The 57,043-nt window shown below is 67.1% G+C and carries 47 protein-coding genes (1 of these 47 cut by a window edge); 24 read left to right on the top strand and 23 right to left on the bottom strand.

Going from position 1 to position 57,043, the window contains the following annotated elements; genetic code table 11:
* The 8 genes from ACOZHM_RS12755 to ACOZHM_RS12720 all read right to left on the bottom strand — a co-directional run.
* Positions 1 to 493: the 5' portion of a phosphatase PAP2 family protein gene (locus tag ACOZHM_RS12755; RefSeq protein ID WP_421569694.1), read on the bottom strand. Its footprint begins 275 nt before the window's first position; only the first 493 of its 768 coding nucleotides appear in the window; it begins with the start codon at positions 491 to 493; its stop codon lies beyond the left edge, outside the window.
* Complete coding sequence (locus ACOZHM_RS12750) at positions 486 to 2,207, bottom strand: ArnT family glycosyltransferase (protein WP_421569693.1); 1,722 nt, start codon at positions 2,205 to 2,207, stop codon at positions 486 to 488. The genes ACOZHM_RS12755 and ACOZHM_RS12750 overlap by 8 nt, the downstream gene beginning before the upstream one ends.
* A 14-nt stretch (positions 2,208 to 2,221) precedes the next feature.
* Positions 2,222 to 2,593 carry a diacylglycerol kinase gene (locus ACOZHM_RS12745; protein WP_421569692.1) on the bottom strand — a complete coding sequence of 124 codons (372 nt, stop codon included), beginning with the start codon at positions 2,591 to 2,593 and terminating at the stop codon, positions 2,222 to 2,224.
* Positions 2,594 to 2,683: 90 nt separating this feature from the next.
* The gene (locus ACOZHM_RS12740; RefSeq protein WP_421569691.1) at positions 2,684 to 4,000 is read right to left on the bottom strand and encodes a sensor histidine kinase; all 1,317 of its coding nucleotides are present in this window, start codon (positions 3,998 to 4,000) and stop codon (positions 2,684 to 2,686) included.
* Positions 4,001 to 4,117: 117 nt separating this feature from the next.
* Entirely contained in the window at positions 4,118 to 5,824 is a 1,707-nt protein-coding gene (locus ACOZHM_RS12735) for a phosphoethanolamine transferase (RefSeq protein WP_421569690.1), read from the bottom strand.
* A 116-nt stretch (positions 5,825 to 5,940) separates the two neighbouring features.
* Positions 5,941 to 6,375 (bottom strand): EamA family transporter, encoded by a 435-nt coding sequence (locus ACOZHM_RS12730; RefSeq protein WP_421569689.1) that lies wholly within the window; start codon positions 6,373 to 6,375, stop codon positions 5,941 to 5,943.
* An 18-nt stretch (positions 6,376 to 6,393) separates the two neighbouring features.
* Positions 6,394 to 7,740, bottom strand: coding sequence for an ATP-binding protein (locus ACOZHM_RS12725; protein ID WP_421569688.1), 1,347 nt, complete (start codon positions 7,738 to 7,740; stop codon positions 6,394 to 6,396).
* A 14-nt stretch (positions 7,741 to 7,754) separates the two neighbouring features.
* Positions 7,755 to 8,435, bottom strand: a complete 681-nt coding sequence (locus ACOZHM_RS12720; protein ID WP_421569687.1) for a winged helix-turn-helix domain-containing protein — start codon at positions 8,433 to 8,435, stop codon at positions 7,755 to 7,757.
* Between the two features lie 147 nt (positions 8,436 to 8,582).
* On the opposite strand from ACOZHM_RS12720, the gene ACOZHM_RS12715 reads away from it, so the two are divergent.
* Genes ACOZHM_RS12715 through ACOZHM_RS12705 form a run of 3 tightly spaced genes read left to right on the top strand, consistent with a single transcriptional unit; the run spans position 8,583 to position 14,022 of the window.
* Positions 8,583 to 9,929, top strand: coding sequence for a TolC family protein (locus ACOZHM_RS12715; RefSeq protein WP_421569686.1), 1,347 nt, complete (start codon positions 8,583 to 8,585; stop codon positions 9,927 to 9,929).
* A complete protein-coding gene (locus ACOZHM_RS12710) occupies positions 9,926 to 10,954 on the top strand; it encodes an efflux RND transporter periplasmic adaptor subunit (protein ID WP_421569685.1) in 1,029 nt (342 codons plus the stop codon). Before ACOZHM_RS12715 ends, ACOZHM_RS12710 begins: the two co-directional genes overlap by 4 nt.
* Complete coding sequence (locus ACOZHM_RS12705; RefSeq protein WP_421569684.1) at positions 10,951 to 14,022, top strand: efflux RND transporter permease subunit; 3,072 nt, start codon at positions 10,951 to 10,953, stop codon at positions 14,020 to 14,022. The genes ACOZHM_RS12710 and ACOZHM_RS12705 overlap by 4 nt, the downstream gene beginning before the upstream one ends.
* Here ACOZHM_RS12705 and ACOZHM_RS12700 read toward each other — a convergent pair.
* The 4 genes from ACOZHM_RS12700 to ACOZHM_RS12685 all read right to left on the bottom strand — a co-directional run bounded on the left by ACOZHM_RS12700 (position 13,933) and on the right by ACOZHM_RS12685 (position 20,359).
* The gene (locus tag ACOZHM_RS12700; protein WP_421569683.1) at positions 13,933 to 14,850 is read right to left on the bottom strand and encodes a sensor histidine kinase; all 918 of its coding nucleotides are present in this window, start codon (positions 14,848 to 14,850) and stop codon (positions 13,933 to 13,935) included. The two genes, ACOZHM_RS12705 and ACOZHM_RS12700, sit on opposite strands and share 90 nt — an antisense overlap.
* Positions 14,843 to 15,541 (bottom strand): response regulator transcription factor, encoded by a 699-nt coding sequence (locus tag ACOZHM_RS12695; RefSeq protein ID WP_421569682.1) that lies wholly within the window; start codon positions 15,539 to 15,541, stop codon positions 14,843 to 14,845. The genes ACOZHM_RS12700 and ACOZHM_RS12695 overlap by 8 nt, the downstream gene beginning before the upstream one ends.
* A 159-nt stretch (positions 15,542 to 15,700) precedes the next feature.
* Positions 15,701 to 19,174: a response regulator gene (locus tag ACOZHM_RS12690; protein WP_421569681.1), complete on the bottom strand. Its 3,474-nt coding sequence runs from the start codon at positions 19,172 to 19,174 to the stop codon at positions 15,701 to 15,703.
* A 21-nt stretch (positions 19,175 to 19,195) separates the two neighbouring features.
* Positions 19,196 to 20,359 carry a response regulator gene (locus tag ACOZHM_RS12685; RefSeq protein WP_421569680.1) on the bottom strand — a complete coding sequence of 388 codons (1,164 nt, stop codon included), beginning with the start codon at positions 20,357 to 20,359 and terminating at the stop codon, positions 19,196 to 19,198.
* Positions 20,360 to 20,648: 289 nt separating this feature from the next.
* Here ACOZHM_RS12685 and ACOZHM_RS12680 point away from each other — a divergent pair, with 289 nt between their 5' ends.
* Positions 20,649 to 21,080: a CBS domain-containing protein gene (locus ACOZHM_RS12680; protein ID WP_421569679.1), complete on the top strand. Its 432-nt coding sequence runs from the start codon at positions 20,649 to 20,651 to the stop codon at positions 21,078 to 21,080.
* A 69-nt stretch (positions 21,081 to 21,149) separates the two neighbouring features.
* Here the strand turns inward: ACOZHM_RS12680 and ACOZHM_RS12675 are convergent, their stop codons facing one another.
* From ACOZHM_RS12675 to gloA, 5 genes are all read right to left on the bottom strand, one after another.
* Positions 21,150 to 22,241, bottom strand: coding sequence for a hypothetical protein (locus tag ACOZHM_RS12675; RefSeq protein ID WP_421569678.1), 1,092 nt, complete (start codon positions 22,239 to 22,241; stop codon positions 21,150 to 21,152).
* Positions 22,242 to 23,705 (bottom strand): UdgX family uracil-DNA binding protein, encoded by a 1,464-nt coding sequence (locus ACOZHM_RS12670; RefSeq protein ID WP_421569677.1) that lies wholly within the window; start codon positions 23,703 to 23,705, stop codon positions 22,242 to 22,244.
* Positions 23,702 to 25,009 carry a putative DNA modification/repair radical SAM protein gene (locus ACOZHM_RS12665; RefSeq protein ID WP_421569676.1) on the bottom strand — a complete coding sequence of 436 codons (1,308 nt, stop codon included), beginning with the start codon at positions 25,007 to 25,009 and terminating at the stop codon, positions 23,702 to 23,704. Before ACOZHM_RS12665 ends, ACOZHM_RS12670 begins: the two co-directional genes overlap by 4 nt.
* A gap of 121 nt (positions 25,010 to 25,130) precedes the next feature.
* Positions 25,131 to 25,565, bottom strand: coding sequence for a VOC family protein (locus tag ACOZHM_RS12660; protein WP_421569675.1), 435 nt, complete (start codon positions 25,563 to 25,565; stop codon positions 25,131 to 25,133).
* A gap of 52 nt (positions 25,566 to 25,617) precedes the next feature.
* Entirely contained in the window at positions 25,618 to 26,145 is a 528-nt protein-coding gene (gloA, locus tag ACOZHM_RS12655; protein WP_421569674.1) for a lactoylglutathione lyase, read from the bottom strand.
* A gap of 102 nt (positions 26,146 to 26,247) precedes the next feature.
* Here gloA and ACOZHM_RS12650 point away from each other — a divergent pair, with 102 nt between their 5' ends.
* Both ACOZHM_RS12650 and ACOZHM_RS12645 read left to right on the top strand, forming a co-directional pair.
* Positions 26,248 to 27,360: a PLP-dependent cysteine synthase family protein gene (locus ACOZHM_RS12650; protein WP_421569673.1), complete on the top strand. Its 1,113-nt coding sequence runs from the start codon at positions 26,248 to 26,250 to the stop codon at positions 27,358 to 27,360.
* A 118-nt stretch (positions 27,361 to 27,478) separates the two neighbouring features.
* Entirely contained in the window at positions 27,479 to 29,509 is a 2,031-nt protein-coding gene (locus tag ACOZHM_RS12645) for a M3 family metallopeptidase (RefSeq protein WP_421569672.1), read from the top strand.
* Between the two features lie 65 nt (positions 29,510 to 29,574).
* On the opposite strand, the gene ACOZHM_RS12640 is transcribed toward ACOZHM_RS12645, so the two are convergent.
* Positions 29,575 to 30,390 (bottom strand): SDR family oxidoreductase, encoded by an 816-nt coding sequence (locus ACOZHM_RS12640; protein WP_421569671.1) that lies wholly within the window; start codon positions 30,388 to 30,390, stop codon positions 29,575 to 29,577.
* Positions 30,381 to 30,974: a DUF1415 domain-containing protein gene (locus ACOZHM_RS12635; RefSeq protein WP_421569670.1), complete on the bottom strand. Its 594-nt coding sequence runs from the start codon at positions 30,972 to 30,974 to the stop codon at positions 30,381 to 30,383. The genes ACOZHM_RS12640 and ACOZHM_RS12635 overlap by 10 nt, the downstream gene beginning before the upstream one ends.
* A gap of 226 nt (positions 30,975 to 31,200) precedes the next feature.
* Here ACOZHM_RS12635 and ACOZHM_RS12630 point away from each other — a divergent pair, with 226 nt between their 5' ends.
* The 3 genes from ACOZHM_RS12630 to ACOZHM_RS12620 all read left to right on the top strand — a co-directional run bounded on the left by ACOZHM_RS12630 (position 31,201) and on the right by ACOZHM_RS12620 (position 34,997).
* Positions 31,201 to 32,667, top strand: coding sequence for a benzaldehyde dehydrogenase (locus ACOZHM_RS12630; RefSeq protein WP_421569669.1), 1,467 nt, complete (start codon positions 31,201 to 31,203; stop codon positions 32,665 to 32,667).
* A 14-nt stretch (positions 32,668 to 32,681) separates the two neighbouring features.
* The gene (locus tag ACOZHM_RS12625; protein ID WP_421569668.1) at positions 32,682 to 33,809 is read left to right on the top strand and encodes an NAD(P)-dependent alcohol dehydrogenase; all 1,128 of its coding nucleotides are present in this window, start codon (positions 32,682 to 32,684) and stop codon (positions 33,807 to 33,809) included.
* An 87-nt stretch (positions 33,810 to 33,896) separates the two neighbouring features.
* A complete protein-coding gene (locus tag ACOZHM_RS12620; RefSeq protein WP_421569667.1) occupies positions 33,897 to 34,997 on the top strand; it encodes a helix-turn-helix domain-containing protein in 1,101 nt (366 codons plus the stop codon).
* 42 nt (positions 34,998 to 35,039) lie between these two features.
* Here ACOZHM_RS12620 and ACOZHM_RS12615 read toward each other — a convergent pair whose 3' ends face one another.
* The gene (locus tag ACOZHM_RS12615) at positions 35,040 to 35,522 is read right to left on the bottom strand and encodes a YajQ family cyclic di-GMP-binding protein (protein ID WP_421569666.1); all 483 of its coding nucleotides are present in this window, start codon (positions 35,520 to 35,522) and stop codon (positions 35,040 to 35,042) included.
* Between the two features lie 79 nt (positions 35,523 to 35,601).
* On the opposite strand from ACOZHM_RS12615, the gene ACOZHM_RS12610 reads away from it, so the two are divergent.
* From ACOZHM_RS12610 to ACOZHM_RS12600, 3 genes are all read left to right on the top strand, one after another.
* Positions 35,602 to 36,498: a DMT family transporter gene (locus tag ACOZHM_RS12610; RefSeq protein ID WP_421569665.1), complete on the top strand. Its 897-nt coding sequence runs from the start codon at positions 35,602 to 35,604 to the stop codon at positions 36,496 to 36,498.
* 132 nt (positions 36,499 to 36,630) lie between these two features.
* Positions 36,631 to 37,638, top strand: a complete 1,008-nt coding sequence (locus ACOZHM_RS12605; RefSeq protein WP_421569664.1) for a methionine ABC transporter ATP-binding protein — start codon at positions 36,631 to 36,633, stop codon at positions 37,636 to 37,638.
* Positions 37,635 to 38,324: a methionine ABC transporter permease gene (locus ACOZHM_RS12600; RefSeq protein ID WP_421569663.1), complete on the top strand. Its 690-nt coding sequence runs from the start codon at positions 37,635 to 37,637 to the stop codon at positions 38,322 to 38,324. The genes ACOZHM_RS12605 and ACOZHM_RS12600 overlap by 4 nt, the downstream gene beginning before the upstream one ends.
* Positions 38,325 to 38,631: 307 nt before the next feature.
* Here the strand turns inward: ACOZHM_RS12600 and ACOZHM_RS12595 are convergent, their stop codons facing one another.
* Positions 38,632 to 39,234 (bottom strand): lipocalin family protein, encoded by a 603-nt coding sequence (locus tag ACOZHM_RS12595; protein WP_421569662.1) that lies wholly within the window; start codon positions 39,232 to 39,234, stop codon positions 38,632 to 38,634.
* A 139-nt stretch (positions 39,235 to 39,373) separates the two neighbouring features.
* Between ACOZHM_RS12595 and ACOZHM_RS12590 the strand changes: the two genes are divergently transcribed.
* Both ACOZHM_RS12590 and ACOZHM_RS12585 read left to right on the top strand, forming a co-directional pair.
* The gene (locus ACOZHM_RS12590) at positions 39,374 to 39,727 is read left to right on the top strand and encodes a hypothetical protein (protein WP_421569661.1); all 354 of its coding nucleotides are present in this window, start codon (positions 39,374 to 39,376) and stop codon (positions 39,725 to 39,727) included.
* A 34-nt stretch (positions 39,728 to 39,761) separates the two neighbouring features.
* Complete coding sequence (locus ACOZHM_RS12585) at positions 39,762 to 41,855, top strand: prolyl oligopeptidase family serine peptidase (protein ID WP_421569660.1); 2,094 nt, start codon at positions 39,762 to 39,764, stop codon at positions 41,853 to 41,855.
* 72 nt (positions 41,856 to 41,927) lie between these two features.
* Here the strand turns inward: ACOZHM_RS12585 and ACOZHM_RS12580 are convergent, their stop codons facing one another.
* A complete protein-coding gene (locus ACOZHM_RS12580) occupies positions 41,928 to 43,115 on the bottom strand; it encodes a pyridoxal phosphate-dependent aminotransferase (RefSeq protein WP_421569659.1) in 1,188 nt (395 codons plus the stop codon).
* A gap of 101 nt (positions 43,116 to 43,216) precedes the next feature.
* On the opposite strand from ACOZHM_RS12580, the gene ACOZHM_RS12575 reads away from it, so the two are divergent.
* The 8 genes from ACOZHM_RS12575 (at position 43,217) to hslU (ending at position 50,907) form a co-directional block, all read left to right on the top strand.
* The gene (locus tag ACOZHM_RS12575; protein ID WP_421569658.1) at positions 43,217 to 45,334 is read left to right on the top strand and encodes a S9 family peptidase; all 2,118 of its coding nucleotides are present in this window, start codon (positions 43,217 to 43,219) and stop codon (positions 45,332 to 45,334) included.
* Between the two features lie 57 nt (positions 45,335 to 45,391).
* Positions 45,392 to 45,829 (top strand): YbaN family protein, encoded by a 438-nt coding sequence (locus ACOZHM_RS12570; protein WP_421569657.1) that lies wholly within the window; start codon positions 45,392 to 45,394, stop codon positions 45,827 to 45,829.
* Between the two features lie 186 nt (positions 45,830 to 46,015).
* Positions 46,016 to 46,261 (top strand): LPS translocon maturation chaperone LptM, encoded by a 246-nt coding sequence (gene lptM, locus ACOZHM_RS12565; protein WP_421569656.1) that lies wholly within the window; start codon positions 46,016 to 46,018, stop codon positions 46,259 to 46,261.
* Entirely contained in the window at positions 46,254 to 47,105 is an 852-nt protein-coding gene (gene dapF, locus ACOZHM_RS12560; protein WP_421569655.1) for a diaminopimelate epimerase, read from the top strand. The genes lptM and dapF overlap by 8 nt, the downstream gene beginning before the upstream one ends.
* Positions 47,102 to 47,779 (top strand): DUF484 family protein, encoded by a 678-nt coding sequence (locus tag ACOZHM_RS12555; protein ID WP_421569654.1) that lies wholly within the window; start codon positions 47,102 to 47,104, stop codon positions 47,777 to 47,779. Before dapF ends, ACOZHM_RS12555 begins: the two co-directional genes overlap by 4 nt.
* Before the next feature lie 22 nt (positions 47,780 to 47,801).
* Entirely contained in the window at positions 47,802 to 48,692 is an 891-nt protein-coding gene (xerC, locus tag ACOZHM_RS12550) for a tyrosine recombinase XerC (protein WP_421569653.1), read from the top strand.
* Between the two features lie 91 nt (positions 48,693 to 48,783).
* A complete protein-coding gene (gene hslV / locus ACOZHM_RS12545; protein WP_017356659.1) occupies positions 48,784 to 49,335 on the top strand; it encodes an ATP-dependent protease subunit HslV in 552 nt (183 codons plus the stop codon).
* A gap of 198 nt (positions 49,336 to 49,533) precedes the next feature.
* Complete coding sequence (gene hslU / locus ACOZHM_RS12540; RefSeq protein WP_421569652.1) at positions 49,534 to 50,907, top strand: ATP-dependent protease ATPase subunit HslU; 1,374 nt, start codon at positions 49,534 to 49,536, stop codon at positions 50,905 to 50,907.
* 726 nt (positions 50,908 to 51,633) lie between these two features.
* On the opposite strand, the gene ACOZHM_RS12535 is transcribed toward hslU, so the two are convergent.
* Complete coding sequence (locus tag ACOZHM_RS12535) at positions 51,634 to 52,302, bottom strand: TetR family transcriptional regulator (RefSeq protein ID WP_421569651.1); 669 nt, start codon at positions 52,300 to 52,302, stop codon at positions 51,634 to 51,636.
* 227 nt (positions 52,303 to 52,529) lie between these two features.
* Between ACOZHM_RS12535 and smeD the strand changes: the two genes are divergently transcribed.
* Together smeD and smeE are read left to right on the top strand one after the other, a co-directional pair.
* Positions 52,530 to 53,705, top strand: coding sequence for a multidrug efflux RND transporter periplasmic adaptor subunit SmeD (smeD, locus tag ACOZHM_RS12530; RefSeq protein WP_421569650.1), 1,176 nt, complete (start codon positions 52,530 to 52,532; stop codon positions 53,703 to 53,705).
* A 12-nt stretch (positions 53,706 to 53,717) separates the two neighbouring features.
* Positions 53,718 to 56,864, top strand: coding sequence for a multidrug efflux RND transporter permease subunit SmeE (gene smeE, locus ACOZHM_RS12525; protein ID WP_421569649.1), 3,147 nt, complete (start codon positions 53,718 to 53,720; stop codon positions 56,862 to 56,864).
* Positions 56,865 to 57,043 lie beyond the last annotated feature (179 nt).

The following is a 57,043-nucleotide window of genomic DNA, read 5'->3' as shown; positions in this document are numbered from 1 at the left end:
AGCAGCCGCTGGCCCGGACGCCGGCCGGGCGGGCGTCGAACAGCCCGTAGTACTCCCGGCTGCCGCCGAAGCGGGTCAGGTCCCACGGGCAATCCATGCCGGTGTGCTTTTTCAGCAGCGAGACCAGGATCGTGGAGAGTGCGACGGACACGAACAGTCGCAGCAGCGGTCGGCGCAGCCCTGCGAGCGAAGGTTTCCAGGCCGATGCGATGGCCAGCCCCAACACGACCAGGCCGGCGCCGACGGACAGGTTGCGGCCAAGCTTGTGGATCACCTGTTCGGTGATCCAGGCATCCTTGAGCGCCCAGCTGTGACCTTGGGCGGCGTAGAGCCACGCCGACACCTGCAGGTCGCCGTAATGCTGCATGAGGACGAAGGAGGCGACCAAAACCGCCACCAGCGGGATGACGACATGCGTCATCGGGTTCGGCCGCACCACCGTGCGGTGGGTATCGCGCGTGACCGCCAGCGTGCTGCCGAACTCGTTACTCATCGGCTTCGACCCAGCTGATCTTGTCTTCGCAGGGGCTGATCAAGGCCGCGCTCGGCACCAGCATCCAGGTGTTCCGGTTCGCCTGGCCGACGGTGATCGCCTGCGTCCTGTCGACGCAACGGCCCAGTGCCCGGTCGGTCACCAGGATCCAGCGGCGACCGGGGTAGTCGGCGGCCCACGCGCGCGCGCGATGCCACTGCACATCCCACGGCTGCTTGTAGCCGAAGTCGGTAGCGCGCCCGCGGGCCTGCAGGTAGTTCTGTTCCTTGAAATCCACCAGACCCAGCTCGCCGTATGGCCCTATCGTGGCGAACACCTTGTGCATGACCTGCTTGGCCGACGCGGAGTTGTCCAGTGCGGGCATGAAGCCGAATCCATACGCCGTCCACACACAGACCATCGTCAGCACCGCCAGCAGCCCGGGCCGGCGCGCACGCAGCACCGCCGCCAGCGCCAGCAGCGCCGCGCCCAATGCAGCCGCCCACCCGCCGATGGCCTGGATGGCCGCCGCGTCCAGGTCGCGTCCAATCAGCTTGGGCTCGATCCAGTTGGCGTGGGTGAGGATGGCCGTCGCGAGGACCAGAGAGGCAATGCCCAGCACGAGGTTGAAGCCGATGAGCACCGTCCTGGCGAAGCGCTGCCGGAGCAGACCCGGCAGCAGCGGAGCGGCTGCAATGCAGAGCAGCGGCAGCGCGGGGAAGATGTAGACCTCGCGCTTGCCCGGGCTCGCGCTGAAGAACACCAGCGTCAGCACTACCCAGCCGAGCAGCAGCGCATAGCGGACATCGCCGCGCGACAACCGTCGCGTCCATGCCGGCAGCAGCTTTGGCAGCAGCAGGCAGCCCGGCAGCCACAGCGTCAGGATCACCTGCAGGTAGTACCAGGCGGGCTGGATGTGATGCCACGCGCCCACATAGCGGGTGGCGGTCTGGCGGAACAGGATTTCGCGCACATAGGCATCCAGCTCGGCACCGTGCGGCTGCAGCACGGCAATGCCCAAGGGCAGCAGCCAGACCGCCAGGCCGGTGGCAACGCCTGCGGGCACCAGCAACCACTGCCATGGGCCGCCAGGGAGGGGAGCAACGCGGTTACGCAGGCGCAGTACGGCCCACGGGATGAGCACGAGCAGGGGCAGGAAGCCCACGCCCTTGGTGACCGTGCCCACGCCGGCGGCGGCGGCGCCCCAGAACAGCGCCGCGCGGCTCGGACCGGCAAGCAGGTGTTTGAGCAGCCCCCACATGGCCGCCGTGGTCATGGCCACCAGCACCATGTCGATCTGCGCACGCTTGGCCATCAAGCCAAACTGCAGGGTGGCGAACACGGCCAAGGCGGCGTAGAAGCCGATCCGCGGTGTCCACAGCATCCTGCCGATGCGGTAGGTCATCCATAGTGTCAGCAGCGCCGCCAGCAGGGAGGGCAACAGGAACGCGACATCCCAACTGCCGACCACCGTGTGCGCCGCGGCCTGCAGCCACATGAACACAGGCGGCTTTTCCGCATAGATCTCGCTGCCACGATGGGGAATCAGCCATTGGCCGGTATCGACCATCGCCTTGGCGGCAAGGACGAAACGCGGCTCGTCGGGCGGCGCGGGCGCGCGCAGGCCAAGGCCGGCGAACAGGCTGAGTGCCATGAGCAGGCAGAGCACGGCGCGCCATGGACGACGAAGCACCGCCGCATCGGGTGCGTGCGCGGTCGCGGCAAGGGAGTTCATCACGCGCGGGCTCCCTAGAAGACCAGGATCAACAGCCAGGTGCCCACCGTGGCCAGCAGGCCCACGAACACGGCGGCCGAGCCCATGTCCTTGGCGCGCCCGGCGAGCTCGTGGTGTTCGGCGCCATAGCGTTCGATCACCGCTTCCACGGCCGAATTGAGCAGCTCCAGCGCCAGCACCATCAGTACCGGAAGGATCAGCAGCACCCGCTCGATGCCGGTCTGGCCGAGCCAGAGCGCCGCAGGCACCATCACCAGCGCCATGATGACTTCCAGCCGGAAGGAAGACTCGTGAAGCCACGCCGCCTTCAGTCCCTGCATGGACCAGACAAAGGCCTTCAAGGTGCGCGCGGGGCCACGCGGAAGATGTCCAAACTGGTCGGGCATGGGATCACACAGATGAGGAGGGAGCCGCTCCGAAGGCGGCGCGCTCATTGTGGGATCCCCCAGGTCGGAGATAGGTCAGAGAACGGCCGGTCAGAGGCCCTTGAGACTGGACGACATATCCACGGTGGCGCGGGTTCCCTTGCCGTCCGGCTTGGACTCGAAGCTGAGCCGCCAGTCGAGGTGCCCGCACAGGCGTGCGATGAGTTCCAGGCCGATGCCCTGTCCGTCGCGTGCTTCGCCCTTGACCATCCTGGCGTACAACGCACTGATCTCTTCCGGGCTCATGCCATGGCCGGGGTCGTCGATGACGACCTGCGCGTCCTCGCTCACCTCGATCCGGATGGTGCCCTTGTCGCTGTTCTCGATGGCGTTGCGGATGAGGTTGCCGACCACGACGTTGACCACGGCGGCAGGGGCCAGGATCACCGGTTGCGCGGACCCGGTGAGTTCGATCACCAGCACCCTGTCGTCGCACAGATAGCCATGATCGTGGGCCGAGGCCTGGACCAGTTCGGTCAGCGAAATCAGCTCGCTGGTCTTCTCCAGCCGGTCCGCGCTCTTGGCCAGCACCAGCAGGATCGAGATCAGCTCTTCCACGGACGCGGCGATCTCGCGGATGCGGCTGAGCTGGTGCTGGACCATCTTCTCGGACGCACCCGGCGTGGAGGCCAGATCCGCAGCGCCGGCGATGACCGCCACGGGCGTTCTCAGTTCGTGGCTGACGCTGTTGATGAACTGCTTTTCGCGCTCGACAAACTCTTCGTTGCGGCGGATGTAGTCGTTCAGCGATTCGGTGATGACCGCCTGCTCCGAACTCGCCTGCGGGTCGATCTCGATCTGCTGGCCCGGTTGCTCGGGCGTCAGTTTGCGGATGCGGTTGGACAGCGCGGTGAGCGGTCGCAGGACGCGTCCCAGGCCCCATCCCACCAGCAGGCCCAGCAGCACGATCGCAAGCACATTCGAGCCCAGCATCCACAGGCCGACATTGTCTTCATGCTGCTGCAGCTCGGTGATGTCCAGTGCAAGCACCAGCTTGCGGCCACGAACCTCGCGGACCAGGATGACTTTGTCCTGGTCACCGACGCGCACGCCATCGTGAATGCCGGGGCCGAACGCCGCGTAGTGGGCCGGTATCGGCGAATGGTCGTCATCGCCGTAGAGTTGAACGGTATCGGTGTCCGTCCAGCGGTAGTTGGGGTCTTCATCGCCGCGCTGGACGAAATGTTCCAGCTCGGACTGCAGCAGGGATTGCCAGGTCAGATCCTCCGCCTGCGAATTCACGATCTGGCCGTGCACGAACACCGCCAGCGACAGCAGCGCGGCATACACCACCAGCCAGCGCGTGACCCGGCTCCGCAGGCTGGTCCTGGGGCGGGCGATTCCACGCGTGCCCCCCTCGCGTTTCATGAGCTTCCGTACTTTCCCTGCCATGCGCAGTCAGTATCCATCAACGGGTACGGCTCGAACTCTAGTCGCTTTATCCGGGCCTGAACAGGCGCGGACATGAGGGACGCCGTGATTCCGTCAGGCGTTCGTCCCCGACCTCAGGCAGGATGCGAAGACATCCTGCGTCTCGTCGTAGGCCTTGGTCTTCACCTGCAGGAGGCCAAGAATGGAGGAGAACAGTACGTCATGGTCCGCGCGCTGCCTGGCGCGCTGCTCCAGGCAGCTGGTATCCAGTCCGCGCGAGCCGGAGAAGCGGCTGGAGAACCACATGACCATGGGCACCGAGGTCTGCTCCGCCGGCGCGATCGCATACGGAACGCCATGCAGGTACAGGCCCTTTTCACCCAGCGACTCGCCGTGGTCGGACACGTAGATCATGGCGGTGTCGTAGTCGTCCATGCCTTGGAGCGCGTGGATGGTCTGGGCCAGGAAGTGGTCCGTGTAGAGAATGGCGTTGTCGTACGCGTTCACGATCTGCTCGCGCGGGCAGTTGCCGAGTTCGGGATTTTCGCAGGGCGGGGTGAACCTGCGGAACGCGTCCGGGTAGCGCTGGAAGTAGCTGGGGCCATGGTTGCCCAGCTGGTGCAGCACGAGGAACTTGTCCCCCGGCGTGGCCCGTACCTGTTCGGCGAGGCCCTTGATCAGGATCTCGTCCATGCAACGGCCCTTCACGCACAGGCTCGGGTCGGTGGCATCGGAGAGCGACTCGAACGGCGTGCCCTCGCAGACGCCCTTGCAACCCGACTGGTTGTCGCGCCACAGGGTGTTGATCCCTACGCGGTTCAATACGTTCAGGAAGGACTGCTCGGAGCGGATCTGCTTCTCGTCGTAGTTGCGGCGGCCGAGCTGGGAGAACATGCAGGGCACGGACACTTCGGTGCTGGTGCCGCAGGAGTGCATGTCCGGGAAGTTGACCACGCCAATGCGCGCGAGCTCGGGTGTGGTCTGGCGGGCGTAGCCATTCAAGCCCCAGTTCTGCGCACGCACGGTTTCGCCGACCACCAGCACCACCAGGCGCGGCCTCGCGCCCGCGACGGGCGGAGTACGCACCGCATCCATCGCGATCGGGGTCTTGGGCGCCCGCTTGATGGGTGAGCTCGACTTCAGGTTCTGCTGAAGGCCGATGATGTAGTTGAGCGGCGTGGCGAGATACTTGATCTCACGATGATTGCGCACCATCGACGCGATGTCGGCACTGGCCAGCATGACGCTGCCTGCGCCGGTGATCGCCAATGCCAGCATGAAGGCGGGGCGTACCCACAGCGTCCGCAGCGCGGAACGTGGCGTGATGCGCAGGCGCCAGACCACCAGCGCGGGCAGTACGGCGAAGAGCAGCAACGGAAGAATGAGACTGGGCGTCATCAGTTCCCGCGACTCTTTCACGTCCGTCTGCAGCACGTTGCGCACCATGTCCGCGTCCATGAACACCCCGTAGGTGGTCATGTAGTGCACGGCCATTGCGGTGACGACGAGCAGCACGGTGATGACGGGCTTCGCGCTCCAGCGCCAGATCAGCAGCGACAGCAGCAGGCCATTGACGGCGATAAGCAGGCCGAACAACGCAACGGCGAACAGCAGGTTGCCCGGATGCAGCGAATAGGCGGCCTTCCAGAAGGGACCGTTGCTGACCGCGGCGAAGAACAGGCTGCAGGCCAGGATGAGGGTCTCCTGGCTGATCTCGGGGCGCCAGCTTTTCGCAACACTCCAGACGCCAACCCCACGATGTGCCGAGCGGCCCGACGTGTCGACGTCGGCTGCTGCCTGTGTTGCGTTCGATGAAGCCATGCCGGAGGCCAATGGAAGTGACTGTGGGGCAATCCTGGCCTGACGTTCGTCGGATTTCGGTCGGAGTTATGTCTGAGTTCGTTAAGAAATCAATAGAAAACACGCGGCGTTCACCGTCAACGCCGCGTCGCCAGCAGAATCACGCCGGCCACCACCAGCCCGATGCCGCCCCATTCACGCCCGGACGGACGTTCGCCCAGCAGCACAAATGCCAGCACGATCACCAGCACGACACTGAGCTTGTCCACCACGGCCACCTTGGCCAGCTCGCCCGCCTGCAGCGCGCGGAAGTAAAACAGCCACGACGCACCCGTGGCCAGGGCGGAGAGGACCAGGAACAGCTGGGTACGGCCGGGCAGCAGCAGTGGGTTGCTCCATTTTCCCGTGAACACCACCAACGGAAGGATGACCGCGGCCACGATCAGCGTCCGTACCGCCATGGCCAGGTCAGGATCGACGTTCTTCACGCCGATCTTGGCAAACAGCGCGGTGAGTGCGGCAAAGGTGGCCGACAAACCTGCCAGAAACAGCCACTGCGGAATGTTCTGCATGGAGGTGCTCCTCGAGAATCAGCGCTGCGATGGGTGCGGCGGAAAGTCCAGCGCAACGCGCAGGCCGGGTCGGTTGTCGCCCAGTTCCAGCGTTGCGCCGTGCAGTTCGGCGACGGCCTTCACCAGGCTGAGGCCGAGTCCATTACCGGGCGTGCTGCGGCTGACGTCCAGTCGATAAAAGCGATCCAACACCGCCGCATGCGCGTCTTCCGGGATTCCCGGGCCCGTGTCTGCCACGACCAGGCAGGCCCGTTCACCGCGATGCATCGCTTCAAGGGTAATCGTCGCCCCAGGCGGTGAATGGCGGGTGGCGTTCTCCACCAGATTGGCCACCATCTGTGTCAGCAGCTCGCGGTCGCCAGCGATTCGTGCTGGCGCCGCCGCGAGCAGGGTCAGCGTTTGCCCCCGATCCTCGATCGCAGGCTGGTAGATCTCCGCCACCGTGTCGATCACTTCGGCCAGGTCGATGGCGGCGAAGTTCGCGCGGCGCTTGCCCCCTTCGATCTGAGCGATGCGCAGCAATGCGGAGAACGTGGCCAGGATGGCGTCGATGTCCACCAGCGCCGCGTCCACGGTGTGCTCGAGCTGTTCGGCGCTCGCCTGCCGTCCATGGACCAGTTCCAGCTTCTGGCGTAGACGGGACAGTGGCGTGCGCAGGTCATGCGCGACGTCGACCGATACCTGTTCCAGGCCGCGCATCAAACCGGTGATGCGGTCCAGCATGGCGTTGAGGCTCACCGCGAGATGATCGAATTCGTCGCCACTTCCATTCAGTGCGATGCGCTGCCCGAGATCGCCATTGATGATGTCCCGGCTACTCTGGCTCATCTGCTCCACGCGGCGCAGTGACGCCGCACTCATGACGGCGCCGCCGACCAGCACCAGCACCATCGACGCCACCAGCCCCAGCAGGAAGGAGCGGGTGACGAACTCCTGCAACTCTTCGATCTGATGGGAAGAGGTTCCTACAAACAGCTGCCCACCGTCGTCCGTGCGGCGGCCAATGCCACGCAGGGTCATGGCCGGTCGTTCCCCCGAGGCCGGCACGGACAACGCTTCGACGATCCCGCTGGCATGCATCAGCACGGGCAGGTCGCCGGCGACTTTCTCGCCGTCGGAGGTCAGCAGCAGATAGTGGAAGCCATTGTCCGAGCGGGTGGAGGCGGTGATGACCGGCACCAGCGAACCGGTGCTGGTGCCCTCGGTGGCGATGTCTATCTCACGAAGTTCCGCCGCGACCGAGGCATCGATCTGCTCTTTCATGTAATGGGTCGCGGACCAGATCATGATCCCGAACATGAGCAGGAAGCTGATGCCGGTGATCAGTGCATAGCGCAGCGTGAGACGGAAGCTGGAGGTGCGCAACAGCCGACGCGCATTCACGGCCTGGGCTCGCGGATGCTGTAGCCGGCGCCGCGGATGGTGTGGATGAGCGTCGCGCCCGCAGGGATGTCCAGCTTGGCACGCAGGCGGCTCATGTGGCTCTCGACGACATTGGTCTGCGGATCGAAGTGCAGGTCCCAGACCTTTTCCAGCAGCATGGTGCGCGTGACCACTTCGCCGGCATGGCGCATCAATACCTCAAGCAGCCGGAATTCGCGCGGCTGCAGTTCGACATCGGCCCCCCCGCGTTGCACGGTCCTGGCGACCAGATCCATCCGCAGGTCCGCTACGCGCAGCACGGTGTCGGCCTGCGTCTTGCGGGGGCGTCGGCCAAGCGCCGCCACGCGCGCGGCCAGTTCGGAGAAGGCGAAGGGCTTGACCAGGTAGTCATCGGCACCTGCATTGAGACCGTTGACCCGGTCATCGATGCCGCCGAGAGTGGTGAGGAACAGCACGGGCGCCTCGACGCCGGCGGCGCGCAGCGTACTCACCAGCACCAGGCCATCCAGGCCCGGCAGCATGCGATCCACCAGCAGCAGGTCCCAGTCGTGGTCCGAGCCCTGGAACAAGCCATCTCGACCATCCGCGGCGACGGAAACGTTGTGGCCCAGCTCGGTCAGCCCGGTGCTGATGTAGCGGGCGGTCTCCGCATCGTCCTCGACGACCAGGATCTTCACGTCAACGCACCTCGGCAGCGGAGCAACACAGGCCTTGTAGAACGGCCGACACGCCCCGGTCAAGTTACCGATCCCCAATGTTGGCGCCATCGGTGGGTGAGGTGAGGTGGACCAGACTGGCCCCCGTCCGTACCGCCGAGAACCGCCATGCCGCGTCATCCTGCACCGGCACTTGCCGTCGCGCTGCTGCTGGGCGGCTGCGCCACCTACCAGCCAGACGCCCTGAATCCGGCCGCAGTAGCGCCTACTGCCTTGCCTGCCGCCAGCCACGGGCAACCGCTGCCGGCGGTGTTGAGCATCCCCCGCATTGGCCGGTTGGCCATCGAGAACAATCCCGAGCTGCGGGCGGCGCGCGCCGAGCATGGCATCGCGGCCGCCCAGCTCGAGGCCGCGGCGGCGCTGCCCAATCCCGTGCTGTCGGCGAGCTACGCCGGGGTCGTGAGTGGGCCGGGTGCGCTGCCCGCGATCGCCCTCGGCCTGGGGCAGGACATCAAGGCGCTGATTCTGCGGCCGGCGAAGATGGCCTCGGCGAAGGCCCAGGTCGAGCAGGTGGATGCCGGCATCCTGTGGCAGGAATGGCAGACGGCGACCAAGGCCGAGTTGACCGCGCTGGAGATGGTCACCGCGCAACGGCAGCTTCCCTATGCCCGGCAGACATCCGCCCTGTGGGACGAGCGCACCGCACGCAGCCGGCGCGCGCTGGCGGCCGGCGATATCACGCAGTCGGCGTACGTCATTGAGAGCCAGCTTGCCGCCGACGCGGGCGCGCAGCTGTCTGCGTTGGAGGTGGTGCAGTTGACGCGGCAGCAGGAACTGGCGGGGCTGCTGGGCCTGGAGAGCGGCGTGCGGCTCAACGTCGCCTATCCGGAGAACATCCAGCCCGCCGACCCGGCGGTGGTCCGGTCGAGGCAGCAGCATCTGGTCGACTTTCGGCCCGACCTGCTCGCCCTGCGCGCCGGATACCAGGCGCAGGAGCAGCGGGTCCGCGAATCGGTGCTCGCCCAGTTTCCGGCGATGACACTCGGCGGCAACGCGGGGCGCGATACGGGAAACGTGAAGACAGCGGGGCTGGATATTTCCATGGAGCTTCCCCTGTTCAATCACAACCAGTCGGGCATCAGCCTCGAACAGGCCACGCGCGCCAAGCTCAAGGCCGAGTTCGATGCGCGTCTGATCGCGGCCACCAACGAGGTGTCCGCGCTGTTGGATCAACAGCAGCTGCTGGTGCGCCAGCAGCACCGCGTGTCGGCGCAGGTGGAGCAGGCCAGGCCGCTGCTGCCACGTCTGCAGCAGGCGCTCGCCCGCCAGGACGTCGAAGGCCGGACCTATCTCGACGCGGTGATGGCCCAGAACGCCCGGGAGCAGGAACTGATCGGCATCACCTCGAACATCGCGGCCCAGAACCTGGCCATCCAGACCCTGGCCGGTCTGGGCATGCCGGCCATGTCCGGTAATGAAGATTCATCCGCGCAGCCTGCAGGAGAGCAGCCATGAAGCATTACATCACCCTGCTGGTTGCGTCCCTGGCGCTGGCTGCGTGCACGCAGGCACCGGTGGACCCAACACCGCCTGCCGTGCGGGTGGCGCAGGTGCCGGCCCAATGGCGCGAGGTCGACCGTCAGATCATCGCGTACGGAACGGCGATGCCGTCCGCCGGCGGTGCCTACACCGTGAGCCGGGCCGTGGATGGCCAGGTGGTGGCGGTGACGGTGGTACCCGGCGAACGCGTCACGCGCGGGCAGGCGCTGCTGGTGTTCGAGCTCTCTGCCGCGGCAAAGGGCGCGCTCGATCAGGCCGCAGCCGCACGGACGGCCGCGAGCAGGGAGCAGGGGCGGGTCAATCGACTGCTGGCCGATCAGCTGGCATCGCAGGATCAGAAGGCGCAGGCGGACAAGGCGGTACAGGACGCGGCGGCGGCCGTGCGCACCGCATCGGCCGATGCTGGCGGCGGTGTGCGCCAGCAGATCGTGGCGCCCTTCGACGGCATCGTGGCGACCGTGCCGGCGTCGCCCGGCCTGCGGGTTTCCGCGGGTACCGCACTGGTCACTCTGGCACGGCAAGATGCGTTGATCGTGCAGGCCGGTGTCGAACCGGCCGAGCGCGGCAGGATCGAGGTCGGGCAGGCCGTCGAGCTGGCGGCGCTGGATGGAAGCGGCCACCTGCGTGGCACCGTGACGCATGCGGGGCAGGCGATCAACGACGTTACCCGGCTGGTCGACGTCGACGTGAGTGCGTCCGGCCCGCTGTTGAAAGGCCAGGCCTACCAGGCCACCGTCCTGGCAGGGCGCGTCGCCGGCTGGCAGGTGCCTGCTGAAGCCGTCCAGGAGGATGCGGATGGCCCGTACCTGTTCCAGACCAAGGGCAACCACGCCATACGCGTGAGCGTGAGCCGTGCCGCGGTTCTGCCGGAGGGACGTGTGCTCGTGACCGGCGCCCTGGACGGCAAGCGGCCGGTGGTGACCGCGGGTGCGTATCAGCTCTCGGATGGGGCGACGGTGCGTACGGAGGAGGCACGATGAGCTTCACCGCACTGGTTGACCGCCATGCCAAGGCCATCATGGCCATTGCCGCCGCGCTGGTGCTGGCCGGTGCCGTGATCGCGGCAGGCATCCCGGTGAGTCTGTTTCCGCAGGTTCCGTTTCCGCGCGTCGTTGTCGATCTGTCCTCGGGCGATCGTCCGGCGGCCCAGACCGTGCTTGCAGTCACCAAGCCGGCGGAAGAAGCGCTGCGTGCGATTCCCGGCGTGCACGCGGTCCGTTCGAACTCCTCGCGCGGATCGGCACAGATTTCGGTGGACTTCGGCTGGGGGCGCGACATGGTCGCATCGACCCTGCTGGTGGACGCCGCGCTCGCACAGACCCTGCCTTCGCTGCCCGCCGGTACCGGCTACGAAGTGCGGCGGATGGACCCCACGGTGTTTCCGATCATTTCCTACGCACTGAGTTCCCACCAGGTATCGCAGTCGCGCCTGCGCGATCTGGCCGCGCTGGATCTCGCCCCCCGGCTCGCGTCGATCGCCGGCATTTCCCGGGTCGCCGTGCAGGGTGGGGAGGTGCGGGAGATCCAGGTCGAGGCGGATGTTCATCGCCTGGCCGGCATGAGCCTGTCGCTGGATGATCTGGCCACCGCCGTGGCATCCGTGGCCGACATCAAGGCGGTTGGCCGCGTGCAGGACAGGAGCCGGCTTTCGCTGGTGATCGCACGTACCGATCTGCAGACCATGGAGCAGCTGCGCCAGACGGTGGTGCGCGCCGGCAGCGATGGCGTCGTGCGGCTCAGCGCGGTGGCCCACGTGGGCTACGGCCACGCACCGAACTGGATCAACGTGGCCGAAGACGGGCACCCGGCGGTGCTGTTGAACGTCTACCAGCAGCCCGATGGCAATGCGGTGGCGATCGCGGCACAGGTCCGCGACACGCTCGGCGCGGCACCGCTTCCCGGTGACGTGAAGCTGATCAGCTGGTATGACCAGAGCCAGCTGGTGTCGGATTCACAGGCCAGTGTCCGCGATGCGGTGGCCATCGGCCTGCTGCTGGCCGGACTGGTTCTGTTTGCCTTTCTCAGGAACCTGCGGATCGTGATCGTGGCGCTGATCGTGGTGCCGTCGGTCATTGCGGTCACGGCGCTGGTGCTCGGCCTGCTCGGCATGACCTTCAACATCATGACCCTGGGCGGCATTGCCGCGGCGGTCGGGTTGGTCATCGACGATGTCATCGTGGTGGTCGAGCACATTGCGCGGCGTGCCGGTGCTGGCGGTGGCGCCAAGGAAGTACTTCCCGCCACGCGGGAGTTCCTGCGCCCGCTGACCGGGTCCAGCCTGGCGACCATCGTGGTGTTCGTCCCCTTGAGTTTCCTGGGGGGCGTCACCGGTGAATTCTCGCGGGCGTTGTCGATCACCATGGCTTCGGCGCTGGTGCTCTCCTACCTGTTCGCCGCCTTCGTCGTGCCGCTGCTGGCGCGACGGTTCATCGACTTCGGCCGTTGGCAGGACCCTGGCCATGGCAGATCCACTTGGCTGTCGCGCACGCACGCGCGCGTACTGACGGCGGGGCTGGAGCGGCCGCGCCGCGTGCTGTTGGGCGTGATACCGCTGCTGGTGCTGGGCGTAGTGGCATGGACGCAGGTACCCAGCGGCTTCATGCCCAAGGTGGATGAGGGCGGATTCGTTCTGGACTTCCGCACGCCCCCCGGCACGGCGCTGACTGAAACGGAGCGCCAGCTGCATCAGCTGGATGCGCTGCTGAGATCACAGCCCGAGGTCGAGACGTTCTCGCGTCGTACCGGCACGGGATTGGGCGGCGATCTGGGTGAGCCCCACCATGGCGACTACTTCGTCCGCCTGAGGACGGATCATCAGCGCAGTACCGAGGCGGTGATGGCGGCAGTCCGCAGCCGCGCTGCCGCGGAGATCCCCGGCCTGGAAGTGGAGTCGGCGCAGCTGATGGAGGATCTGATCGGTGATCTCACCGCGGTGCCGCAGCCGATCGAAGTCAGGCTGTACGCCCAGGATCCTGCGGTGCTGCCGGCCCAGGCGAAGAAGGTCGCCGACATCGTCGCCGCGCTGCCCGGCCTGGTCGAGGTCAAGAACGGCATCAATCCCGCCGGCGACGGTCTGGATGTCCAGCTGGACCCGGTCCGCGTGGCGATGGAATCGGTGCGTCCGGCGGACGTGACGCGCGCGCTGGACACGGCCATCACGGGCGTGGTCGCCGCCCGGCTGCCTGCGCGCGGAACACTGCTGGATGTGCGGGTGCGCTCGGTCGGGGCGGCGGCGCTCACCCATGAGGGTCTGGCGGCGCTGCCGATCCGCGCGCCCGATGGGCATGTGTTTCCGCTGTCGCGGGTGGCCAGCATCCATGCGGTCAGTGGCGAGCCCGAGATCGGGCGCGATGACCTGCAGCCGATGATCGCCGTCACGGCGCGTCTGGAAGGGCAGGGACTCGGTGCCGCCGCGGCATCGGTCAAGGCGGCGCTGGATGCGCCGGGTGCGCTGTCGCCCGGCGTGAGATACGCCATGGGCGGGCTGTACGAACAGCAGCAACAGGCCTTCCTGGGCTTGATTGAAGTGTTCGTGGCCGCCTTCATTGCCGAGCTCATCCTGTTGATGCTGCTCTACGAATCGGTGTGGACTGCACTCGCCGTCGTGGTGGTCTCCGCACTGTCGACCACGGCCGTATTCACCGCGCTCTGGGTCACGGGCGTGGAACTGAACATCACGGCGTTGATGGGCATGACCATGGTGGTCGGCATCTCCACCGAGATGGCGATCTTCCTCGTCAGCGAATACCAGTTGCTGGCGACGCGGATGCCGTCCCGCCAGGCGGTGATGGAGGCGGCCGGCAACCGGCTGCGTCCGATTACCATGACCACCCTGGCGGCCATCCTGACCCTGTTGCCGCTGGCGATGGCGTTGGGCAGGGGAGCGGGCATTCAACAACCCCTGGCCATATCGATCATCGCCGGGCTGGCGTTGCAGTACGTCCTGGTGCTGCTGTTGCTACCCGCCGTGCTGATGCTGCTGCCCGATGGCGCGCCCCGCGGCGGGCGCGAAGTCCACGCTGGCGCGGGTGCCCGCCTGCGGCGATGAGGTGATCTCGAACGACCAGCCGAAATGCGTGCAGATGCGCGAGATCAGGCCCAGCCCGATGCCCGCGGTGCCGGTGTACCCGCTGCGGATGATCCGGGCATGCAGCGCGGCCATTTCCGCGTCGGTCATGCCATGCCCGCTGTCCTCGACAACGACCGTGGTGGGCCCGCCGGCATGGATGCGGACGCAGCCCCGGTCGCTGTTCTCGATGGCGTTGCGCAGCAGGTTGCCGATGAGGGTGCGCAGGATCTGCGGCGGGGCCGAGACCATCAGCCCCGCATCGATCTCCAGCAGCAGCGTCAGTTCCTTGTCCTTGGCGATGAAGGCGTAGTCGGCCACGATCGCGGGAAGCTCGTGCGCCACGTCGACGGGCTGCAGGTCGCGCAGGGCGCGCTCGGGTTCCCGTGCCAGCGTGAGCAGCAACTCGGCCAGGTCCTCCATTCCCTTCGCCGACTGCTCCGCCCGCAGCAGGTGCGGGCGCAGGGCCGGCGTGACATCGGGATGGCTGAGCGCCACCTCCATCGAGCCCCGGATCACGGCGATGGGCGAGCGCAATTCGTGGCTGGCGAGATGGATGAAGGTACGCTCGCGCTCCGCGACGTCCGTGCCGCCCGTTGGGTGGGGCGGCAAGGGGCGGATGGCGGGCGAGTGCGACGTCATGGGGCGCATCGCGCGACCGGCACTCCGGTAGACCAGCAGCGCGAGCAGGGTGACCACCACCAGTACGGACGCCGTTGGCGAGCCGTGCGCCACGATCACCGACGCAACAGCGGCGGTGAAGAGCGCCGCGCCGACCGCGAGTGATCGCGCCACGTTGCGGCTAGCCATGCGCGTGTTCTCCGACCAGGCGATAGCCCCGCTTGCTGATGGTCTGCAGCATTCGCGGCGCACCGGGAAGGTCCAGTCTGCGGCGCAATTCGTAAACATGCGTGCGCAGCATGTCCTTGTCAGGCACGTCGTCACCCCAGATCGCAAACTCCAGGCGCTCCCTCGGCACGACGTGGGGGCTCTCCCGCATCAGGACCTCCAGGATGGCACGACTGCCGCTGTACAGCTTGAGCTCCCTGCCGTCCCGCGTGATCTCCTGGGTAAGCAGATTGAAGGTCAGGCCGCCGACGCGCAGCACCTGCTTGCGGCCAAGGCGTCTGAAGGAGAGCGCGACGATGCGGGCCTGAAGTTCCTCCATCGAGAAAGGCTTGGCCAGGTAGTCGTCCGCGCCGGCGCCGAAGCCGGCAAGTCTGCTTTCCAGCTGGTCACGTGCAGTCAGCATCAGGACCGGAACGTCCTCGCCACGCGCGCGCAGCCGCTGCAGTACTTCGATCCCATCCATGCGCGGCAGCATCCAGTCCAGAACGATCACGTCGTAGTTGCCCGTCGATGCCAGCGTCAGGCCCGACGGGCCATCCGGCGCCGCGTCCAGTACGAAGGCGGGGCCATCCAGAAACGCAAAGATGCTGGCCAGCAATGCCGGGTTGTCTTCGACGAACAGTGCGCGAACGCTCTGATGTAAATCTGACATTCATCACTCCCATCTGATGCGACTGGGCTGAAGCTACCGAAGCATGCGGAAGCCACCCGGCAGCGCGAGTGCGTGCAGCCACCAAGACTGTCATGCTGCTGCGAGGCGCACCACAGCAGATGACGTTAGTGGCCGGGCGGGCGGGTCAATGACCGGCCTCTACTGCGTGAGGCCAGCGAGCTTTTCCAGGGCCTCTTCGAACAGGAATGCATCCAGATCATGGCGGGCCGCGTCGAAGACGGCTTGCCATTGCGTGCCACGGGCTAGCTCGGCCAGATCAGCCATCAGCGGCAGGGCGTCGGCATCACTCTGCGCAAGCAGCGTCTTCAGGCGCTCGAGCTCGGCCCGGGGCAAGCTGGCCTGCAGCGCGCTACCCACTGCAACCCCGGCGGATTCGGCCGGCTCCCCGGCAAACGCCTGCAGGCCCTCCAGCACCACGCGCAGCTCGTGCTCCACGGCCGCGATCAGCGGCTCCATGTCTGCATGCGCCTCGGCGTCCGCACACGCGCGCTCCAGCTCGGCCGCCGCACGCCGTACGGCATCCGCGCCGATGGTGCCGGCGGTGCCTTTCAAGGTATGTGCCATTCGCATGCCAAGCGGTGGGTCCGCGGGCCAGCTGCGGCGGAACGCGCTGGCGAAGTCGAGGTTGCCACGGCTGAAACTGCCCAACAGGCGGCGGTAGAGCGACAGATTGCCCATCGTACCGGCCAGTCCAGCCTGGGCGTCTATACCCGGCAGCCCCTCCAGGTCGACAGGCGTGGTGTCGACATGGACTTCCGCCTTGCGTGCTGCGGTCGGTGCCGTCGCCGCCGCGGAGGCGCAGAGCCACTTCGCAATCGTCGCGAACATGGGGCCGATCTGCAGCGGCTTGGCGATATGGTCATTCATGCCCGCGGCCATGACCTTCTCGCGGTCTCCGGACATGGCATTGGCGGTCATCGCCAGGATGGGCAGGTCGACCAGGCCCAGGGTGCGCCGGATTTCCCGTGTGGCGGTGTAGCCGTCCATCACGGGCATCTGGCAGTCCATCAACACCCCGTCGAAGTGGGCATCGCGCGCCAGCAGGTCGACCGCCTGCTGGCCGTTCTCTGCCAATACCACTTCCATGCCGGCCTGTGTCAGCAGCTCCATGGCCAGTTCCTGGTTCAGTTCGTTGTCTTCCACCAGCAGCACCCGCAGCCCGGTCAGCTGTGCGAACGCGTCGGCGTGCGCCACCGCGCGCTCGCTGGCGCGTGTTTCCACCAGGGTGCCGAGATCGAGCGCCGAGCCCACCGCTTCCAGCAGCGTCGACGGAGTCACCGGTTTTGTCAGCAGCGCGCTTAGTGAGACGTCGCGCGCGCGCGCGTCGCTCAGTGCGTCCTCCCGACCATAGGCGGTCACCATGATCACCGCTGGCGAGCGCGGGCCGTGCTGCGCCTGCGCCTTCTGCATGGTCTGCATGCCGTCCATGCCGGGCATCTTCCAGTCCATGAGCACCAGGTCATAGGGCGCCGATGCGTCACAGGCCTGGTCGATCGCACGCAGCGCATGGGCGCCATCCACCTCCAGGTCCACTTCCAGTCCGAACGAGCGGGCCATGGACGACAGGATCTCGCGCGCGGCGGCATTGTCGTCCACCACCAGCACCCGCACCCCCACCAGCTCGTCGGCACGGAACATCCGGCGGCTGTAGGCGCCCTCGCGCACGCCAAACTGCGCTTCAAAGTGGAACGTGGAGCCTGCGCCGACCGCGCTCTCCACCCAGATCCTGCCGCCCATCGCCTCGACCAGGCTCTTGCTGATGACCAGGCCAAGGCCGGTGCCACCGTATTTGCGGGTCGTGGAGGCATCTGCCTGGATGAAGCTCTGGAACAGGCGGCTGCATTGTTCCGGGTCCATGCCGATGCCGCTGTCACGCACCCAGAAGTGCAGCGTGGTGGCGTGCTCGTTGCCGGCCAGCGTCTCCACGCCGATCACCACTTCGCCCTCGTGGGTGAACTTGAGGGCGTTGTTGCCCAGGTTGATCAACACCTGGGCCAGGCGGAGCGGGTCGCCCACCAGTGTGCCGGGGGCGGCGTCTGGAATCTGGAAGAGCAGTTCAAGACCCTTCCCCTCGGCACCCACGCCGAGCAGGTTCGCGAGCTGGTCGAAGACGTCCTCCAGCCGGAACTCCGTCTGCTCCAGCGCCAGCTTGCCGGCCTCGATCTTCGAGAAGTCCAGGATGTCATTGATGATCTGCAGCAGGTGGTCGGCGGCGCGGTTGACCTTTTCGAGGTAGCCGCGCTGGCGGGAGGTCAGCTCGGTCTGCAGTGCAAGGTGTGACATGCCGATGATGGCGTTCATGGGCGTGCGGATTTCATGGCTCATGTTGGCCAGGAAGTCGCTCTTGGCCTGGGTGGCCTCCAGCGCCGCTGCAGTCGCCTTCTCGAGCGCGTGCTCGGTGGCCTTGTGGCCGGAAATGTCCTGGTTCACGCCGTACATGTAGCGCGGCGCCTGGGTCGTCTCATCGCGCACCAGTCTGCCAGCCGAGCGCAGCCAGATGGTGGCGCCATCATTGGGGCGGCGGTAGGGGTAGGTGGCCTCGTAGTGTGCGTAACGCCCTTCGATCGCACCAAGGAACCGCTCGCTCACGCTGGCCGCCGCGGCGGGATCGGCTGCAACCACGCGGTCCAGCCACTCGCGTTGCAGGTCGTATCGCCCGTCTTCGCGGAGGACTTCGCCGAAGATCTCCGCCGCCCGGGGCGACGCGTAGTACTTCTCGGCGTCGGTGAAATCGATGTGCCAGTACGCGCTGTCGGTGAGCTGCATGGCGACGTCGGAAAGGAAGTTGATCCGGCGCAGCTCCTGCTCGGAGCGCTTGCGCTCGGTGATGTTCTCGAACGCCACCGCTACCCCGCCGCTGGCCCGGACCCCGATGGGGATGGCGCTTGCGCTCAGCCAGGTGAGCCCCCCGGAGGGACCGGGAATGCCCATCTCGATGGCATGCGTTGCCTTTCCGGTGCGCAGCGCAATGCTGGCCGGGTAGTCGGTCGGCTTCATCGGGGTCAGGTCCGCGTGGACGACCTGCCAGCCCAGCAGGTCGCGGGTGCGCAGCCCCTCCATGCTGGTGCCGGTCAGCCGCAGGGCGACATCATTGGCCTCGACCACCCGTCCGCGTGCGTCGAACAGCATGGCACCCACCGGCAATGCGTCGAACAGCGCCATCAGGCGCAGCCGGTGCGCGGCCACCTGACGCTCGGCTTCGTTGCGCAGGCTGACATCGCGGACGGTGGCGCAGATAGTGGCCCCGCGCCGGCCAATGGCGGGCAGCGTCGACAAGGCGACTTCCACCGGAAACAGGGCGCCGGACTGATGCCGGCCGTGCAGCTCCCGATTGCCCATTGCCATCGGGCGCGTACCGCCCTCGGCAACGAACGCCTCGCGCAGCTGGACGTGTCCGTCCCGGTGTTGCAGCGGGAGCAGCATCTCCACCTTCTGCCCGATCAGCGCCTCGCGCGGGTAGCCGAACAGATGCTCCACCTGCTCGTTCGCCAGCAGGATCACACCGTCTGCATCGGCCACCAGAAGGCCATCCGGCGCCGATTCAATGATGCTTCGGAACCATGCCTGGGTATCCCGCAGGTCCTGCAGGTCCTGCGCGTGCGTCGTGTCCACGGTGACCTCCTGCAGGAAAAATCAGGGTTCGTCCGCGTCCGTTCCGATCGCGTCGTGCATGCGAACGGCCTCGCGCAGGGCGTCACGCTCGCCATCGGCGAAGCGCTGTGCCACCTGGTGGAACTGCGCATCGATGGCCAGGAAGGCGTCGACCACGTCGGGGTCGAAGTGCGTGGTGCGTCCCTGGGCAATGATCGCGGCGGCGGCCTCGTGGGGCATGCCGGGCTTGTAGACGCGCCGGCTGATCAGCGCGTCGTAGACGTCGGCGAGCGCCATCAGTCGCGCGGGAATCGGAATGTCATCGCCGGCGATGCCCTGCGGGTAGCCCGAGCCGTCCCATTTCTCATGGTGCCCGTAGGCGATCTCCTGCGCGACCTGGAGAAACTGTCCGTCCTCATCGCCCAGGTCCGCGAGCGCGCGCTCGATGGCGTCGTGGCCGATGCGTGGGTGGTCCTTGATGACCTCGAACTCTTCTGCGGTGAGCTTTCCCGGTTTCAGCAGCACATGGTCGGGGATGCCGACCTTGCCGATGTCGTGCAACGGCGCAGACTTGAACAGGGTGTCGATGTTGGCCGGGGTGCAGAAGTCTCGGAACCGGGGGTGGTCGCGGAGCTGCTCGGCCAGTAGTTTTACGTAGGACTGGGTGCGCCGGATGTGGTTGCCGGTCTCATTGTCACGCGTCTCGGCCAGTGAGGCCATGGCGCGGATGGTGACGTCCTGGATGGCACTGAGCTGGCGCGTCCGCCGCGCCACTTCACGGTTGAGGAACTCGTTCCGGTACTGCATGAAGTCGCGCATCATCTTCAGCTGCAGGTGATTGCGCACGCGGGCCAGGGCAATGGAGGGGCTGATCGGCTTGGTGATGTAGTCCACCGCGCCCAGGTCCAGGCCCCTGCGCTCGTCGTCCACCCCCGCCAGCGCGGTCAGGAAGATCACGGGGATATCGCGCGTGGCCTTGTCCGCCTGCAGCTGCTGCATCACCTGGTAGCCATCCATGCCGGGCATCATGATGTCCAGCAGGATCAGGTCGGGCTGTGGGTCGGCCGCCGCGATCTGGAGCCCGCGCTGCCCGTTGGGGGCCAGTTTCACCTGGTACTCCTCCCGGAGCAGCTCGCTCATCAGGGAGAGGTTTTCGGGCGTGTCATCGACGACCAGGATGCAGGGTTTCAATTCGACCGCATTCATACCGTGGCTCCCCATGGGGCAGGCTCGATCGGCGAAAAATCGGAAGTTTCCCTTACGGCGTCTTTCTGTTCCGGCATCCTACAGCGCCGTGCCGCCTGGGCGGAAGGGGCTGGGCCGGCCAGGCTCCCCTTGCCGTTTCTGGCGTCTGGAAAACTTTAGGAGGGGGTGCCGGAGACATTCAGCGTCGGTTCTAGTCGTAATGCCATTCTCGGGGTGTAGCCCTTGGCTGCGTCAATCGGTCCCACCACGCAACGCGTGTGGCTTTACCCAGTCTGTAACAGGAAGAAGAATGAACGTCCGCGAACTTCTGCAATCCAAGAAAGACTCCGTCGTCACCATCGACGTGGAAGACACCATCGGCGCTGCGGCGCATAAGATGAGCGCGCACAAGATCGCCGCACTGGTCGTGATGAAGGACGATGTGCCGGTCAGGATCATTTCGGAAAAGGACATCGTGCGCAGCCTCGCCGATGACGGTCCGCAGGCGGGCAGGCGGGTGATCGCCACGCTTCCCTCGGCCGGGCTGGAAGGCATCTCGCCCGACGCCACCCTGAAGCAGGCCATGGCGCTGATGACCTACTCGCGCCACCGCCACCTCATGGTGACCGAAGGCAACCGGCTGGTGGGCATCCTGAGCCTGGGCGACATGGTCAAGAGCCTGCTCAGCGAACTGGAGCTGGAGAAGGCGGTGCTTCAAGACATCTACATGGCGGCGCACTGAAACATCACGTAGAGCGGGGCTCTGCCCCGCTGTGCGTACAAGCTGAGGGCAGCGGCACATAGCCCGGCTCTATGAATGCTTGATCCGTTGCCGCGATTTTGGATGGGTGTCGCACACTGAGCGTAGCGCTGCTTCCGCGTCGAGGAGATCATCTTGGGAAAGCTCCTGCTCACCGGGCAGTAGAAACCAGCCTTTTACGCAGCGGAGGTCTCTCAGTGCGATCTGAACGTGGCTGTCCCGATGGAAGCCAGAGCGAGGCGCTATCTCGGGGCCCTGTCGAAACGCGCCGCGTACGGCTTGAAAGTACTCAGAACCAAACGTGTCCAGGAAGTTGGAGTGAATGAACTGAAACACCGCTCGATCCAAGCCGCGCAGGAGAACTTCCTTGTCGCCAGGATCTACCGGGACGTTCATTGGAATGCCCTCGCCACTGCGAAGTTTGGATGCTTGAAAGTGTAGATAGGCGTTCTCGAACTCCAGGCGACCGGCCTTGGTGGTCATGTCCAGGCACCGTTGAACACTGAAGACACAGCCAACCACTGCTGGAGTTGCAATAGGCCTTGCTGTAAGTCGGCGCAACGGTGCGCTGGCAGCTGATTGGGCGAATGCCAAGGCTCTCTCTTCATCGCCCTCGAAGAGATAAAAGCCTGATCCGAGCCAGTCGTATTGGTTGTTGCTCGCGGTGGGCTCCAACCTGCCGGAAACCAGGCCGTCCCTTACAGTGACATCGCAGCCGTGATAGCCGATCTGAAGATGCCCGTGACTCATCTGTAGCAGCGCTTCAGCTTGCCCGATCGCGTCAGCAGACCGGCTTTGCGCATGACGACGAGTGCCTCCTCCGGCGTCATGTCGTACATTCTCCGAATCCGCTCCTCGTCGCTCAGGGTGAACAACTCGGCGATCGTCATCGGGACGCGCCGGCCGTGCATCTTCCGGGAGGTAGACTTCTGCTTGCTCGACGTTGAGATGGCCATGACTGCAGCCTACCAATGTCCAGTGGTGGGTCTTTGCACCTCGTCTGCCAGGAGCGGTACGGCGACATCCTTGACGGCGCTGAATATGCAGAAAACGCCGGAAAAAGGCCGAATTCAGTGAATATTGTGCGGCTGAAAAGAAGCGATGGATTGCCTGTCGTGAATAGCAGTGACGGACGATGTGCATCTACCTCCCGCCGCCCGGTGCAATGCCTCCGGAGTGGATGTCGAGGTTCGCGAGGTCGCCAACCAGCAGTCGATATGCATCGTGCTGTGCGAGCTCCATAGGTTGCCGAAGTACCCACGACGGATGCACCGTCGCAAAGCCGCGCGTGCCATCCTCCAGCGTGTGCCACTGGCCGCGATCGCGGGACAGGTTGAAGCCGCTGCCGAATACGGCCCGCGCCGCGCTGGCGCCCAGGCAGACGATCACCTTCGGTCGGACCTGTTCAATCTCGGCCATCAGCCACGGACGACAGGCGTTGATGTGGGTGACCTGCGGTTTGGAATGGATGCGCTTCTTGCCGCGCCGTTCGTAGCGGAAGTGCTTCACCGCGTTGGTCAGGTACAGCGCGCTGCGATCAATGCCCAGTTCCTGCAGTGCGCGGTTCAACAGCTGCCCGGCCGGCCCGACGAACGGATGGCCGCTCAGGTCCTCGGCATCACCGGGTTGCTCGCCAACCAGCATCACCTGCGCATCGCGGGGGCCTTCGCCGAACACGGTCTGGGTGGCCGGCTCCCATAGCGGGCAATCGCGGCAGCCGGCGGCGGCGGTACGCAGTTCATCCAGCGAATCGCCATTGGCCGTGGCAGGCGCGCGCACCGGGATGTGCCGTTCGGGAATCCGCCGCTGCGGCGCCTGTGCCTCGCGGTCGTGCATTTCCTGCACGCGGTCACCCGCATCGCGCACCAGCGTGGGCAGCAGGCTCGCCTCCGGCAGGTGCTTCCAGTACTTGGCCGGCATCTCCTGCTGCATCATCCGCGTGTTGAGCCGGGCCGGGTTGAAGATGTTGGCGTAGTAAGTGCGCCACAGCTCCTCGCGGGCATCGTCGCGTGGCGCATCCTCCTGGCGTGCGCCGGGACCGAAGGCCAGTGCTTGGCCGTCCCACTGCACGCTGCGTGCGGGCGTCAAGATCGCCCAGCGCATGCCGGCGAAGCGGCGCGCGAAGAACGGGGCGACGCGGTCCACGATGTGGTGGTCGGGCTCGAACCAGGCGATGAACGCATCGTGTTCGCCCGGCACTTCGCGGAAGCGCACGAATGCCTTCATCTTGTGGCTGTCGCGGCGCACCGCCTGGGCCAGCGCCATCGCGCGCAGCACGTCCGGGTCGGCCGGATTGGTCAGCAGGCCGCGCTCGCCGTGGACGATCCGCCACAGCATGCGGTACAGCAGCGCGTGCCGCTGTGGATCGCGGTGGCACAGGCAGGTGGCCGCCAGCTCGACGAACGCGCCGGGCACAGGAATGGCAGCACCTTCGCCTGCCGGCGTGGGCAGGCTGCCCAGCGCCGGCGCGTCCAGCAGCGAGCCTTCGCCGTCCTGCAGCCAGTCGAGCTGATCCGGCGCAACACGATGCTGCAGCGCCAGCCGTGCGGCCCCACGCCACGCCTGCACCGACCATGATGGATCGACCCTCACACTCCAGCGGCTCATGCGGCGGCGTCGGGAAACAGCGATGCCTGACGCGGCGGCGGTGCCAGACGTGCGCGCAGTGCGGTCGGGTCGTCCAGTGCGCGGCGTGGATGGTGGTCGGCCAGCTGCACGAACGGGAGCAGCTTGCTCATCGGCGCGCGCAGGCGGGCCACGTCGGCCACGCGCAGGCGTCCGTGGCGGCGGGCCATCAGCACGCGCTTGACGTTGCGCACGCCCAACCCCGGGACGCGCAGCAGCATCTCCTTCGAGGCCACGTTGAGGTCCACCGGGAAGCGCTCGGGATGGCGGATCGCCCAGGCCAGCTTCGGGTCGATGTCCAGGTCGAGCATGCCGTTCTGCGTGGTGTCGGTGATTTCCTCCACGCCATAACCATAGAAGCGCAGCAGCCAGTCGGCCTGGTATAGCCGGTGCTCGCGCGCCAGCGGCGGTGCCTGTACCGGCAGCAGGCGGCTGGCATCCGGAATCGGGCTGAAGGCGGAGTAGTACACCCGGCGCATGCGGTAGTTGCCGTACAACGCATCGGCGGCACCGAGGATCTGCTGGTCGCTGGCGCCGTCGGCGCCCACGATCATCTGCGTGCTCTGCCCGGCCGGCGCGAAGCGTGGCGCGCGGGCGCGACCGGCACGCTTGACCGGCAGGCCCGGTGTGGTTGCCGCCACCGTGGCGGGCTTGGCTTCGCTGGCGGCCCTGGCCTCCTTCGCCTCCTCGATGCGCCAGCGCAGTTCGCCCATCGCGCCGCGGATCGACGGCATCGACTTCTCCGGTGCGAAGCTGGACAGGCCTTCTTCGGTGGGCAGCTCGATGTTGATCGACAGCCGGTCGGCGTAGCGACCGGCCGCCGCCAATAGTTCCGGTGAGGCCTCGGGAATGGTCTTGAGATGGATGTAGCCGGCGAAGCGGTGCACTTCGCGCAGCTGGCGTGCAACGTCCACCATCCGCTCCATGGTGTAGTCGGCGTTGCGGATGATGCCGCTGGAAAGGAACAGGCCTTCGATGTAGTTGCGCTTGTAGAAGTCCATGGTCAACGCGACCACTTCGCCCACCGAGAACCGCGCGCGCGGCACGTTGCTGGAGACCCGGTTCACGCAGTACGCGCAGTCGTAGATGCAGAAGTTGGTGAGCAGGATCTTCAGCAATGACACGCAGCGGCCGTCGGGCGTGTAGCTGTGGCAGATGCCGGCGCCCTCCGTGCTTCCGATGCCGCCGGAGGCGCGCGAGTCGCGCTTGCCCGCACCACTGGAGGCGCAGGACGCATCGTATTTGGCGGCATCGGCCAGGATCGCCAGTTTGCGTATCGTCTCCATGCGGAAACGGTAGGGGCAGCCAGTCTCACGTTGTGAGACTGGGTAGGGGGGTGGCTGAAGTGTTCAGGGATGCGGTGCGGAGTGCAGCCACCCATGGGGTGGCTCTACCCGGGGTTGTCGGTCAGGTCTCGAAGATGACCTTCACCGAATCGGCGCTGTAGTTCGCCGGGCCGTGGTAGACGACCTCGATGTTGTTGCCGTCCGGATCGATCGCGAAGGCGGCGTAGTAGCCCGGGTGGTACGGCCGTTCGCCGGGCGCGCCGTTGTCCTTGCCACCCGCGGCCAGGGCCGCGGTGTGGAACGCATCCACGGTGGCGCGGTCGCGGGCCTGGAAGGCCAGGTGATGGCGGCCGGTGAGTTCGCCGGCGGCGGCCTCGCTGTCGGCGGTGGAGATGAACAGCTCGTCGGCCCAGAAGTACGTATCGCCTTCGCCGGCGATCGGGATGCCGAGGGTGTCGAACACGGCCTGGTAGAAGCGGCGGCTGGCGGCCAGGTCGCGTACCACCAGCTGCAGGTGGTCGATCAGGCGGCCGCGGTGCAGTTCCATGGTGTCCATGCGGGTTCCTGCGCTTGAGGAAAGCGCAGGTATACCACCGGGCGGTTAAGGATCAGGCAATGGGCGTGTTGGAGATGATCTCCACCCAGTACCCGTCCGGATCCTTGATGAAGGCCAGGTGCTTCATGCGGCCGTCTTCCAGGCGCTTCTGGTACGGCACCTTCAGGTCATCGAAGCGCTTGCAGGCGGCCTGGATGTCCGGCACCGACACGCAGATGTGGCCGAAACCGCGCGGGTCCTGGTTGCCGTCGTGGTACACGCGGCCTTCCTGTGTTTCGGTGCCGTGGTTGTGGGTGAGCTCCAGCACGCCCGGAAGGCCCGCCATCCACACACGGCGCGCGTCGTCGCCTTCGGGGATCGGCGTGCCGGCCGGCAGCAGGGCCAGGAAGTACAGGCTGAATTGGGCCTCGGGGAAATCGCGCTGGTCGAGCAGGCGGAAACCGAGCACGCGGGTGTAGAAGTCCAGCGAGGCGGCCGCATCCTTGACCCGCAGCATGGTGTGGTTGAACACGAAACCGCTGGTTTCGGCGGGCGGCTGGGCGGCAACGCCCGGCTGGGACTGCAGGGAGGCAAGGCTCATGGGGGATCCTGTGGAGGGCCGCGCAACGCGGCTGGCCGTTCATTTTAGCGGCGCGGCGGCAAGGGGACGTAGAATGCTGCATCTTCCTGGCTCGTCGTCGACATGTCGCAGCGTGAATGGGTGGCCGCCGCCATCCGCAAGATCGAAGCCGATTTCAACCGTTCGGCCGATACCCACCTCATTCCGATGGATCTGCCGGGGCACCCGGGCATCGAGCTGTACTTCAAGGACGAGTCCAGCCATCCCACCGGCAGCCTCAAGCACCGCCTGGCACGGTCGCTGTTCCTGTACGCGCTGGCCAACGGCTGGCTGCGCGAGGGGCGCCCGGTGATCGAGGCCTCCAGTGGCTCGACCGCCGTGTCCGAGGCCTATTTCGCGCGCCTGCTGGGACTGCCGTTCATCGCGGTGATGCCGGCCACCACCTCGCCGGAGAAGATCGCGGCGATCGAGTTTCACGGTGGCCGCTGCCATCTGGTCGAACGCGCCTGCGACCTCAACTGCGATTCGGAGAAGCTGGCCCGGGAAACCGGCGGCCACTTCATGGACCAGTTCACCTATGCCGAGCGGGCCACCGATTGGCGTGCCAACAACAACATCGCCGAGTCCATCTTCAAGCAGATGGCCGAAGAGCCGCACCCGGTGCCCGAGTGGATCGTATGCAGTCCCGGCACCGGCGGTACCGCCGCCACGCTGGGCCGCTACGTCAGCTATCGCCGGCACGACACCCGCATCCTGTGCGCGGACCCGGAAGTGTCGGTGTTCTATGACGGGTATTGCGCGGCGCTGGCCGGTGAACCCTGGCGTGAACTGACCTGCGCGGGCGGTTCGCGGGTGGAGGGCATCGGCCGGCCACGGGTGGAATCCAGTTTCATCCCGACCAGCGTGGACGCGATGGTGAAGGTGCCCGACGCGCTGAGCCTGGCGGCGATGCGCCACGTCAGCCGCCAGCTGGGCCGCCGCGTGGGCGGATCCACCGGCACCAATTTCATCGGCGTGCTGTACGCCGCCGAACGCATGCGCGCGGCGGGCCGCAGCGGCTCGATCGTGACGATCCTGTGTGACAGCGGCGAGCGCTATGCGCACAGCTACTACAACCCCGAGTGGTATCCGCGCCAGGGCATCGACGTGGACCAGGCCGACGCGGTGATCGCCGCGGCCGTGGCCGGGCAGGGCCTGCCGGCACTGCCCGGCGCCGCGCTGGAAACGCTGTACTGATCAGCGCAGACGGGTGAACGGCCACGAACCCGTGGCCGGCGGGGCTTGTGCCGGGCCGGATCGGATGCCATATCGTGGCCAATGCCGCCGTATCGGCCCCGCTGTCTGGAGACCCCCTGTGACCCCTGCCAATCCCCTGCTCGATTTTTCCGGTCTGCCCCGTTTCGACGCGATCCAGCCCGAGCACATCGGCCCGGCCATCGACACGTTGCTGGCGCGGGCCGAGGCGGCGGTGACCGCCGCCGAAACCGTGCAGCCGGTCAGCTGGGCCAGCTTCGTCGAACCGCTGGACGATGCCACCGAACGCCTGTGGCGCGCCTGGGGCCAGGTGGGCCATCTGCAGGGCGTGGTCAACACCCCGGCACTGCGCGAGGCCTTCAACGCCAACCTGCCGAAGGTGACCCGCTTCGGCAGCGCGCTGGGCCAGAACCTGGCGCTGTTCGAGCAGTACCGCGCGCTGGCGGCCACGCCCGAAGCGGCGCAGTACGATCCGGCCCGCCGCAAGGTACTGGACAACGCGCTGCGTGATTTCCGCCTCGGCGGTGCCGAACTGGACGACGCGGGCAAGGCCCGTTACAGCGCCATCCGCGAAGAACTCTCGGCCCTGTCGGCCACCTTCTCGCAGAATGTGCTGGATGCCACCGATGCGTGGTCGCTGCACGTCGAAGACCGAAGCGAGCTGGCCGGCCTGCCCGACGATGTGGTGGCCGCCGCGCGCGCCGCCGCCGAAAAGGACGGCCTGCCGGGGTGGAAGCTGACCCTGCAGATGCCGTGCTACCTGCCGGTGCAGACCTACGCCGAACACCGCCCGCTGCGCGAAGCGCTGTACCGCGCCAACGCGCTGCGCGCCTCCGAATTCGGCGATGCCAAGCTCGACAACAGCGCGCACATCGACCGCATCCTGGCGCTGCGCGCCGAGCTGGCTGCGCTGCTGGGCTTTGCCAACTACGCCGAATACTCCATCGCCACCAAGATGGCCGAGGATGCGCCGCAGGTGCTGTGCTTCCTGCGCGACCTGGCCGCGCGCGCCAAGCCGTACGCGCAGCGCGACCGGGCCGAGCTGGACGCGTTTGCGCGCGACGAGCTGGGCCTGCCTGCGCTGGACGCGTGGGACCTGGCGTTTGCGTCCGAAAAACTGAAGCAGGCGCGTTACAGCTATTCCGAGCAGGACGTGAAGCAGTACTTCACCGAGCCGAAGGTGCTGGAGGGTCTGTTCAGCGTGATCCATCGCCTGTACGGCCTGCAGGTGCAGCCCGACCAGGCGCCGGTGTGGCACCCGGATGTGCGCTTCTTCCGCCTGGTCGATGCGCAGGGCGCGCTGGTCGGCCAGTTCTACCTCGACCTGTATGCGCGCGAAGGCAAGCGTGGCGGCGCGTGGATGGACGATTGCCGCAACCGCCGCGAGACCGCGCAGGGCGTGCAGACCCCGCTGGTGTACCTGGTGTGCAACTTCGGCAAGGGCGCCGATGGCAAGGTCTCGACCTTCAGCCACAACGAAGTGACCACGCTGTTCCACGAAATGGGCCACGGCCTGCACCAGCTGCTGACCCGCATCGGCGAGCTCGGCGTGGCCGGCATCAACGGCGTGGAATGGGACGCGGTGGAGCTGCCCAGCCAGTTCATGGAGAACTTCTGCTGGGAGTGGGACCGCGTGCAGGCGATGACCGCCCATGTGGACAGCGGCGAGGCGCTGCCGCGCGCGCTGTTCGACCGCATGCTGGCCGCGCGCAATTTCCAGAGCGGCATGTTCACCGTGCGCCAGCTGGAATTCGCGCTGTTCGACATGCAGCTGCACAGCAGTTTCGATCCCGTGCAGGACAGCGTGCTGCAGTTGCTTGAACGCGTACGCGATGAAGTGGCGGTCAATCGCCCGCCGGAATGGAACCGCTTCCCGCACCAGTTCAGCCACATCTTCGCCGGCGGCTATGCGGCGGGGTATTACAGCTACAAGTGGGCCGAAGTACTCAGTGCCGACGCGTATGCGGCGTTCGAGGAAGCGCCGGAGCAGGTAGCGGAGACCGGCAGGCGCTTCCGCGACGAGGTGCTGTCGCGCGGCGGCAGCCGGAGTGCGGCGGAGAACTTTGCCGCGTTCCGTGGGCGCGCACCTAGCGTGGACGCGTTGTTGCGCCACAACGGGATGAACGGTTGATGTGACGCGTACGCACCAACGGTGCGTACCTACCGCGGTAGGAATCGACCGTTGGTCGCTTCGCGCTATTCGGCGTAAATCATCGTGCGGCTCATGCCGCCGTCCACCACATGGTCCTGTCCGGTGATGAAGCCGGACAGGTCCGAGAGCAGGAACACGGCCAGCGCGCCGATATCCTCCGGCTGACCGACACGGCCCACCGCATGCTGCGCGTGATCGCGCCGCGACAGCTTCGGCATGCGCCGCCGCGCCGGGGCCTGCCACGCGTCGGTGGTGATCCAGCCGGGGCTGATGCTGTTGACCCGCACGCCGGGCCCGCTGCTGATCGCCAGTGCATGGGTGAATGCCACCAGGCCGCCCTTGGCGGCCGCATAGGCCTCGCTGTCCGGCTCGGACTGCCAGGCGCGGGTGGAGGCGATGTTGAGGATCGCACCGCCGGTCTTGTCGGCCGCCTGCGCGCGCAGCGCCGGCAGCGCGTGCTTGCTGCACAGGAACGCCCCGTGCAGGCTGGACAGGCGGCGCTGCCATTCGGCCAGCGTCATGTCCGCCAACGGAGTGCCGTGCGCGCTGGCGATGCCGGCGTTGTTGACCAGCCCGTCGATGCGGCCGAAGCGCTTGAGCGTGGCCTTCACCAGCGCCTGCACGCTGCGTTCGCTGGCCACGTCCGCGCGCTGGAATGCCGCGCGCTCGGGCAGCGCCCATTCCTTCAGGCAGGCACGGCCGGCATCGGCGTCCAGGTCGGCGATCATCACGCGGCCGCCGGCGCCCAGCACCGCCTGTGCGATCCCGCGGCCCACGCCCTGCGCGCCGCCGGTGACGATCACCACGCGGTCGCGCAGCGGCTGTGCCGGCCAGTCGGCGACGGACGGGGTCAGTGGCACTTCGGGGTGTCCTTGCGCCCGAGCAGGCGCGTCCAGCCTTCCACGCCCAGCTTGTCCAGGGTTTCGATGTTGCGCTCGACGATCACGTCCGGATCGGGGAAGGCGGCCACCGCGCGTTCCACGCTGTCTTCGCGCAGCAGGTGCAGGGTGGGGTAGGGCGCGCGGTTGGTGTAGTTGCTCACGTCGTCCGGGGCGACGCCGGCGAACTGGTACTGCGGGTGGAAGCTGGCAACCTGCAGGATGCCCTGCAGGTCCAGCGCCTCGATCGCCGCGTCGGCGTTGTCGAGGAAATCGTTGTAGTCCAGGAAGTCGGTGAGGACCTCCGGATGCACGATCAGGGTGGTGTCGATCTGCTCGGCCGGCGCATCGCGCAGCAGCACCAGTTCCTCGGCAAGCTGTTCCACCAGCGCCTCGGGCGTGGTGGCATCGCTGAGCACGAAGCGCACCTGGTCCTTGACGTACACCGCCTTGGCGAACGGGCACAGGTTCAGGCCGATCACGATCTGCTCCAGCCAGCGCTTCGTTTCAGCGATCGGGTCGCTGCCGTCCGGAGCGCTGTCGGCGGGGAGGGGCGTGTCATTCATGGCGGGCGATATCGCGGGCTGGGTTGTCCATTGTAAGGGCGGGGGCGGCGCGGGATGTCGCACGCCCGGCGGGCGTCCACCCGACGCGCACTGTTCAGTAACTGGACACTGGATCGGGGGAAAAGAACCCGATTTTCAATGACATGCGGTGCTTCATCCGACGGCGGATAGCCAGCGCGTGCCAGTGGGTATCCAATGCGGGGGTGAACCTGGAAAGGAGCCCGCAATGACTGCAACACCGAACTTCCTGCCCGCCGAGCTGTGGTCGGGCCATCTCTTCACCGGCCAGTGGCAGCCCGGCGCCAGCGCGCAGGACGTCACCGAGCCGGCCACCGGCAACACCTTGGGCCGCATCGCGATGACCGACCCGGCCGGCATTGCCGCCGCCGCCGCGACCGCTGCCGAGGCGCAGCGCGCGTGGGCCACCGCGCCGTACGACACGCGCGCGCAGGTGCTGCGGCGTGCCGCGCAACTGGCCGAGCAGTTCAACGACGAGATCGTCGAATGGCTGGTCCGCGAAAGCGGCTCGACCCGCCTCAAGGCCGGCTTCGAGGCCAAGGTCAACGCCAAGGCGCTGCATGAAGCCGCCGCGCTGCCGTCACGCAGCATCGGTGAAGTGCTGCCCTCCGAACCGGGCCGGCTCAATCTGGCACGGCGCCGCCCGCTGGGCGTGGTCGGGGTGATCGCACCGTTCAATTTCCCGCTCTACCTGGCGATGCGCGCGGTGGCGCCCGCGCTGGCACTGGGCAATGCGGTGGTGCTCAAGCCCGACCCGCGCACCGCCGTGTGCGGCGGCTTCGTGATCGCGCGGCTGTTCGAGCTGGCCGGGCTGCCGGCCGGCGTGCTGCACGTGCTGCCGGGGGACGGCGCCGCCGGCGCGGCCCTGACCAGCGACCCGAACATCGCCATGATCCAGTTCACCGGCTCTACGGCAGCCGGGCGCAAGGTGGGTGAAGCCGCAGGCCGGCACCTGAAGAAGGTGTCGCTGGAACTGGGCGGGAAGAACTCGCTGATCGTGCTCGATGATGCGGATATCGACCTGGCCATCGCCAACACGGCGTGGGGCGTCTACCTGCACCAGGGCCAGATCTGCATGGCCACCGGCCGGGTGCTGGTGCAGCGTGGCATCCATGCGCGCTTCCTGGAGAAGCTGGTCGCCAAGGCCAATGCGCTGAAGGTTGGCGACCCGACCAACGCCGACGTGGCCATTGGTCCGCTGATCAACGCACAGCAGCGCGACCACGCCGCGCGCATCGTGGCGGACGCGCAGGCGGCCGGCGCCACCCTGTCTGCCGGCGGAAGCTACAAAGACCTGTTCTTCGAGCCCACCGTGCTCAGCGATGTGGACCGCGACAACCCCGCCTTCAACGAAGAGATCTTCGCGCCGGTCGCGGTGGTGGTGCCGTTCGATACCGATGACGAGGCGGTGGAACTGGCCAACGACAGCGAATACGGCCTGTCCATGGCCATCGTGTCCAGCAACGTCGGGCGCGCACTGAAACTCGGCGAACGCCTGCGTACCGGGCTGCTGCACATCAACGACCAGACGGTGAACGACGAGGTGATCAACCCGTTCGGCGGCGTCGGTGCGTCCGGCAACGGCACCAGCATCGGCGGGCCGTCCAACATCGACGAGTTCACCCAGTGGCAGTGGATGACGGTCAAGGGCGAAGCGCCCGCCTATCCGATCTGAACAAGGACAGCGAGATGACAGCAACAGCAGAACTGCGCGATATCACCGTGGCCGTGGTGCGCGAAAAGGAACAGCCGTTCACCATCGAACCGGCGCGCATCCGTGGCCCGCAGGACGACGAGGTGCTGGTGCGCGTGATCGCCACCGGCCTGTGCCATACCGACCTGATCGTGCGCGACCAGTACTACCCGGTGCCGTTGCCGGCGGTGCTGGGCCATGAAGGCGCCGGCATCGTCGAGGCGGTCGGGCCGGCGGTAAAAGAGCTCAAGGTCGGCGACCACGTGGTGCTCACCTACGGCGCCTGCGGCCACTGCAACCCGTGCAGCGGCGGGCACGGCGCCTATTGCAGGGACTTCTTCGGGCTGAACTTCGGCGGCGGCGCGCTCGATGGCAGCACCGCCATCCAGGATCCGCAGGGCAACCCGTTGCACGACCACTTCTTCGCGCAGTCCTCGTTTGCCACCTATGCGTTGAGCCGCGAGAACAACGCGATCAAGGTGCCCGAGGATGCGCCGATCGAATTGCTGGGCCCGCTGGGCTGCGGCATCCAGACCGGCGCGGGCGCGGTGCTCAATTCGCTCAAGGTCGGCGCCGGCAGCAGCTTCGCCAGCTTCGGCGCGGGCGCGGTGGGCCTGAGTGCGGTGATGGCCGCGCGGGTGGCCGGGGCCACCACCATCATCGCCATCGACGTGGTGCCCTCGCGGCTTGAACTGGCCACCGAACTCGGCGCGACGCACGTGATCAACAGCCGCGAGGTGGATGTGGTCGAGGCGGTGCGTGCCATCACCGGTGGCGGCGCCAACTTCGCGCTTGAATCCACCGGCCGCCCCGAGGTCTTGGCGCAGGGCATCGAGGCGCTCGGCGGGTTGGGCGTGATCGGCGTCGTAGGCGCACCGAAGCTCGGCACCAAGGCCGAATTCGACGTTAACAACCTGCTGCTGGGCGGGCGCAGCATCCGCGGCATCGTCGAGGGCGACAGCGTGCCCAAGGTGTTCATTCCGCAGCTGGTGCAGCTGTACCAGCAGGGCCGCTTCCCGTTCGACCGGCTGGTGAAGTTCTATCCGCTCGACCAGATCAACCAGGCGGCCGAAGACAGTACCCGTGGCGTGACGCTCAAGCCGATCCTGACCATCGGGAGGTGAAACGCTGCATCGCGGGCATGCATGCCCGCGACCGCGTCGTCAGTCAGGTTGGCGGGTGTAGCCTGTCGGTCACTCTGGAGGTGACCGATGGGCGGGATGCAACGCGAACAGCAGCAGGCGCTCGCCGCCGCACGGCAGCGTTTCGCTGACGGCGGCGTGCTGGCCGAGTCGTTGCTGGCGCCCTCGCTGCAGCGCTCCTGGGAGCGCTCGCGGCAGGCCGGCGTGCTGCCGCGCCAGGAACCGCACTACGCCCCGCTGGGCCGCCATCCTGCCCGGCTGGACGATCCGGCCGACCGCCGGCTGGCACGCTGCGTCCGCGGCGATCTCGATCACCTGTGGGCCGCCTTCGGCGGGCGCCAGTGGACCCTGTTCTGCGTCAACGCCAGCGGCATGATCGTGGCCCAGCGCGAGCACGGGCTGGCCGACGTGGCGGTGCTGCGGCCGATCCAGATCGGGCGGCGCCTGCGCGAGGCGGACATCGGCACCACCGCGCCGGCCTGCAGCCTCGCCGACGATACGCCGGCGCTGGTGCGTGGCAACGAGCATTACCTGGATCGCTTCGCGTCGGTGTTCTGCCTCAGCGTGCCGCTGCATGGGCTGGACGGCCAGGTGCTGGGCGCGCTCGACATCACCGGCACCGGCGAGCGCGATGCCGAGCTCCTGCATGGCTACTTCCGCCAAGCCGCGTTGTCGACCGAAAACCGGCTGATGCTGGAGCACCGGCCCTGCCATCTGCTGGCCGTGCAGCACGACGCGCGCTGGTTGCACACGCCGCTGCAGGGCCTGCTGGCGGTGGAGGAAGACGGCCGGGTGCGCGCGGCCAACCGGGTGGCGCGTCGCCTGTTCGGGCTGCCGCGGCGCGGTCCGCTGCCGCTGCTGCCGCTGGATGCGCTGTTCGCCGGCGCCAGCGTGCACCAGCGCCGGCGGCTGCTGCAGCCGGGTGCGCCGCATCGGGTACGGCTTGGCGAGGACAGCGCGGTGCACGTGCAGTACCTGCGCGGTCCGTTGCCTGCGCATGCGGGCAGCGCGATCCGCAAGGCGCCGCCCACGGTCGAGGGCGGCTCGCTGCGCGGGCAGACCGCGCAGTCGGTGAAGCAGGCGCTTGCCACGCATGGCGGCAACGTCAGCGCCGCCGCGCGGCAGCTGGGTATTTCGCGGACGACGCTTTACAAGCACCTGCGCCCGTAACGCCGGTAACGCCGGGATCCGCCGGGCAGAGCCCGGCGCTACTCAATCGCGGAAATTGTCGAACTGCAGGGGAACCTCGAACGTTCCCTTTTTCAGCAGGGCCATCACGTCCTGCAGATCGTCGCGCTTCTTGCCGGTCACGCGCAGCTTGTCGCCGTTGATCTGGCTGTCGACCTTGAGCTTGGCTTCCTTGATCGCCGCGGCGATCTTCTTGGCCACCTTCTGCTCGATACCCTGCTTCACGGTGATCTTCTGGCGGGCACCGGCGAGGTTGGTTTCGATATCGCCGAATTCCAGGCAGGCCGCGTCGATCTTCCGCGCGGTCAGGCGGGCGCGCAGGATGTCGGTCATCTGCTGCAGCTGGAAGTCGCTCGGCGCGGATTGGCTGATCACGCTGTCTTCGAGCACGAACTTGGCGTCCACGCCCTTGAAGTCGAAGCGGGTGGAGAGCTCGCGGTTGGCCTGGTCGACCGCGTTGGTCAGTTCGTGGATGTCGACTTCGGAAACGACGTCAAAGGAGGGCATGGGGAAACTCCAGCAGGTGAAGACCCCCATTCTAACCAACCGCGCATGGACGGCCCGCCGTGGGCGGCGATAATGGGCCATGAACACGCAACGCTCCCCCACCCGTGCCGTCGCCTGGATGCTGATGGCCGTGGCCTTCTTCTCGCTGATGGACGCGGGCATGAAGCAGCTCTCGTCCAGCTACCCGACCCTGCAGGTGACGTTCCTGCGCGGCGCTGCCTCGCTGCCGTTCGTGCTGGTCTGGGTGCTGGCCACCGCCGGCCCACGCTCACTGGTGCCGGTGCGCTGGGGCCTGCACCTGCTGCGCGGGCTGCTGGGCATGGCGATGATCGGCTGCTTCGTGTTCGCGCTGCGCAGCCTGCCGCTGTCCACCGCCTACACCATCTATTTCGTCGCCCCGCTGCTGATCGCCGCGCTGTCGGTACCGTTGCTGGGCGAGTACGTCGGCCCGCGCCGCTGGATCGCCATTGGCATCGGCCTGGTCGGGGTGCTGGTGGTGCTGCGCCCGGGCGTGGATGGCTTCATCTCGATCCCGGGCCTGATGGTCCTGCTCGCGGCCACCGCCTATGCCGTGGCCGCGATCACCGTCAGCATGCTGACCCGCACCGACACCCCGCAGTCGATGGTGGTGTGGTTCCTGGTGATCCTGGCACTGGGCGCCGGCCTGCTGGCCATCCCGGACTGGCAGCCGCTGCAGTTGGACCACGCGGGCCTGATCGCCGGCATGGGCCTGGCCGGGGCGGTCGGGCAGGTGGCCCTGACCCGGGCGTTCCAGCTGGGTGAGGCCTCGCTGATCGCGCCGCTGGAGTACACCGGGCTGGTCTGGGTGATCGGCTGGGACCTGCTGTTCTGGGGCGCGCTGCCCGACGGGGCGACCTGGCTGGGCGCGGCCATCATCGTGGCGTCCGGGCTGTACCTGCTGCACCGCGAACGGGTCCGCCAGGTCCGGCCGACGCCGCCGCTGGACCATCCCTGAGGCCCGCCGGGCGGCCGATAACGTCACCTTATAATCAAACGGAATATCATTCCGTTCTGCCGCGCGGGCGAGGGCCGTCCCGCGCTGGTAGGCTGCACGCCCCCTCCCGTCGATGCCCCGGTTGAACGCGAAGTGATCGAGTTCCAGCGCCTGCACAAATCCTATGCCGTTGGCGGCCGCGCGATCGCCGCGCTGCAGCCGTTGGACCTGACCATCGAGGCCGGCGAGGTGTTCGGCATCATCGGTCATTCCGGCGCGGGCAAATCGACCCTGATCCGGCTGATCAACCGCCTGGAGGAGCCCAGCGGTGGACGCCTGCTGATCGATGGCGAGGACGTGACCGCGCTGGACACCGACGGCCTGCGCGCGCTGCGCCGGCGCGTCGGCATGATCTTCCAGCACTTCAACCTGCTCTCGTCGCGCACGGTGGCGGCCAATGTTGCCTTCCCGCTGGAGCTGGCCGGCACGCCGCGTGCCGAGATCGACGCGCGGGTAGATGAGCTGCTGCACACCGTGGGCCTGGAGGCGCATGCCGGCAAGTACCCGGCACAGCTGTCCGGCGGCCAGAAGCAGCGCGTCGGCATCGCCCGCGCGCTGGCCACGCGCCCGCAGATTCTGCTGTGCGACGAGGCCACCAGTGCGCTGGACCCGCAGACCACCGCGTCGGTGCTCAAGCTGCTCGGCCGGATCAACCGCGAGCTGGGCCTGACCATCGTGCTGATCACCCACGAAATGGACGTCATCCGCCGCGTCTGCGACCGCGTCGCCGTGCTCGATGCCGGCCACCTGGTCGAGACCGGTCCGGTCACCGAGGTGTTCCTGCACCCGCAGCACCCGACCACGCGCCGCTTCGTCAACGAATCCGAGCAGGTGGACGAGGGCGAGCTGCACAAGGACTTCGAGGCCGTGGCCGGGCGGATCGTGCGCCTGACCTTCCTCGGTGCCGATACCTATGAGCCGGTGCTGGGCCGCATCGCCCGCGAGACCGGCGTGGACTACAACATCCTGTCCGGGCGCATCGACCGCATCAAGGACACCCCGTACGGGCAGCTGACGGTATCGCTGGTCGGTGGCGACGTGCAGGCCGCGCAGGCCGGGTTCGTTGCCGCGGGCGTTCACCTTGAGGAGCTGCGCCGATGATCCTGGCCACCGCCGGCGGGTTCTTCCGCCACCTCGACGCTGGCAAGTGGGCCGATATCGGCCAGGCCACCCTCGACACCCTGCTGATGCTGGGCGGCTCGCTGCCGCTGACGCTGATCATCGGCCTGCCGCTGGGCGTGCTGCTGTTCCTGACCGGGTCACCGCAGCTGCGCCGCAAGCCGGTGCTGTACGGCGGGCTGGCGCTGCTGGTGAACCTGCTGCGCTCGGTGCCCTTCATCATCCTGATGATCGTGCTGATCCCGATCACGCTGTGGATGATGGGTACCTCGCTGGGCGTGCGCGGCGCGATCGTGCCGCTGGTGATCGGCGCGGCACCGTTCTACGCCCGCCTGGTGGAAACCGCGCTGCGCGAAGTGGACCGGGGCGTGATCGAGGCCAGCCAGGCGATGGGCGCCACCACCTGGCAGCTGGTCACCCGCGTGCTGCTGCCCGAAGCGCGGCCGGGCCTGATCGCCGGCGCCACGGTCACCGTGATCGCGCTGATCGGCTTCACCGCCATGGGCGGCGCCATCGGCTCGGGTGGCCTGGGCGACCTGGCCTTCCGCGACGGTTACCAGCGCTCGCACACCGACGTGGCCCTGGTCACCGTGGTGCTGCTGCTGGTGCTGGTGCAGCTGCTGCAGATGCTGGGCGACTGGCTGGTGGGGCGGTATTCGCGGAAATGATGCCGCGCCGCATGACCGACGGGCGCCTTTTCGACGAACGCATCGCCATGCGCGCGGAGCCCGCCGCCGGTCTCGGGACGTGATTCATGCGTGGCTGCTCTCCGTTCAGACGCCATGAACGCCTGAAACGCGGCTTCGGCAGGTCTAAACGCCGGTCGGATGATTACATGCGGCGTTGAACCGGCTTCGGGCGCTTGTGCCGCGCTTTCGCGCGGTCGCCAGGCATGGCCAGGCGCTACGAATTGTTACGTAATGTCCGCAGATCGGGAACAACCAATCCCGTAGCGCCGGCCGTTGGCCGGCTCCATCACCTTACGTTCGGCACCTCATACCCCAGGCGGTCCACCTGCTCGGGGTGCTGCGGCACGCGCTTGAGCTTGTCGGTGTTGACCCCGTACTCGTCGCGCAGGCGGGTGGCCAGCTCCTTGTAGAGCTCCTTGTCCATGTCCGGCTTGCGCGCGAAGATCCACGCCATCTCGCGGCCCGGGTAGCCGAGCATCGCCCAGGAATAGTCCGGGGCCACTTCCAGTACGCGGGTGTGGGTGGGCACGACTTTGTAGAACCAGGTGCGCCAGTCGTGGTTGCCACTCTTCTCGTCCACCGACGCGCGCACGGTCAGTTCCTGCTGCGGTTGCGAGAAGCCGTCGCGGAAGCGGTAGGTGATGGAGACCTTCTGGTCGCCGCGCAGCGAATACTCGTTGACGCTGGCCACGTGCCCGCGTTCCACCGGGTTCGGCACGCGGCCGATCACATACCAGGTGCCCATGAACCGCTGCAGGTCGATCGGCGCGTTGGCCGTGGTGCTGGCCACCGGCTCAGGTGCCGGCTTGCTGTTGCCGAAGGAACAGGCAGACAGCAGCGACAGCGTCGTCAGCAGCAGGGCAACGCGAAGCGGGCGGTTCGAAGACATGCGGCGGAGAACTCCAGTGGCTTGCAGGGGCATGGTGGGTGGGACGAAGAAGAACGTCAATGGCGGGCGGCGTCGAGGTCGCAGCCTGTGAGATGGGAGAGGGGCAAGGTGACGCATCACTTTCGCACGGAGTTGTGTCATGTCCTTGTCGTCGTCGCGTCGTTCCCGGCCTTCACAGTCCGTATCCGCCCTCGCCGCGCCGGACCCGCAGGTGCTGCGTTGCGTCAGACAAATCGCGCTGGCCGGCCTGGCGCTGGTGCTGGTCTGGCCGGCGGCGCGTGGTTCAAGCCAATGGCTGGGGTGGCTGCCGATGTGGCTGGTGGCCATGCCGTGCCTGGCCTGGTGGAGTCTCTACCGGTTCCGGCTGCCCGCGCGGCTGCTGCGGCGCCAGGCCCCGCGCCGGCGTGGACCGCAGGCGCGGCGCCGCGGGCGCACGCCGCAGCGTGTGGCCCGCCCTGACCTTCGACAGGGGAATGCCGGACAGGCCGTGTGATAGCGTCAACGGGATATGACCGCCTGGAGCCGCAATGTCCCGACTCGCCTCCGCCTGCCTGATGGCAGGCTTGATCTCCGCTTCCGCTGCAGGAACCGCAATGGCCGCTGAGACCCCTGCAGATCCCTACGCCTGGCTGGAAGATGTCACCGGCGAGAAGTCGCTGGACTGGGTCAAGCAGCAGAACGCCCAGTCCGAAGGCCGCCTGGCCCAGACCCCGGCCTTCAAGCAGATGGAAGCCAGCATCCTCGAGGTGCTCGACTCGGACGCCAAGATTCCGGGCGTGCAGAAGATTGGCGACTACTACTACAACTTCTGGAAGGACAAGCAGCATGAGCGCGGGCTGTGGCGCCGCACCACGCTGGACGAGTACCGCAAGCCCGCGCCGGCGTGGGAAACGGTGCTCGACCTGGATGCACTGAACAAGGCCGAGGGCGAGAACTGGGTGTGGCACGGTGCCGACTGCCTGCGCCCGGACTACACGCGCTGCCTGATCGCGCTGTCGCGCGGCGGCGCCGACGCGGACGTCACCCGCGAATTCGACCTGGCCAGCAAGCGCTGGATCAAGGACGGCTTCTTCCGCCCGGAATCCAAGGGCGGCCTCGGTTGGGTTGATCGTGACACCGTGTTCGTCTACACCGATTTCGGCAAGGACAGCATGACCACCTCCGGCTACCCGCGGGTGGCCAAGCTGTGGAAGCGCGGCACGCCGCTGTCGGCGGCCAGCGTGGTGTACGAAGGCAAGCCCGATGATATGTACATCGCCGCCATGCACGACGACACGCCAGGCTACGAGCGCAACCTGGTCAGCCGCACGCTGGCCTTCTACAACAACGAACTGTATCTGCGCGCCGACGATGGCACGCTGACCAAGATCGACGCGCCGAACTCGGCCGAGAAGGGCCTGCGCAAGCAGTGGCTGACCCTGGAGCTGCGCGAGCCGTGGACGGTAGGAGGCAAGACCTACGCCGCCGGTTCGCTGCTGGTCACCAAGCTGGATGACTTCATTGCCGGCAAGCGCGAGTTCGAGGTGCTGTTCGCCCCGACCGACACGACGTCGCTGGCCGGCTCGTCTTGGACGAAGAATCACCTCGTCCTCAACGTGCTCGATGACGTCAAGAGCCGCCTGCAGGTGCTGACCCCGTCGGCCAGCGGCTGGAAGAAGAGCGATTTCACCGGCGCCCCGTCGTTCGGCACCGTGGCCGTGGGCGCGGTGGATGCCGATGAAAGCGATGCGGTGTGGATGACCGTCACCGATTACCTGACGCCGACCACGCTGGCATTGGCCGAGATCGGCAAGCAGCCCGAAGTGCTCAAGACCATGCCGGCGTTCTTCAACGCTGAGGGCAAGGTGATCGAGCAGCATTTCGCCACCAGCAAGGACGGTACCCGCGTGCCGTACTTCGTGGTGCACGCCAAGGACATGAAGCTGGACGGGTCGAATCCCACCCTGCTGTACGGCTACGGCGGCTTCGAGATCTCGCTCACGCCGTCCTACTCCGGTGGCATGGGGCGCGCTTGGCTGGAAAAAGGTGGAGTTTACGTCGTGGCCAACATCCGCGGCGGTGGCGAATACGGCCCGCGCTGGCACCAGGCGGCGCTGAAGCAGAACCGCCACAAGGCCTATGAGGACATGGCGGCAGTCGCGCGTGACCTGGTCAGCCGCAAGATCACCTCGCCGAAGCATCTGGGCGTGCAGGGCGGCAGCAACGGCGGCCTGCTCACCGGCAACATGCTTACCCAGTACCCCGAGCTGTTCGGGGCGGTGGTGGTGCAGGTGCCGCTGCTGGACATGAAGCGCTACAGCCACCTGTTGGCCGGCGCATCGTGGATGGCCGAATACGGCAACCCGGACACGGCAGACTGGGAGTACATTCAGACCTTCTCGCCGTACCACCTGTTCGACCCGAAGAAGACGTATCCTCCGGTGCTGTTCACCACCTCGACCCGCGATGACCGCGTCCACCCGGGCCATGCGCGCAAGATGGCGGCGAAGATGCTCGCGGCCGGCAAGGACGTGACCTACTACGAGAACATCGAGGGCGGCCACGGCGGTGCGGCGAACAATGCGCAGGCCGCGCACATGTCCGCGCTGGCGTACAGCTTCCTGTGGGAACGGTTGAAATAACCTCCGGGTGGTGGGGCGTCAGGTTGGCTCCACCCCATTTTGAGCGCCGCGCATCATGCGCGGCGTTTTTTTTCAGGCCTTCCAGGTTTCCAGGCCGCGGGCGATCCGCGCCACCGCCTCTTCCAGGCGCGGGATCTCCTGCGTATACGCCAACCGCACGTGCTGGTTCGCCCGGTAATGGCCGAAATCCAGACCCGGGGTAAAGGCCACATGCTCGGTTTCCAGGAAGTGCGCACAGAAGGCCTGCGCGTCGTCGGTGAAATCGCTCACGTCGCAATACAGATAAAACGCGCCCTCGGGCTCCACTTCGATGCGGAAGCCCAGCGCACGCAGCGCCGGCAGCAGGTAATCGCGACGTGCCTGGAACGCGTGGCGGCGCTGCTCGAAGATGGCGATGGTGTCCGGCTCGAAGCAGGCCAGTGCGGCGAGCTGGGCGATGCTGGAGGCGCTGATGTACAGGTTCTGGGCCAGCTTCTCCAGCTCGGGCACGGCCTGCGGCGGCGCCACCAGCCAGCCCAGGCGCCAGCCGGTCATGCCGTAATACTTGGAGAAGCTGTTGAGGACGAACGCTTCGTCGTCCACCTGCAGCACGCTGGCCGCGTCCATGCCGTAGGTGAGGCCGTGGTAGATCTCGTCCACCACCAGGTGGCCGCCGCGTGCCTTCAAGGACGCCGACAACGCGCCCAGTTGCGCGGCCGACAGCACCGTGCCGGTGGGATTGGCCGGCGAGGCCACCAATGCGCCAACGCTGGCGGCATTCCAGTGCGTTTCCACCAGCGACGGGGTCAGCTGGTAGGCGGTCTGCGGTCCCACCGGCACCAGTTGCGCCGCGCCTTCGACCAGGCGCAGGAAGTGGCGGTTGCACGGGTAGCCCGGGTCGGCCAGCAGCCAATGGCGGCCCGGATCGACCAGCAGGCTGCTGGCCAGCAGCAGCGCGCCCGAGCCGCCCGGGGTGACCAGAATCCGCTCCGGGTCCAGGTCCACGTTGTAGCGGGTGCCGTAGAAGCCGGCGATGGCCGCACGCAGGGCGGGCAGCCCGCGCGCGGCGGTGTAGCGGGTATGTCCTGCGGCCAGCGCGGCCTGGCCGGCCTGCACGACGGGCGCGGCGGTGGTGAAGTCGGGCTCGCCGATCTCCAGATGGATCACGTCATGGCCGGCCTGTTCCAGCGCCTGCGCGCGTGCCAGCAGGGACATCACGTGGAACGGTTCGATTTCCTGGCTGCGGCGGCTGTAGCCGGCCGTGGGGGTGGGGGTGCTCATGCGCCCCATGATAGGCGAGCGCCTGCGCGCTTGCCGCCGGTGCCGCTCCGCCGCCAGACTGGCTGCAACCCATTGCATTCACCGGCAAGGAGCCCTATCTCGTGAAATCCCCTCTTCCTTTCCTGGTTGCCACCCTGATGACCGCTTCCGTGCATGCCGCCCCCGCGCTGACCCCACCCGACGCCGAGAAGCATCCGCACGCGGTCACCACCCCGTTCGGCGCCACCCGCAACGACGATTACTACTGGCTGCGTGACGACAAGCGCGAAGCGCCGGCCATGCTGTCGTATCTGAATGCGGAGAACGCCTACACCGACCAGGTGGTCGCGCCGCTCAAGCCGCTGCAGGACCGCCTGTACAAGGAAATCGTCGGCCGCATCAAGCAGGACGACGCCAGCGTACCGGCGCGCGAACGCGGCTACTGGTATTACAGCCGCTACGAGACCGGCAAGGATTACCCGATCCAGGCACGCCGCAAGGGCAGCATGGAGGCGCCGGAGGAGATCCTGCTCGACCTCAATAAAATGGCCGAAGGCAAGGGCTACTTCGACGTGGGCGATGCCGACGTCAGCCAGGACAACCACCTGCTGGCCTGGGCCGAGGACGAGGTGGGCCGCCGCCAGTACGTGATCCGCTTCAAGGACCTGCGCACCGGCGAGGTGCTGCCCGACCGCATCGAGAACGTGTCGGCCAACGTGGTCTGGGCCGACGACAACCGCACGCTGTTCTACGTCGAGAATGATCCGGAAACGCTGCTCACCGTGCGGGTGAAGAAGCACGTGCTGGGCACGCCGGTCAGCAGCGACGTGCTGGTGTACGAAGAAAAGGACGACAGCTTCTACATGGGCGTCGGCCGCACCCGCGACGACCGCTTCATCACCATCGACCTGCACAGCACGGTGAGCTCGGAAAGCCGCTATGCACCGGCTGCCGACCCGCAGGCGTTCACAGTGCTCGCGCCGCGTACGCGCGACGTCGAATATGACGCCGACCATTTCGGCGGGCGCTGGGTGATCCGCACCAACGATGCGGGGGCGAAGAACTTCAAGATCGTCACCGCGCCGACCGACGCCACCGCACGCAGCCAGTGGACCGACTGGGTCGCGCACGACGACAACGTGCTGGTGGAAGGCTTCGAGCTGTTCGATGGTTTCACGGCCATTGCCGAGCGCTCCAACGCGCTGGAGCGGGTGCGCCTGCTGTTCGCCGACGGGCGCCAGGACTACGTCAAGGCCGACGAGCCGGCGTATTCGATGGGCTTGGCGGCCAATCCCGAAGCCGACACGCCGTGGCTGCGCTACGCGTACACCTCGCTGACCACGCCGACCACCACCTACGAGCTCAACACCGTTACCGGCGAACGCCGCCAGCTCAAGCAGCAGCCGGTGATCGGCTACGACCCGTCGCAGTACACCACCGAGCGGGTCTGGGTGACCGCGCGTGACGGCGCCAAGGTGCCGGTATCGCTGGTATACCGCAACGGGTTCAAGAAGGACGGCACGGGTGCGCTGTACCAGTACGCCTACGGCAGCTACGGCATGTCGATGGACCCGGGCTTCAACCAGACCGTGGTCAGCCTGCTGGATCGCGGCGTGGTCTATGCCATCGCGCATATCCGCGGTGGCGAGGAGATGGGGCGCGCCTGGTACGACGACGGCAAACTGCTGAAGAAGCAGAACACCTTCAACGACTTCGTCGATGTCACCCGCGAGCTGGTACGCCAGGGCTACGCGGCCAAGGATCGCGTGGCCGCGTCCGGCGGCAGCGCCGGCGGCCTGCTGATGGGCGCGGTGGCCAACCAGGCCCCGCAGGACTACCGCGTGATGGTGGCCCAGGTGCCGTTCGTCGACGTGGTCACCACCATGCTCGATGCCAGCATTCCGCTGACCACCAACGAGTACGACGAGTGGGGCAACCCCGAGCAGCGCGAGTACTACGACTACATGCTGACCTATTCGCCGTACGACAACGTCAGCCGCCAGGCCTACCCGGCGCTGTTCGTCGGTACCGGCCTGTGGGACTCGCAGGTGCAGTACTGGGAGCCGGCGAAGTGGGTGGCGAAGCTGCGCGACGACAACACCGGTACCCATCCCATCGTGTTCCGCACGAACATGGAGGCCGGCCACGGCGGCAAGTCCGGTCGTTTCCAGCGTTACCTCGAACTGGCCGAGTCCTATGCATTCGTGCTGGACCAGCTGGGCGTGGCCAAGACGCCGTAACCCAGCGTGCAGGCGCCGACCGTCGCGGTCGGCGCCCGCCCTCGCTATCCTGACGGCATGACCCAGCCCGAACCCCACGACGTCCCTGCTGCCCCGGTCGCGCGGCCAACGGTGCGTTTCCGCTGGGCGTGGTGGCTGCTGGCCTATGTGAGCCTGGGTACCGGCATCGTCGGCATCTTCGTGCCGGGCCTGCCCACCACGGTGTTCATCCTGATCGCGGCCTGGGCCGCCTCGCGCGGCTCGGAGCGGCTGCACAACCGGCTGCTGCAGCACCCGCAGTTCGGCCCGGTCATCCGCAACTGGCAGGCGCACGGCGCGGTCAGCCGCAAGGGCAAGTGGATGGCCACCCTGACCATGGCGGTATGCGCGGGCATCATGCTGTGGTGCGTGCCCGTGGCGTGGGTGAAATGGCTGTCGATCGGCTGCATGGCCGCCGTGGCGGTGTGGCTGTGGACACGGCCGCTGCCACCGGAAAGCGCCCCCCCGACGGGGTAGAGCGGTCTGTTAGACCGCTGCTCGTGGTGCTTGGGTCACTGGCTCGGCCGGGAAACAGCCGACTAACAGTCGGCTCTACCATCGGCTCTATAGCGGCGGTATTCATTGGATCGGGCGCGCCGGGCGCTTTACCGCGTTCATTGAACGGGCACACCCGTCGTCCTGCCCCGCCGCTATACTCAGCCGATGAGCATCCCCCATCGCAATCGCATCCTGATTCCGTTGGCAGCGCTGGCGCTGCTGTTCCTTTCGGCCTGTGGCAACAAGGGGCCGCTGGTCATGCCGCAGAAGCCGGTTCCGGTGGAAGAGCAGGTGGTCGAGCCGGCCGCCGATGCCGAGGCCGTGCCGGCCGACACCGATGCCACCGACGATCCGCAGGTGACGCCGGACCCGGTCGATCCCCAGCTCAAGTCCGATGACGGGAATGAGTAAGGCCGCGTCCACCGCGCTGCGCTTCAGCAAGATGCACGGCGCCGGCAATGATTTCGTGGTGCTTGACCTGCGCGACGGCACCCCCGAACCCACCCCGGCGCTGGCCGCGCAGCTGGCCAACCGCCACACCGGCGTGGGCTGCGACCAGATCCTGACCATCGAGCCGCCGCGTGCGGAGGGCTCGGTGGCCGCCTACCGCATCTGGAATGCCGACGGCTCACAGTCCGAGCAGTGCGGCAACGGCGCGCGTTGCGTCGCGGCCTGGCTGGTGCGCGACGGCGCGGCAACGGGCGACACCTTCGCCATCGACAGCCCGCTGGCCACCCACACCATTGAACGCATCGGCGACGATCAGTACGCCGTGGCGATGGGCGTGCCGCGCTTCGAGCCGCAGCAGATTCCGCTGCTCGGCTTCGCCCGCGCACGCGAGGAATACCTGCTGCCGCTGCAGGGCGATACGGTGCGCTTCGGCGCGGTGTCCATGGGCAATCCGCACGCGGTGATCGAAGTCGGCCTGGTCGATGCGGCACCCGTAGAACGGCTGGGACCGCTGCTGCAGCAGCATGCCACCTTCCCGCAGTCGGTCAACGTGGGCTTCGTGCAGGTCCTCGACCCGACCCATGCGCGCCTGCGCGTGTACGAGCGCGGCGTCGGCGAAACCCTGGCCTGCGGCAGCGGTGCCTGCGCGGCGGCGGTGGTGATGATGCAGCGCGGGCGCCTGGAGCGCGACGCCACGCTGTCGCTGCCCGGCGGCGACCTGCGCCTGCGCTGGCCGGCTGACGACGCCCAGGTGGTGATGTCCGGCCCGGCTGCATTCGTCTTCGAAGGGGAGTGGAACGCATGAGCGACACCGTCGAGAAGATCGGGGCGCATGAAATCGCCACGTGGCTGCGCCGGCATCCGGCGTTCCTGAAGCAGTTCCCGGACCTGGCGCTGACCCTGGTGGTCCCGCGCGATGACGGTCCGGCCGCATCGCTGGCCAGCTACCAGCTGGAAGTGCTGCGCGACAAGAACCGCGAACTGTCACGGCGGCTGGCCGACCTGGCCGCCAACGCACAGGTCAACGAACGGCTGGCAGTGCGCACCCACCAGCTGACCCTGGCGCTGATGAAGCAGGGCACGGCCGCCGATACCCTCCGCGCCATGGCCGCCTCGTTGGAAGAGGATTTCGCCGGCGACCTGGTGCGCCTGGTCATGCTGCAGCCGGTGCCGGGCCTCGAGGCCGCGCCGTGGTTGCAGGTCATCCCTGCAGACAGCCCGAAACTCGCCTCCTTCCGCGATTGCCTGAACGACGGTGAGCCGATCTGCGGCCGCCTGCAGCCGGAAAAGAGCGCCGTGCTGTACGCCGAGCGCGTGGACGAGGTGCAGTCCAGCGCGTTGCTGCCGCTGCCGGGCGTCGGCCTGATCGCGGTGGGCAGCCTGGACGGCAACCGTTTCTACCCCGGCATGGGCACGCTGTTCCTGCGCATGATGGGCGAGGCATTGGCCGTGGCGCTCAAGCGCTTCGACCCGGCCTGAGTCTGCGCCGGGCCGCCACGGCATGAACGCCGCCCAGGAATTCCTCGGCTACCTGCAGGTGGAGCGCCGCGCCTCGGCGCACACGCTGGATGCGTACCGGCGTGACCTGGACGCGCTGGGCGGCTGGGCCGCGCAGCAGGGTACCGACGCCGACAACGTGGATGGCGAGCAGCTGCGGCAGTTCATCGCCGCCGAGCATCGCCGCGGGCTGGCGCCGAAATCGCTGCAGCGCCGGCTGTCGGCCTGCCGAAGTTTCTATGCCTGGCTGCTCAAGCATCACCGCATCGCGGTGAGTCCCGCCGCCGGGCTGAAGGCGCCCAAGGCACCGCGCAAGCTGCCGCAGGTACTGGACGCGGACGAGGCGGTGCGCCTGGTCGAACTGCCGACCGACGCCCCGCTGGGCCTGCGCGACCGTGCGCTGCTGGAGCTGTTCTATTCCTCCGGGCTGCGCCTGAGCGAGCTGTGCGCGCTGATCTGGCGCGACCTGGACTTCGCCACCGGGCTGGTGAACGTGCTGGGCAAGGGCAACCGCCAGCGCCGTGTGCCGTTCGGCTCGCATGCGCGTGAGGCATTGCTGGGCTGGCGTGCCGAAAGCGGCGGCGGCGATGCGCAGCCGGTATTCCCCGGGCGCAAGGGCGGGCCGATCACGCAGCGTGCGGTGCAGATCCGCATCCGCCAGCTGGCCCAGCGGCAGGGGCTGTTCAAGCACGTCCACCCGCACATGTTGCGGCACAGCTTCGCCAGTCACATTCTGGAATCGTCCGGCGACCTGCGCGGTGTGCAGGAACTGCTCGGCCATGCCGATATCGCCACGACGCAGATCTATACCCATCTGGATTTCCAGCACCTGGCCAAGGTCTACGATGCCGCCCACCCGCGCGCCAAGCGGCGCAAGAGCGGCAACGAAAGCTGAATCGATCCGCTGCGGCACCCGGGCGCAGGGCAGGGTGGGTTGAAGCCCCCGGCAACGACCCCACCTCAGTCTCTGTCACCCCGGAGGCTCCATGGACCCCAGTCAGAATCCCAACGTATTTCACGCCACCACCATCATCTCGGTGCGCCGCAACGGGCATGTCGCGGTTGCCGGCGACGGCCAGGTCACGCTTGGCCACACGGTGATGAAGGGCAATGCGCGCAAGGTGCGCCGGCTGGGTCGTGAGGGCCAGGTGCTCGCCGGCTTCGCAGGCGCCGCCGCCGATGCCTTCACCCTGTTCGAATTGTTCGAGGCCAAGCTGGAAAAGCACGGGCAGCTGCAGCGCGCCGCGGTGGAGCTGGCCAAGGACTGGCGCACCGAGCGCCGCCTGGGCAAGCTCGAAGCACTGCTGGCCGTGGCCGACAAGGACACTTCGCTGATCATCAGCGGCACGGGCGATGTGATCGAGCCGGAAGACGGCATTATCGCCATCGGCTCCGGCGGGTCCTACGCGTTGTCCGCGGCGCGCGCGCTGCTGGCGCACACCGAACTGGATGCACGCACCATCGCCACCGAGTCGATCAACATCGCCGGTGACATCTGCATCTACACCAATCGTAACGTGGTGGTGGAGGAGCTTTGACCCGTAGGGTCAACGCGCGTAGCGCCGGGCTCTGCCCGGCGACGTAACCTGTCCAGCCACGCATGGCAAAGAGCCACGCGTTGCGTGGCAGCGCTACCCGTCCAGCCACGCATGGCGTGGCCCTACCGCACCGTTAGGTGTTTGCCCGTTACCCGGATAGCCCCACCATCCACCCCAATATTCCCTGTGAGCACACCCATGCCGCACAAGATCGAAGTTTCCTCCGCCACCATGACCCCGCGCGAGATCGTGCAGGAACTGGACCGGCACATCGTCGGCCAGCACGACGCCAAGCGCGCGGTGGCCATCGCGCTGCGCAACCGCTGGCGGCGCATGCAGCTGCCGGCCGAGCTGCGTAATGAAGTCATGCCCAAGAACATCCTGATGATCGGCCCGACCGGTGTCGGCAAGACCGAGATCGCGCGCCGCCTGGCCACGCTGGCCAACGCGCCGTTCGTGAAGGTCGAGGCCACCCGCTTCACCGAGGTCGGCTACGTGGGCAAGGATGTCGAACAGATCATCCGCGACCTGGCCGACACGGCGGTGAAGCTGTACCGCGAGCAGGCCAAGGTGCGCGTGCGCACCCAGGCCGAGGAGCGCGCCGAAGACCGCATCCTGGACGCACTGCTGCCGCGCCGTGCCGGTGGCATCGGCTTCGATCCGGAGGCGGCCCGCAACGAGCCGTCGGCACAGGACAACGAAACCCGCATCAAGTTCCGCCGCATGCTGCGCGCCGGTGAGCTGGACGATCGCGAGATCGAACTCGAGGTGACCGCCAACGTCGGCGTGGACATCATGACCCCGCCGGGCATGGAAGAGATGGGCCAGCAGCTGCGCCAGATGTTCTCCAGCCTGGGCGGCGGCAAGGCGCAGAAGCGCACGCTGACGATCAAGGCCGCGCGCCCGCTGCTGCTGGAGGAAGAGGCCGGCAAGCTGGTCAACGAAGATGACATCCGCACGGCGGCGATCGAGGCCTGCGAGCAGCACGGCATCGTGTTCATCGACGAGATCGACAAGGTCGCCAAGCGCGGCGACAACGTCGGCGGCGGCGATGTGTCGCGCGAGGGCGTGCAGCGCGACCTGCTGCCGCTGGTGGAAGGCTCCAACGTGTCCACCAAGTACGGCACGATCAAGACCGACCATATCCTGTTCATTGCATCGGGCGCGTTCCACCTGGCCAAGCCGAGCGACCTGATTCCCGAGCTGCAGGGCCGCTTCCCGATCCGCGTTGAACTGGGCGCATTGAGCAAGCAGGATTTCGTGCGCATCCTGACCGAGCCGAAGGCAGCGCTGACCAAGCAGTACGAGGCGTTGCTGAAGACCGAAGGCGTGTCGATGAACTTCACCGACGACGCGGTGGACCGCCTGGCCGAGATCGCGTTCCAGGTGAACGAGCGCCAGGAAAACATCGGCGCGCGTCGCCTGCATACCGTGTTGGAGCGCCTGCTGGACTCGCTGAGCTACGAGGCCCCGGACCGCGATGGCGAAACCCTGTCCATCGACGCGGCGTATGTGGACCAGCACCTGGGTGAGCTGGTCAAGGACCCGGACCTGAGCCGCTACATCCTGTAACCGGACGGGCGTTCAAACCCAAAACGGCGACACCTCGGTGTCGCCGTCTTTGTTTGCGCATGGCGGTGCGTGGCTGCTTCATGCATGTGATGCCGTAGAGCCGGGCTTTGCCCGGCTGCTTCATGCATTCAGGCGAACAGCCTGTTGGCACCTTATCCCCAGATTTGGCGGGACGGTGCCGGTTTGCGGGGGACGCCGTGAATCCGTCCATGGAGGCTCAGTCGCCGCATCCATGCGGCTCATGCCCCCGCAAACCGGCCCCGACCCGCCTTTGACAGTGTGTCGTTGCCATGGGAAAAGCGGTAGCGCCGGCCGTTGGCCGGCTCTGTGTCTCAACCGTTTCAATGCGCTACCGGGTGTTGATGTGTTCCCGGCAATCGTCTTGCGACCGACTCTACCAACGGCGTGAGCCACACGCGCGCTGCGCCACGCGACGCATTTGATCTTCTATGGCCACCGCTTACTGTCAAAGGCGGGTCGGGGCCGGTTTGCGGGGGCATGAGCCGCATGGATGCGGCGACTGAGCCTCCATGGACGGATTCACGGCGTCCCCCGCAAACCGGCACCGTCCCGCCAAGCCACAGGAAACCGCTGGCCACCCGCTGTTCGCTCAAATGCGTGAAGCAGCCGGGCAGAGCCCGGCTCTACGGGATCGTATGCATGAAGCAGCCGGGCAAAGCCCGGCGCTACGCATCGCGGTTGGTCGGCAGGGCGTGCCGCGAGGCGCTACGCCTCGTCGTCGGTCGGCAGGGCATTCGGTGGGGCGCCTGGGGTGAAAACACCTGGCTGCACGAATGCACTGAAGATGGCGTCCAGGGTCTGCATGCCGTCGCGTTGCAGCTCGAACAACTGCGGTTCCAGCATCGCGCTGTAGAGCACGCCGGTCAGGCTGGTGCTGACGATGCGCGCCACCGTGTCCACGTCTACGCCCGGGCGCAGCTGGCCGAGCGAGTTCGCGCGCTGGAAGGCCGCGGCGAAGATGCTCAGCTCCTCACGCGATGCGTCCAACTGCAACTGCTGCATCGCCTGGCTTTCCACCGAAAGGTCGTTGCGCAGCATGATCTCCATCATGTTGCGCAGCCGCTCATCCGTGGCCAGTTCCTGGAAGGAAACCAGCAGCGCCGAGCGCAGGTCCAGCACCGGCGTGTTGCGGCGGGACGAGGTGGTGCGGCGCAGGCGCTCGATGAACGGCACGCGCTCGCGCTCGATCATCGCCGTCAGTATTTCGGTCTTGTTCTTGAAATGCCAGTACACCGCGCCGCGGGTATAGCCGGCGCGCTCGCCGATCATCGCCAGGCTGGTGTTGGCGACCCCGAATTCGTGGAAGCAGGTCTGGGCCGCATCCAGGATGCCCTCCCGGGTGGCTTGGGCCGCTTCTTTGGTTTTTCTGGCCATGGCGCTGTGTACATGTGCTGGATGAAACCGGCCTGAATTGTACCCGTTTACAAACAAACATGCATGTATGTATATTTAGCGCCCACTGATCCCCGGGGAGGCGCGCCCGTACCTGCGTGCCTGCAACGGTGGATCCGGCCCCCTTGTGGTTGACCTGTCGTCGTCCCGCGCCCCGGTTCGTCGATGCCAGGTTGGTCCTTCCTTTCTGAATTGCTGCGAGCCCCCTCATGTCCCGATCCCCGTACCGTCTTCTCGCGCTGTCCCTCGCGATCGCCCTGACCGTGTCCGCCTGCGGCGGCGGAGGTGAAGGGGCGCCCCAGGGCGGGCCGGGCCAGGTCACCGTCGCAACCCTGAAGGCCGAACAAGTGGGCCTGACCCGCGAACTGCCCGGCCGCACCACCGCCTTCCTGGTCGCCGAAGTGCGGCCGCAGGTCAGCGGCATCGTCGCCAAGCGCCTGTTCACCGAGGGTGGCCTGGTCACCGCCGGCCAGCCGCTGTACCAGGTGGACGACGCCAGCTACCGCGCCCAGGCCAACAGCGCCCGCGCCCAGCTGGCCCGCGCCGAGGCCACCGCCAATGCCTCGCGCCTGAGCGCCAAGCGCATCACCGAACTGGCCAAGGTCGACGCGGTCAGCCAGCAGGACCTGGAGAACGCCGTGGCCGCCCAGAAGCAGGCCGAAGCCGATGTCGGCGCGGCCAAGGCCGCCGTGGACGCCGCCAACGTGACGCTCGGCTTTGCCCGCATCACCGCGCCGATCAGCGGCCGCATCGGCAAGTCCTCCGTGACCCAGGGCGCGCTGGTCAGCGCCGGCCAGGCCGATGCCCTGGCCACCGTGCAGCAGCTCGACCCCATCTACGTGGACCTGACCCAGTCGGCCAGCGAACTGCTGCAGCTGCGCCGTGAGCTGGCCAGTGGCCGCCTGCAGGACAACCAGACCCTGCCGGTGACCATCCTGCTCGACGACGGCACCGCCTTCGACCAGAAGGGAACCCTGGAATTCTCCGAAGTCAGCGTCGACCCCACCACCGGCAGCTACGCGCTGCGGGTCAAGGTCGCCAACCCCGACCAGGTGCTGATGCCGGGCATGTACGTGCGTGCGCAGGTCGGCAGCGGCGTGCGCGACAACGCGCTGCTGGTGCCCATGCAGGGTATCGCGCGCGATGCCAAGGGTGACACCAGCGCCATGGTGGTCGGCAAGGACAACAAGGTCGAAGTGCGGCCGGTCAAGGTCAGCCGCGCGCTGGGCAGCAAGTGGCTGGTCGAGGAGGGCCTGAAGGCCGGCGACAAGGTCATTGTCGAAGGCCTGCAGAAGATCCAGCCGGGCATGCCCGTGCAGGCCACCGAGATGGGCGCCGCGCCGGCCAAGCCGGCAGCGCCGGCGGCTGCGGCCGACAAGCAGTAAGCGGAGAACTTCATGGCTCGTTACTTTATTGATCGCCCCATCTTTGCGTGGGTGATTGCGATCATCATCATGCTCGCCGGTGCGCTGGCGGTGCTCAAGCTCCCGGTGTCCATGTACCCGGAAGTGGCACCGCCCGCCGTCGAGATCAGCGCCAGCTACCCGGGCGCGTCGGCCAAGGTGGTCGAGGACTCGGTGACCCAGATCATCGAGCAGAACATGAAGGGCATCGATGGCCTGATCTACTTCTCCTCCAACAGCTCCGCCAACGGTCAGGCCACCATCACTCTGACCTTCGAGAGCGGTACCGACCCGGACATCGCCCAGGTGCAGGTGCAGAACAAGCTGCAGCTGGCCATGCCGCTGCTGCCACAGGAAGTGCAGCGCCAAGGCATCAACGTAGCCAAGTCGAGCAGCGGCTTCCTGCAGGTGATCGGCTTCGTGTCCAACGACGGCAGCATGGACGCCAACGACATTTCCGACTACGTCGGCTCCAATGTCGTCGACCCGCTCAGCCGCGTGCCGGGCGTGGGCAACATCCAGGTATTCGGCGGCAAGTACGCCATGCGCATCTGGCTGGACCCCAACAAGCTGCACACCTACAAGCTGTCGGTGGATGAAGTGACCGCGGCGATCACCGCGCAGAACGCGCAGGTCGCCATCGGTCAGCTCGGCGGTGCGCCGTCGGTAAAGGGCCAGCAGCTCAACGCCACCATCAACGCGCAGGACCGCCTGCAGACCCCCGAACAGTTCCGCAACATCCTGGTGCGTGGCGGCACCGACGGCAGCGAGCTGCGCCTGGGCGATGTTGCCCGCGTGGAGCTGGGCGCGGAAAGCTACGACTTCGTAACCCGCTACAACGGCAAGCCCTCCACCGGTATCGCCATCACCCTGGCCACCGGCGCCAATGCGCTGGACACCGCCAACGGCGTGCGCGCCGCACTGGAGGACCTGAAGGAAAACTTCCCGGCCGGGCTGGAATCGGTGGTGCCGTATGACACCACGCCGTTCGTGCAGGTCTCGATCAAGGGCGTGATCAAGACCCTGATCGAAGCCATCGTGCTGGTGTTCGTGGTGATGTACCTGTTCCTGCAGAACTTCCGCGCCACCCTGATCCCCACCATCGCGGTGCCGGTGGTGCTGTTGGGCACGTTCGGCATCCTGGCCGCGCTGGGCTTCTCCATCAACATGCTGACCATGTTCGCGATGGTGCTGGCGATCGGCCTGCTGGTCGACGATGCCATCGTGGTGGTGGAGAACGTCGAACGCATCATGTCCGAAGAGGGCCTGTCGCCGGTCGAGGCCACCCGCAAGTCGATGGGCCAGATCACCGGCGCGCTGGTCGGCATCGGCCTGGTGCTGTCGGCGGTGTTCGTGCCGATGGCCTTCATGAGCGGCTCCACCGGCGTGATCTACCGGCAGTTCTCGGCCACGATCGTCTCGGCGATGGCGTTGTCCGTGCTGGTCGCGATCGTGCTCACCCCGGCGCTGTGCGCCACCATGCTCAAGCCGCTCAAGAAGGGCGAACACCACGTGGCCCACAAGGGCCTGGCGGGTCGCTTCTTCGGCGGCTTCAACCGCGGCTTCGACCGTTCCAGCGAAACCTACCAGCGCGGCGTCAAGGGCATCCTGGCGCGGCCGTGGCGCTTCATGGCCGTGTTCGCCGCACTCACCGTGGTGATGGGCCTGCTGTTCGCGCGCCTGCCCAGTTCGTTCCTGCCCAATGAAGACCAGGGCATCCTGATGGCGCTGGTGCAGACCCCGGTCGGCGCCACCCAGGAGCGTACGCTGGAGGCGATGTACAAGCTGGAGGACCACTTCCTCAAGAACGAAACCGAGGCGGTCGAATCGGTGTTCTCGGTGCAGGGCTTCAGCTTCGCGGGCATGGGCCAGAACGCCGGCATGTCCTTCATCAAGCTCAAGGACTGGAAGGAACGCGATGCCGACCAGGGCGTGGGTCCGATCACCGGGCGTGCGATGGGCGCGCTGGGCCAGATCAAGGACGCCTTCATCTTCGCGTTCCCGCCGCCGGCCATGCCGGAGCTGGGCATCGGCTCGGGCTACACCTTCTTCCTGAAGGACAACAGCGGCCAGGGCCATGACGCCCTGCTCAACGCGCGCAACCAGCTGCTCGGCGGTGCCGGGCAGAGCAAGCTGCTGGCCAACGTGCGCCCGAACGGCCAGGAAGACACCCCGCAGCTGCGCATCGACGTGGACGTGGAGAAGGCCAACGCGCTGGGGCTGTCGATCGGCTCGATCAACACCACCCTGGCCGCCGCATGGGGCAGCAGCTACATCGATGACTTCATCGACCGTGGCCGGGTCAAGCGCGTGTACGTGCAGTCCGATGCGGAGTTCCGCATGAACCCGGACGACTTCAACCTGTGGTCGGTGAAGAACACCGCCGGTGAGATGGTGCCGTTCAGTGCCTTCGCTTCCAAGCGCTGGGACTACGGCTCGCCGCGCCTGGAACGCTACAACGGCGTGTCGGCGATGGAGATCCAGGGCGAACCCGCACCGGGCGTTGCCTCGGGCGATGCCATGGCCGAGATCGAGCGCATTGCCAAGGACCTGCCGCCGGGCTTCGAGATCGAGTGGACCGCGCTGTCCTACCAGGAGCGCCAGGCCGGTTCGCAGACACCGCTGCTGTACACGCTGTCGCTGCTGATCGTGTTCCTGTGCCTGGCCGCGCTGTATGAAAGCTGGACCGTGCCGACCTCGGTGCTGCTGGTGGCGCCGCTGGGTATCCTGGGCGCGGTGCTGGCCAACAGCATGCGTGGCATGGAACGCGACATCTACTTCCAGGTGGCCATGCTTACCACGGTGGGCCTGACCAGCAAGAACGCGATCCTGATCGTGGAGTTCGCCAAGGAGAACCTGGAGAAGGGCGCGGGCCTGCTGGAGGCCACGATGCACGCGGTACGCGACCGCCTGCGCCCGATCATCATGACCTCGCTGGCGTTTGGCCTGGGCGTGCTGCCGCTGGCCATCGCCTCCGGTGCGGGTTCCGGTGCGCAGCGCGCGATCGGTACCGGCGTGCTCGGCGGCATGATCGTCGGCACCGTGCTCGGCCTGTTCTTCATTCCCTTGTTCTTCGTCGTCGTGCAGAAGCTCTTCAACCGCAAGCCGCGCACCGCGCCCTCGACCACGGACAACCCGTAACCGGTAGCGCCGGCCGTTGGCCGGCCCTCCCGATGTCTGACCTGCTACGTGGTGCCGGCCAACGGCCCGCGCGAACGGAGGAACACCAAGAAGCACCATTCACACGCGCGTGGTGTCGCAGCCGTGCTGCAGCTTTCCGGCTGCGCCCCCCGGTAAACCCCCCCCCCCCCCGTCGCCCC

Origin of the sequence: Stenotrophomonas sp. PD6 (assembly GCF_049199305.1) — a bacterium.
Lineage (GTDB): Bacteria > Pseudomonadota > Gammaproteobacteria > Xanthomonadales > Xanthomonadaceae > Stenotrophomonas.
The sequence above is the reverse complement of the archived record's forward strand: the minus strand, read 5'-3'. Positions and strand labels throughout refer to the sequence as shown.

Bases quoted from the DNA above. Each gene is read 5' to 3' on its own strand.
- ACOZHM_RS12750 (WP_421569693.1), bottom strand. From the start codon at position 2,207: ATGAACTCCCTTGCCGCGACCGCGCACGCACCCGATGCGGCGGTGCTT.
- ACOZHM_RS12745 (WP_421569692.1), bottom strand. From the start codon at position 2,593: ATGCCCGACCAGTTTGGACATCTTCCGCGTGGCCCCGCGCGCACCTTG.
- ACOZHM_RS12740 (WP_421569691.1), bottom strand. From the start codon at position 4,000: ATGAAACGCGAGGGGGGCACGCGTGGAATCGCCCGCCCCAGGACCAGC.
- ACOZHM_RS12735 (WP_421569690.1), bottom strand. From the start codon at position 5,824: ATGGCTTCATCGAACGCAACACAGGCAGCAGCCGACGTCGACACGTCG.
- ACOZHM_RS12730 (WP_421569689.1), bottom strand. From the start codon at position 6,375: ATGCAGAACATTCCGCAGTGGCTGTTTCTGGCAGGTTTGTCGGCCACC.
- ACOZHM_RS12715 (WP_421569686.1), top strand. From the start codon at position 8,583: ATGCCGCGTCATCCTGCACCGGCACTTGCCGTCGCGCTGCTGCTGGGC.
- ACOZHM_RS12710 (WP_421569685.1), top strand. From the start codon at position 9,926: ATGAAGCATTACATCACCCTGCTGGTTGCGTCCCTGGCGCTGGCTGCG.
- ACOZHM_RS12705 (WP_421569684.1), top strand. From the start codon at position 10,951: ATGAGCTTCACCGCACTGGTTGACCGCCATGCCAAGGCCATCATGGCC.
- ACOZHM_RS12700 (WP_421569683.1), bottom strand. From the start codon at position 14,850: ATGGCTAGCCGCAACGTGGCGCGATCACTCGCGGTCGGCGCGGCGCTC.
- ACOZHM_RS12695 (WP_421569682.1), bottom strand. From the start codon at position 15,541: ATGTCAGATTTACATCAGAGCGTTCGCGCACTGTTCGTCGAAGACAAC.
- ACOZHM_RS12685 (WP_421569680.1), bottom strand. From the start codon at position 20,359: ATGAATGCGGTCGAATTGAAACCCTGCATCCTGGTCGTCGATGACACG.
- ACOZHM_RS12680 (WP_421569679.1), top strand. From the start codon at position 20,649: ATGAACGTCCGCGAACTTCTGCAATCCAAGAAAGACTCCGTCGTCACC.
- ACOZHM_RS12675 (WP_421569678.1), bottom strand. From the start codon at position 22,241: ATGCACATCGTCCGTCACTGCTATTCACGACAGGCAATCCATCGCTTC.
- ACOZHM_RS12670 (WP_421569677.1), bottom strand. From the start codon at position 23,705: ATGAGCCGCTGGAGTGTGAGGGTCGATCCATCATGGTCGGTGCAGGCG.
- ACOZHM_RS12665 (WP_421569676.1), bottom strand. From the start codon at position 25,009: ATGGAGACGATACGCAAACTGGCGATCCTGGCCGATGCCGCCAAATAC.
- ACOZHM_RS12660 (WP_421569675.1), bottom strand. From the start codon at position 25,565: ATGGACACCATGGAACTGCACCGCGGCCGCCTGATCGACCACCTGCAG.
- gloA (WP_421569674.1), bottom strand. From the start codon at position 26,145: ATGAGCCTTGCCTCCCTGCAGTCCCAGCCGGGCGTTGCCGCCCAGCCG.
- ACOZHM_RS12650 (WP_421569673.1), top strand. From the start codon at position 26,248: ATGTCGCAGCGTGAATGGGTGGCCGCCGCCATCCGCAAGATCGAAGCC.
- ACOZHM_RS12635 (WP_421569670.1), bottom strand. From the start codon at position 30,974: ATGAATGACACGCCCCTCCCCGCCGACAGCGCTCCGGACGGCAGCGAC.
- ACOZHM_RS12630 (WP_421569669.1), top strand. From the start codon at position 31,201: ATGACTGCAACACCGAACTTCCTGCCCGCCGAGCTGTGGTCGGGCCAT.
- ACOZHM_RS12625 (WP_421569668.1), top strand. From the start codon at position 32,682: ATGACAGCAACAGCAGAACTGCGCGATATCACCGTGGCCGTGGTGCGC.
- ACOZHM_RS12620 (WP_421569667.1), top strand. From the start codon at position 33,897: ATGGGCGGGATGCAACGCGAACAGCAGCAGGCGCTCGCCGCCGCACGG.
- ACOZHM_RS12615 (WP_421569666.1), bottom strand. From the start codon at position 35,522: ATGCCCTCCTTTGACGTCGTTTCCGAAGTCGACATCCACGAACTGACC.
- ACOZHM_RS12610 (WP_421569665.1), top strand. From the start codon at position 35,602: ATGAACACGCAACGCTCCCCCACCCGTGCCGTCGCCTGGATGCTGATG.
- ACOZHM_RS12600 (WP_421569663.1), top strand. From the start codon at position 37,635: ATGATCCTGGCCACCGCCGGCGGGTTCTTCCGCCACCTCGACGCTGGC.
- ACOZHM_RS12595 (WP_421569662.1), bottom strand. From the start codon at position 39,234: ATGTCTTCGAACCGCCCGCTTCGCGTTGCCCTGCTGCTGACGACGCTG.
- ACOZHM_RS12590 (WP_421569661.1), top strand. From the start codon at position 39,374: ATGTCCTTGTCGTCGTCGCGTCGTTCCCGGCCTTCACAGTCCGTATCC.
- ACOZHM_RS12585 (WP_421569660.1), top strand. From the start codon at position 39,762: ATGTCCCGACTCGCCTCCGCCTGCCTGATGGCAGGCTTGATCTCCGCT.
- ACOZHM_RS12580 (WP_421569659.1), bottom strand. From the start codon at position 43,115: ATGAGCACCCCCACCCCCACGGCCGGCTACAGCCGCCGCAGCCAGGAA.
- ACOZHM_RS12570 (WP_421569657.1), top strand. From the start codon at position 45,392: ATGACCCAGCCCGAACCCCACGACGTCCCTGCTGCCCCGGTCGCGCGG.
- lptM (WP_421569656.1), top strand. From the start codon at position 46,016: ATGAGCATCCCCCATCGCAATCGCATCCTGATTCCGTTGGCAGCGCTG.
- dapF (WP_421569655.1), top strand. From the start codon at position 46,254: ATGAGTAAGGCCGCGTCCACCGCGCTGCGCTTCAGCAAGATGCACGGC.
- ACOZHM_RS12555 (WP_421569654.1), top strand. From the start codon at position 47,102: ATGAGCGACACCGTCGAGAAGATCGGGGCGCATGAAATCGCCACGTGG.
- xerC (WP_421569653.1), top strand. From the start codon at position 47,802: ATGAACGCCGCCCAGGAATTCCTCGGCTACCTGCAGGTGGAGCGCCGC.
- hslV (WP_017356659.1), top strand. From the start codon at position 48,784: ATGGACCCCAGTCAGAATCCCAACGTATTTCACGCCACCACCATCATC.
- hslU (WP_421569652.1), top strand. From the start codon at position 49,534: ATGCCGCACAAGATCGAAGTTTCCTCCGCCACCATGACCCCGCGCGAG.
- ACOZHM_RS12535 (WP_421569651.1), bottom strand. From the start codon at position 52,302: ATGGCCAGAAAAACCAAAGAAGCGGCCCAAGCCACCCGGGAGGGCATC.
- smeD (WP_421569650.1), top strand. From the start codon at position 52,530: ATGTCCCGATCCCCGTACCGTCTTCTCGCGCTGTCCCTCGCGATCGCC.
- smeE (WP_421569649.1), top strand. From the start codon at position 53,718: ATGGCTCGTTACTTTATTGATCGCCCCATCTTTGCGTGGGTGATTGCG.